Source organism: Oribacterium sp. Sow4_G1_1 (genome assembly GCF_052116105.1).
In the GTDB taxonomy this organism is placed as follows: Bacteria; Bacillota; Clostridia; order Lachnospirales; family Lachnospiraceae; genus Oribacterium.
In genome coordinates this window covers 57,672-115,342 of sequence record NZ_JBQKLS010000004.1, presented here as the reverse complement: position 1 = coordinate 115,342, position 57,671 = coordinate 57,672, and the positions used below count along the sequence as shown (strand labels likewise).

Below are 57,671 nucleotides of genomic sequence, written 5' to 3'. Positions count from 1 at the left end.
CTTCAGTACAGGTGTGAGCCAGTATTCATTTTTGATGTAAAACTTCTGTAATTCATCCTTCATATCGACCAGCTGTGTCATCTTTATCTTCCTTCGTGATGTTTTCTGAAATCCATGAGCTGTATGCCATCCATAGAGGCTCTGCCCGTGTCACTATGCGGCTTCGGATCGACCGGATCGTCCAGCCAGTCACCATCGTCGCCTGTGGTTACTGTATCGTTTCCGTCGTCCAGCCAGCCGTCTTCCGGTTCAACCGGATCATCCAGCCAGCCGTTCTCTGGCTCGATCGGATCATCGAGCCACGCCTCTTCCTGCCGGTCCGTGTCCTGCACCGCACTCTTTCGCTTCACAGGCAGTGCTTCTACCTGTTTTGGAGCCGCGCTCGCGTTGCCCCTTCTGTCCGGCGCTGTCTTCGAACGCTTCGTCTGCCGCAGAGGCGCATCCTCCATGACGCGGATCTTCCCGCCCTTCTCCTTATAAAACTCGGAGCCGGCGCTCTCGATGTCAAGTTTCGTATCCGGTGCCTCCTCGAGCTGCAGAAGCTTGTCGAGCTTCGCCATATAATAGAGACTCTTCCGGTGAAGATCATCGTAGGCCCGTGCATAGCGCACATAGGAAAAGGCCATCATCCCGACGAAGCCGAGCACATAAATGAAAAGAAGGACCCGGACCGCTGCCACGATAAACGGGATGTTCAGATGCATCAGAAGCTCTTCGATATTGATCAGCATCAGCAGCATAGACACCAGAATAAAGCACAGTGTATAGTGCACGAGTGCCATGAACATCCTCCGGGAGAGATAGTCTCCCTTGAAATATCTGCTTACATCCCGTATCGCCTTCCCCTCTTTCCTGTCATAAATCGAAAGCTGGGTCATCAGGCGGATCTTCTCAACATTCAGCATGGATCAGTACCCTCTTGCCTGTCTCGCGCGCTCGGCATAATTTGAATCCGGGTGTGCGCCGATGATTTTATCAAACAGTGTATTTGCTTCCTCCGTTCGTCCCATACTCTGGTAGAGACGTCCGAGGAGATACATATTTTCCGGTTCCTCGCGGATCGCCAGGCTCAGATTATACAGCTCGGCTGCCTGATCCTGGTTTCCGCTGTTCCAGGCGTTGGTCGCCTGGTCGGCGAGCTCCTGATAGATCGAGCCCTCCATCTCCACCTTGATGCTCTGAAGCTGCTGCAGCATCGTCGCATCACTGATCTGCGTCTGATCGAGGTCCGTATAGAGCTTCGCCGCCTGAAGGACATCGCCATTTGCAAGCGCTGTCCGGATCTCGTTCAGTGCCTGGTACTGCCCCATGAAGGAGGCATTGGCATTCTCAAACTGTGAAACCTGCTGAGCTGCCTCGGCGTACTGCGACTCCAGCGTATCATATGAGTCCTTCAGCTCTGCATATTCACGGTTCGAGGCATCGAGTTTCTCGGTATAGGAAATCAGCTCACGGTTGTTCTCCGCATTGAGCGCCTTCGTCTTCGCCGGCATGATCAGCAGATAAAATGCGAAGAGTGCCAGGATGACGCCGACGAAGATGTAGCCGACAACCATCCACGGTGACACCTGCTTCACCTCCTGGGGAATCAGCACATCATCATCCGTCATCTTGCGGTGGGAAAATACATTCTTCAGGCGGCTCTGCTCGACCTCCTTCCGGCCGGTGTTATGCTTGACCTCATCCATCAGCACGAGGGCCTTCGGGTTGTTGCGATCGATTTTCAGCACGAGGTAGAGGCTGCGTCCCGCCTTCACCCAGTCCTCTCTCTTCATATATAAAAGAGCGAGCAGGATGTGTGCCTTGATATAGTTCGGACTGTCCTCGATGACCTGATTAAGCTGCATGATGGCGAGGTCCTCGTTGTTGTTCTGCGCGTAGTCCAGCGCCTGATTGTAGCGCTTGACATTGTCCGAACAGATTCGGAGGATCGCCGGCTTGCGCTGGACCTCATCGAGATAATGATCCGCGATGTTATCCTGTGGGAGCAGGTTCATACTGATGACCCACTGCACGAGCGCATCCGCGGTCTCACCACACTCGAAAAAGATCAGCCCCAGCAGATTTCGCGCATCCTTCTGATACTTATCGAAGGTCAGCGACTTCTTCAGCAGCTCGGCGGCGCCACTCAGATCGCGCAGACGTGCACGCTCGAGTCCCAGATTATAGTAGCAGTTTGCGATCTGCTCCAGCATTACGTCATACTTCATTTAACGCTCTCATCCTTTTTATGCTTGATGGCCTCCTCGATGAGACTGGTCATGATGTCGTTCATATCGGTGAGATCCACCTTCGCGATCGCATCCTCGATCTGATCGACATCGAGACTCGGCTTAAAACGTTTGATTTCTTCTTCGTAACTGATCATACTATTCTTTCTACAGCTGTTCGGGGACCTGTGGTACCGCGTCAACGCCCGTGATTCCCGGATGGCAGACATCGGTTAGACCGTCTCCCGGCTTACATTTCCTTGTTTCAGTGAGCTGAAATCTGCGCATAGCTTGACACTGTGGGACGCAGTCGATAGAATCGGCATTGTGCCTTTTATGGCGTCGGACAATGCAGGCGACCAGAACTGCCAGCACGCCGCGGGAGACCTCGTTATCTTCCAGATGACGTGTGCGCGCACTTTCAAATCATCTGTTTAGTCTATCACATTCCATAGGGGCATTCAAGAAAACTGAATTACGATATTATTAGGAAATTGAGGTCAAAAATGGAAGCACTTGTAAGCTTTGTCACTACTCACCTGACGGGACTCCTCTCGAAGGACGCCATCGTCTTCATCATTTCCTTGATGCCGATCCTGGAGCTCCGTGGCGGACTCCTCGCATCCTCGCTGCTGGGCGTGCCGTATCTGCGTGCACTGATCCTCTGCATCGTTGGAAATCTCCTGCCGATCCCGCTGATCCTTCTCTTCATCGAGAAGATCGTACTGGCCTGTGAGCATTTCGGACCGACACAGGGGATCGCGCGAAGGCTCCGTGAGAAGGTCGAGAAGAACCAGGCATCGATTCAGAAGTATGATTTCTGGGGCCTCGTGCTCTTCGTCGGCATCCCGCTCCCGGGCACCGGCGCATGGACCGGCTCCCTCGTCGCAGGCCTCCTGCACATGCCGCGGAAGAAGTCCTTCCTCGCCATCATCGTCGGCGTACTGCTCGCCTCCGCCATCATGTCGATCGTCTCCTACGGCGTGCTCGGCGCGTTCCTCCACTGAATTCAAATGTGGTGGCCCGGCAGTGGACTCCGTGACCGATCCCACCGCAAAGTCCAATCAAAAAAAGTGAAAATTAGTTGTTGACGAACCCATCTCACCATGCTATTATATACGAGTTCGCGGAAGTGGCGGAACGGCAGACGCGCACGGTTCAGGTCCGTGTGAGGTTACACTCTTGAGGGTTCAAATCCCTTCTTCCGCATCAAAGAATCGATTCATAAGAATCGGTTCTTTTTTTATGCGTTTTTCCGAGTTAGATATTTGATTTTTCATCGGGAAACGGAAATCGGCCAGTGCCCATGAGGACCGGCAACAGAAGCCATACGTAGAGGACGTGTAAAATAAAGCCAGGTCCCCTTAGCGGCACTTGGTGCTATCTCTCCTTGGAACCCTCTGCAACGCTGAGTTTTCCTCAAGAAAACTCAGTGATTGCAGAGAGCCTAGTGCCGCTTAGGGTCCCTGGCTTAGAGTTTACCGGCCTCGGAGTACTGTGCTTCTGTTGCCGGCCCTCCTGGGTGCTGGCCGGACTGTCATCGAAATGCGTGTTCGGCCACAGAGTCCATCGCCGGCCTCTTCACGTCCGCACGGCAAACGAGCATTAAAAAACCGACAGGACGAATCCTGTCGGTCGAACATTACTTTGCGAGGTTAGCCTTTGCAGTCTCAGCGAGCTTTGCAAATCCCTCCGGATCAGCGATTGCGATCTCGGAAAGCATCTTACGGTTCATATCGATGCCGGCATTCTTGAGGCCGAACATGAACTTGCTGTAAGAAAGACCATTCAGTCTTGCAGCTGCGTTGATACGAGCGATCCAGAGCTGTCTGAACTGTCTCTTTCTCTCCTTACGGCCTCTGTAGGACTCCGTAAGTGCTCTCATTACGCTCTGCTTCGCTACTCTGTAGTGCTTGGAGCGAGATCCTCTGTAGCCTTTAGCAAGCTTGAGTACTCTATTATGCTTCTTCTTAGCGTTTAATCCGCCCTTAATTCTCATTTTAATTTCCTCCTCTAAAGTCTACAAATCAAAGGTATGGAAGAATCTTCTTCATCGTCTTAACGTTGGTCTGATCAAGGACAGTATCCTTGCGCAGGCCTCTCTTACGCTTCGTTGTCTTCTTGGTGAGAATGTGAGACTTGTAAGCCTTATTTCTTACAAGCTTTCCTGTGCCAGTAACTTTAAAGCGCTTAGCAGCAGCTCTCTTTGTCTTCAGCTTTAACTTTGCCATAACAGCCTCCTGTGATTTTACTTTTTCGGGCTTATTACAATCGCCATGTTTCTGCCTTCTACCTTCGCCGGCTTATCGAGGACAGCGATGTCCTTCAGCTGCTCGGCGAACTCGTCAAGGATGTACTTGGACTGATTCATACGAGACATCTCACGGCCTCTGAATCGAAGAGCGACCTTGACCTTATTGCCCTTCTCGAGGAACTTACGTGCAGCGGATAACTTTGTGTTGAGATCGTTCTGATCGATGTTCGGTGTCATACGGATCTCCTTCAGCTCAGTTACGCGCTGATTACGCTTGGCTTCCTTTTCCTTACGCATCATCTCGTAACGATACTTACCGAAGTCGGCGATCTTTACAACAGGCGGCGTTGCAGTCGGCGCGATCTTAATAAGATCCAGGTCCTTCTCCTTCGCCATCATATAAGCGTCCTTGGAAGACATGATACCGAGCTGCTCGCCCTCTGCACCAATGACTCTTACCTCTCTGTCACGGATCTGCTCGTTAATTTCGATGCTTGCGTTTTTCTTAATAGCCATAAACTCCTCTCCACATACACTGGTCGAATGCAAAAAAATGGCGGATTGTAAGCCAATCCACCATAATGAAAATACACGAAGTAATAATCAAATATGAACCCGGGTCAGATACAACTGCCAAGGTGAGGTGGATACCTACTTTCCTTTGTCTTTACGACTTTTATAGACTAGCACCAGTCTGCACCGATGTCAAGCCCGTTTTCGGAATTTTGCAATTCCCGGTTTACATCAGATGTAACAGTTCAGACAGGTAAGGGGCCCGGAGGGTCCACTACCTGAGCCCTTACTACATCCAGGCTTACGCCTGTGTCTCTGGAGTTTCCGGGGCATCCATAATCTCGTCGATGATCGCATAGATGCTCTCGAGTCCCTGCTTTGATTGGGAGGAGAACGGGATCATCGTACAGTTTTCCGTCGCGTGCAGAGCCTTGCGGATCGCAGCGGTCTGCTTTTTGATCTGTGAGCGATTGATCTTATCCATCTTCGTCAGGATGACGATCGGCTCGAAGCCGGTGACCTGGGTCACGTAGTCGAACATCTGGATGTCGAGCTTCGATGGATCGTGGCGGATGTCTACGAAGAGGATCACCTCCTCGATGTCGTCCGAGGTTTCGAGATAGCGGTTGATCATCCGACCCCACTTCTCCTGCTCGACCGCACCGGTGGATGCATAGCCGTAGCCAGGGAGGTCGACGAGATAAAACCGTTCGTTGATGTTATAAAAGTTGATCGTGCGCGTCTTACCCGGTGTCGAGCTCGTACGGGCGAAGTTCTTTCGATTGACGAAGGCATTGATAAAGGAGGACTTTCCGACATTGGATCGTCCCGCCATGACAAATTCAGGTTTTCCGGTCTTCGGAAGCTCGGATTTTACGCCCAGCACTCTCTCCAGCTCTACAGAAGTGATCTTCATGGAATCTCCTTTTCTTAGTGATGATTGATACCTGACGGATCCAGCTGCTTCAGGATCAGGAAACCCGGTCGGCACATAACCGATCGGGTTTCGTCAAACTCATACAGCCGTATCTGCTGCATCTGCACGAGGGGCTGTTTTCTTCTCTTTACGGGTGATGATCGGTTCGCCCGTGCCCTTCACCACATCCTCCGTGATCTCCACGCTCTGGATGTCCGGCTCGGACGGAATCTCATACATGATGTCCATCATCATATCTTCCATGATGGAGCGGAGTCCTCTGGCACCGGTCTTGCGCTCGGCTGCCTTCTCGGCGATGGCGCTGACTGCCTCATCCGTAAATCGGAGCTCGACACCGTCGATCTCAAACAGCTTCTGATACTGCTTCACGAGCGCGTTCTTCGGGGTCGTCAGAATACGCTTCAGGGTCGCCGCATCATGTGACTGCAGGGTGACATCAACCGGTACTCGTCCGATAAACTCCGGGATCAGACCGAAGCGTACGAGATCCTCCGGCTGTACCTGACGAAGGATGTCATCGTAGTTGTCGCGATTCTTCTCGACGATGTCCGCACCGAAGCCCATCGATCCGGAAGCGACACGCTTCTCGATGATGTGCTCGAGGCCGTCAAATGCACCGCCGCAGATGAACAGGATATTCGTCGTATCGATCTGGATGAGCTCCTGCTGCGGATGCTTCCGTCCGCCCTGAGGTGGTACGGAAGCGACGGTCCCCTCGAGGATCTTCAGCAGTGCCTGCTGAACGCCCTCGCCGGAGACATCACGGGTGATGGAGACATTCTCCGACTTCTTCGTGATCTTATCGATCTCATCGATATAGATGATACCGATCTCCGCACGCTTGATATCATAGTCTGCCGCCTGAATCAGCTTCAGGAGGATGTTCTCGACATCCTCGCCGACATAGCCGGCTTCGGTGAGCGCCGTAGCATCTGCGATTGCGAACGGAACGCCGAGGATGCGGGCCAGGGTCTGTGCCAGGTAGGTCTTACCGGTACCGGTCGGTCCTATCATCAGGATGTTCGACTTCTGAACGTCGATGTCCTTGATTTTCGAGGTGATGCGCTTGTAGTGGTTATAAACCGCTACAGACAGCACCTTCTTCGCCTCATCCTGTCCGATGACATACTCATCGAGGAAATCATGGATCTCCTTCGGCTTCAGAAGATGGATGTCTGAGGTGTCGCTGTCCTCTCTGAAATCACCATCCTGCTCGTTCAGGATCTCCTCGCAGAGCTCGACACACTCGTCACAGATATAATTATTATTTAAACCGGCGATGAGCTTATGTACCTGCTTCGCCGATTTACCGCAGAAAGAACAGCGGATTTTATCGTCTGGTTTCATTTGCATGAATGCAGTCCTCTCGTTCTGGTTAGTCTGATGATGCTGCTACCGGTACTCAGTTCCGTACCTCAGCTGCTTCGCGTGATTCGAAGATATGATCGACGATGCCGTACTCCAGCGCCTGCTGTGCCGTCATCCAGTGATCACGCTCCGTATCCTCCATCACCTTCTCCACCGGCTGTCCGCAGTTCGCTGCGAGGATCTCCGCCATGTGCTTCTTCGTACGAAGGATCCACTCTGCCGTGATCTGGATCTCCGTGGCCTGGCCCTGTGCACCGCCCGACGGCTGGTGAATCATGACCTCAGCATTCGGAAGGATCATACGCTTGCCCTTCGTACCGCCGGCCAGGAGGAAGGCACCCATCGATGCAGCCATGCCGACACAGATGGTGGATACATCGCACTTGATGTAACGCATGGTATCGTAGATCGCCATACCGTCCGTGATCACGCCACCCGGGCTGTTGATGTACAGGCTGATGTCCTTATCCGGATCCTCGGACTCGAGGTACAGAAGCTGTGCGACGACGAGGGAAGCGGTATCATGATTCACTTCATCTCCGAGGAAGATGATACGCTCATTCAGAAGACGGGAGAAGATGTCATAGGAACGCTCTCCTCTGGATGTCGACTGAATGACATACGGAATCGTTGTAATATCTCTAGGTGTTAAATTCATAATGAAACCTCCCTATGAATCTTAAAAAAAGGCGGTGCAGTTATCTGCACCGCTAAAAATCTTTAAATCTTCGATGAAGCGATACAGGAATTACTCCTCAGTCTTCTCCTCGTCCTCAGCAGCCTTCTTGGACTTCTTCTCTGCCTTTACAAGGTTCGCCTCAGCTACGAGCATATCGATGGTCTCCTGGAAAGCGATCTCTCTCTTCATGCTCTCCTTCTGCTCCTCGGAAACCGTCTTCTTGAGGTCATCATACTCCATCTTGTACTGCTCTGCGATCTTCTTGAACTCCTCATCTACACGCTCTTCAGCGACGGTGATGTTCTCCTTCTCCATGATGGCTTCGATCACAAGGGACGTCTTGAGATTCTTCTCAGCGCTCTCCTTCATCTGGTCCTTGATCTGCTCTACAGTCTGGCCGGTGATCTTGAGATACTGATCCATCGGGATGCCCTGCTGAGCAAGTCTGGTCTGGTAATCATAGAGCATGTTGTCCAGCTGTGCCTCAAGCATCGGTGCCGGGATCTCTACGGAAGCGTTCTCAACGACCTTTGCGATGACATTTCTCTCATTGGTCGTGGTTGCAGCCTTCTCCTTCTCCTCCTTCAGGGTCTTCTTCAGATCCTTCTTATACTCATCGAGGGTGTCGAACTCAGAAACCTCGGATGCGAACTCGTCGTCAGCAGCCGGAACCTGCTTCTCCTTAACCGTCTTGATGGTGGTTACGAAAAGTGCTTCCTTACCTGCGAGATTCTTTGCGCCGTAGTTCTCCGGGAAGGTAACCTTTACATCGACGGTCTCACCAGCCTTGTGGCCGATCAGCTGATCCTCGAAGCCCGGGATGAAGGTGCCAGAGCCGATGGTCAGCGGGTAATCCTCGCCCTTGCCACCTTCGAACTCAACACCGTCTACGGAGCCCACGAAATCGATGTTTGCGATATCATCCTTCTTGATCTCACGATCAACCTCAACGACACGTGCATTCTTCTCAAGCTCAGCAGCCAGCTTCTCGTTGACTTCCTTTGCGCTTACCGTGGTCTCTGCCTTCTCTACCGTAACGCCCTTATACTCACCGAGGGTAACCTCCGGCTTTACAGCAACGGTTGCTGTGTAGATCACGTTCTGATCCATACCGATCTGCTCTACGCCGATCTCCGGTCTGGAAACGATCTCGAGGCCGGACTCCTTCGCAGCCTCCGGATAGGTCTTATCAAGAATCTCATTGAGCGCATCCTCGAAGAATACCTGTGGTCCGTACATCTTCATGATCATCTCCTTCGGTGCCTTGCCCTTACGGAAACCAGGAAGATTGAACTTGTTACGGTTCTTCTTGTATGCTACATCGATGGCCTTTAAAAACTCAGCATTGTCCACCTCAACGGTCAGCTTAGCCATATTCTTCTCAAGATTTTCAACTTTAACGCTCATTAAGAGTACCTCCGAAACTTTCGTTTTATATATTATGCAAACGCACAGGGGAAATGCGCATACTTCTCCCATGAGTCAACATATCCGAGTCAAGAGTATAGCACGTAAAAAAGTCCCACGCAAGGATTTTAAAAAAAGAGAGCCGGACATTTCTGTCCGACCCTCTGTCTATGCGGATTACTCCTCGTCTACGCGCTCAGCCTCAGCCTTGCCTACAGCCTCGATGTCAACGTCTGCAACATCGAGATCCTCCTTGCGCTCCGGCTCAGAAAGAGCCTTCATGCTCAGGGAAATCTTGTGACTGTCTACGTCGAGATCGACGATCTTCGCCTCGATCTCCTGGCCAACCTCGAGAACGTCTGACGGCTTGTTCACATGCTCTCTGGAAATCTGAGATACGTGAAGAAGTGCATCGATGCCCTTCTCAAGCTCTACGAATGCGCCAAAGTCGGTCATACGTGCAACCTTGCCGCTTACAACCGTACCAACAGCGAACTTGGTCTCTACATCCTTCCACGGGTTCTCATCCGGGAACTTACGTGTAAGAGCGATTCTCTCACCGTTGATCTCCTTAACAAGTACCTTAACCTCCTGGCCGGACTTGAAAAGCTTCTTCGGGTTCTCGATACGGCCCCAGGACATCTCGGAGATATGAAGGAGACCATCAGCGCCACCGAGATCGATGAATGCACCGAAATCAGTAAGGTTCTTAACAACACCGGTACGAACATCGCCGACCTGAAGCTCACTGAAGAGCTTGTCGTGCTGCTCCTTCTTCGTAGCTGTCATAAGCTGCTTACGATCACCGATGACTCTGCGCTTCATCGGATTGAACTCAGTGATCACAAACTGGATATCCTGACCCTGATACTTGGTGAGATCTCTCTCGAAGGTATCAGATACGAGGGATGCAGGGATAAATACACGTGCACCATTTACCTCAACATTCAGGCCGCCCTTGACAACCTGAACAACCTTGCCGGTAAGAACGGTCTGGTTCTCAAATGCATCCTTGAGCTCCTCGGAAGCCTTGGAAGCAAGAGCCTCTCTGTGAGAAAGAACAACCTGTCCCTCTCCATCGTTTACCTTCTTTACCTTGCACTCGATTTCATCGCCGACATTGACTACTGTGGTGAGGTCTACAGTGTTATCTGCGCTGTAATCACTTCTGGTCATGATACCATCGGACTTGTACCCAATGTTGAGTGCAATCTCGTCAGGCTTTACACTAATAACCTTACCAGTAACAATCTCCCCTGCATGAATAGACTTTAATGATGCGTCAAGCATCTGTTCAAAACTCATCTCTGACATAATTTTGAACCTCCTCAATAATTTCTTTCGGGGTGCTTGCCCCAGCTGTAATACCTACGTTTTGAACCGCTTCATCCTGAACGAAGTTAAGATCTCCAACCGTTTGTATCAACTGGGTGTTACGACACTGGTCTTTACAAATCTCAAAAAGTTTCTTCGTGTTGGAGGAACTGCGTCCCCCAATGACAATCATGGCGTCGGACTGTTTCGCCAGTTCCTTTGCCTCCGACTGTCGCTCAAACGTTGCGTTGCAAATCGTATTAATAGCATTAACATAATAATGCTTTTTTTTCAAAATATCAATAATTAGTTTGAATTTATCGATATTAAACGTGGTTTGTGACACAACAACCACGCTTCTGCCCTCTCCGTTTGGTAATTTTTCAGCGGTTTCGATGTCCGGAATCGCTGAAATGCCGCCTTCCGCCCAGCCCATGATGCCGATCACCTCCGGATGCTCCGGGTTTCCGGTCACGAAGACCTCTTCCCCGGCTGCTGTGTGCTGCCGCACGAGGCGCTGGATCTTCTGAACGAAGGGACACGAAGCATCGACGGCTTCGACCTTCTGCTTTTCAAGCAGCTCATAGATGTGCTTCGGCACCCCATGTGCACGGATGATGACGATGCCATCGCGGAGCGTCGCAAGCTCCTCCTCGGATTCGAGTACCTCCACGCCCTCTGCGGCGAGCTTCTGAATCACGGTTTCATTATGCACGATCGGTCCGTACGTATAGATCGAACGCTGTTCATCGAGCGGTTTTTCATGCTCCTCCTCGAGTACGCGGTACACGGTATCAACCGCGCGCTGCACGCCGAAGCAGAAGCCGGCGGTTTTTGCAAGTGTTACCTTCATATCGCGCCGACCTCAATGCTGCATACAGATCTCGAGGATACGGTCGATCGTCTCATCGATGGTCAGTGTCGAGCTGTCGACGAGCACCGCCTCCGGCACCTGGATGAGTGGGGAATGCTGACGATGCATATCGCGGTCATCCCGCGCACGGATCTCCGCCTCAACCTCTGCGATGTCACAGGTCTCTCCCTTTTCACGCAGTTCGTTCGCACGACGATGTGCGCGTTCCTCGACGGATGCAGTGAGATAGATCTTCGTATCCGCATGCGGAAGCACCTTCGATGCGATATCCCGGCCATCCATCACGACCGAGGTATGCTCCGCGAGGCTCTGCTGCAGCTTCACCATCTTCTCCCGCACGGCCGGATACTGGGACACCGTGGATGCGGCATCACCGACCTGCTGGGTACGAATCCGGGTGGAGACATTGGCGCCGTTCAGGAAGACCTGCTGAGCTCCTTCCTCATCATAGGCGATCGTGATGTCGATGTCGCGCACCGCCTCCGACACGCGCGCCTCATCCGTGAGGGCGATAGCCTGATCGAGACAGAACAGACCGACGGCACGATACATGGCACCGGTATCGATATAAACATAGCCGAGTTCTCGCGCTACGGCCTTCGCAATCGTCGACTTGCCGGCACCCGCCGGCCCATCGATGGCAATACTATATGGCATAACAGCCTCCTTCATATTTCACATTGTTACAATTCAGGTCAGTGCTCGCAGGGGCGGTGACCGGAATTGTTCCATTTATCTAATATTTATAATTGAGTGCTTCAGCGGCAGACTTACCGGCAAGGTGGCCGGTGGAGAAGGCCATCTGCATATTGAAGCCGCCGGTATAGCCGTCGACGTCGATGACCTCGCCGGCGAAGTACAGTCCCTTCACCTTCTTCGCTTCCATCGTTTTCGGATTCAGCTCCTTCACAGCGACGCCACCCTGGGTGACGATGGCCTCCTTGAAGCTGCCGGTACCGCGGATCGTGAAGCTGAAATCCCGGATGAGGCCCGCGATCTTCTTCCGTGTCTCGCGATCGACCTCGGTGACCTTTCGATTGATATCGATCCCCTGCGCGGCGAGTCGTGCCGTGAAGACCGGAATCAGCTGCGATGGGAGGAGCTCGGAAAACGCATTGCGGAGCTCCTTATTCCGATAGGTATCAAAATCACGGAGCAGGCGACGGTCGAGCTCTGCATCCTCCAGCGCCGGCTTCAGGTCGATGTGCACGGTGAGGAGCTTCCACTTTTTATGGTCGGAAGCATTGACGAGCTTCGTTACGACCGCCGATGCCGAGATGATCACCGGGCCACGCAGTCCGCTCTCCATAAACTCGAGCTCACCGAAGTCCCGGTAGTAGCTTTTTCCATCCTCGTCCCGGATATCGATCGCGATGTTTCGGAGGCTTAAGCCCTTCAGACGGTAGGCATCCGGTTCATGCACCTCGAGGGCGACGAGGGACGGATAGGTTTCCGTCACCTGGAGGCCAGCCTCCTCGGCGAAGCGATAGCCATCACCGGTAGAGCCGGTCGACGGATAGCTGCGGCCACCGGTCGCAACGATCACCGCATCCGCCGGCAGGAAGCCACGATCCGTCACCACACCACGGACCTGCCCGTCCCGAAGCTCGATCTTCTTCACCTCGGTCTTATAGCGGATCTCGACGCCCAGCTTCTTGATAGAGTGCTTAAGTGCATCCGTGATACTGTAGGCATGATCCGATACCGGGAAGACTCGGTCGCCACGCTCAACCTTCGTCCGGCAGCCGTGCGCCTCCAGCAGCTCGATCGTATCCTGATTCGTGAAGTCATACAGTGCCGAGTACAGAAAACGCGGATTCGTCACATACTGCGGAAAGAAATCCTCGATGGCCACCGCATTCGTCAGATTGCCGCGCCCCTTTCCCGTGATGAAGATCTTTTTTCCGAGTTTATCATTCTTTTCTATTAAAACTACATCGGCGTCCGCCGCGGTTTCCTTCGCCGCGATCGCCGCCATCAGTCCGGCAGCTCCGCCGCCGATCACAATTATTCTCATCGTTTTATCCTCGCTTCGCGCATTATATCATATGTCCGGGCATGATAAAAGTCCCGGGGCGGCCATTGAAAGCCTGCCCCCGGGACTTATGTCAAACATTCATATTATTTAGCGCTCATGACGAACATCTTGTAGATGGCACGGATGGCTTTTTCGAAATCCTCGTTCCGTACACCGATGATGATGTTGTACTCGCTGGAGCCCTGGTCGATCATCTTGATGTTGATGTACTCATGGGCGAGTGCAGAGAATACACGACCGGCCACACCACGGGATGACTTCATGCCACGTCCGACGACCGCGATCAGAGCGATGTCCGACTCGAGCTCGATGAGGTCCGGATTCACGGCACGCTGGATGCCGTTCAGGATCTTCTGCTCACAGTGCTCGAGCTCCTCCTGATGGATGACGAGGGTCATCGTATCGATACCGGACGGGATGTGCTCGAAGGAGATGTTGTTGTCCTCGAGGACGGAAAGAAGCTTCCGGGCGAAGCCGATCTCCGAGTTCATCATCGCCTTTTCGATGTTGATCGCACAGAAATCCTTCTTTCCGCTGACACCGGTGATGATGAAACGCGGCTTCTTCAACGTATTCTGCACGATGAGGGTACCATGATCCTCCGGACGGTTCGTGTTCTTGATCTGGATCGGGATACCCTCACGGCGTACCGGGAAGATCGCGTCCTCATGCAGTACACCGGCACCCATGTAACTCAGCTCACGAAGCTCACGGTAGGTGATGTAATCGATGACCTCCGGATTCGGCACGATGCGTGGATCCGCAACGAGGAAGCCGGATACATCCGTCCAGTTCTCATAGAGATCGACATGCTCCGCCGCTGCGATCAGGGAGCCGGTCACGTCTGAGCCGCCACGGCTGAAGGTAACGACCTCACCCTTCTCGTTCGCACCATAGAAGCCCGGGAATACCGCATAATCGATATCCTTCAGTGCTGCGCGGATGCCCTCTTCCGTCTTCTGGTAATCACAGCTCCGGTCCTCCTTGAAGACAAAGCAGCTTGCAGAATCGATGAAGCTGAAGCCGAGATAGGCCGCCATCAGCTTCGCATTCAGAAACTCACCGCGGGAAGCCGCATAATCACGATCTGCACCAGCCTTGAGATCCTGCTCGATCCGATCGAAGTCCGCTGCCAGACTGAAATCGAGCCCGAGGCCGTCAATGATCTCCTGATAACGATCCTTGATCGTCTGAAGCGTCTCCTGGAACTTCTTCTCATCTTCGACTGCATCCTGGAGACGATAGAGAAGATCGGTCACCTTCGTATCGCCGGAAGCCCGCTTACCTGGTGCCGAAACCACGATATAGTGTCTCGACTTATCAGAAAGAACGATGTCCTTTACTTTTCTGAACTGTTCCGCGGAGGCGCAGGAGCTTCCGCCAAATTTTGCAACCTTGATCATTTCGTACTCCCTCCAAATTTGGCATTTTGCCGCATTATATCATCGTGCTTCAAAATACTCAATATAATTAATAATCATGAGAAGTATAGAAGGGCGTCGGAAGACCGGCTATAGAATCATTCATTTCGGATCGCTGCCAGCGGACTCAGCTTCATCGCACGCGCCGCCGGAACATAGCCGGCGATCGTGCCGACCGCGATGGCGAAGCCGATCGCGAAGGCCGCGAGCCAGAGCGGAATGCTGGACAGCCCGCCCGTCGAGCCGGAGCCGAACATCATCGAACCGGCATTTTTCGTAAAGGAATTGATGATATAGGAAATCAGATAGCTGACAGCGAGTCCCGCGATACCACCCATGAGCCCGATCATACCGGATTCACAGAGGAACATGTTCCGGATATCCGGCATCGCACAGCCCAGCACCTTCATAACACCGATTTCCTTCGTCCGCTCATAGATCGACATCATCATGGTATTCATGATACCGATCGCCGCGACGAGAAGCGATACACCGCCGATACCGCCGAGCACGAGCTGCACCATATTGAGCTGCTGCTGCGCCTGCTTCAGCCACTCCATACTGGAGCTCACACTGAAGCCCATGTCCGAGATCTGCTTCTGTACTGCACTGACGTTATCCATGTCATCGACGAAAACATAGACATTATTGTATACATAGTACGGATACAGCTTCCCGTTTTTATTCGTCCTCGGATTCGGCACCAGCGCCTTCTTATAGATTTTCTTCAGAAAACGCTTCAGACTGTCGATGTCCGTGTAGACATTATACGAGCCATCCGACCAGTCCTCAGCGCCGCCCTTCATGATCCCGGCCACCGGGAAGATGTACTTCTTCTTCTGCTTCGGCTCCTGCGTACTGCCCTCACTGCTTTGTGTTCCCTGCGAGGTGCTCGGCTGCGGGAAGGTGATGAATACCGTATCCTTCTCCGGGTCGATCTCGACATTCTCCCAGGTTTTCTGCTTATAGAAGCTGCTGTACAGAATCTGATTACCATACAGGAGCTCCAGCGTATCCGAGTTCGCCGCCGGCAGATGTCCGCCGTCCCGGAGCTCAAGCTGCTGAAGATAATCCTGGGTGACACCCACAATGCTGAAGGAGCCGCTGACGCCCTTGCACTTCGCCTCGATATTCACCTCGATTGACGGACTCACGCCGGTCACATGGGGGATATGCTTAAAGCTCTCCACGGTCTCGTCGGTCAGCATCATGGACTGATCGCCATTCGTGCCGCCGCCATAACCACCCTCGTATACGTCGATCCGGGTCAGCGAGCCCATGCTCTGGTAGGACTTCAGCATCATCGCACTCATCCCGATGCCGAGACTCACCATGACCACGATGGACGCCGTACCGATAGCGACACCGAGGACCGTAAGTACGGTTCGCATCTTTCGTCGCTTCAGGTTACTCGTTGCGAGCTTGATAAGATCAAATAGTCTCATCGTTTTCCTTTTCCTGCTTCTTCTTATCCTTATGCTTCTTCACGAAAACCGCAGCTGCCGCCAGCAGAACGACGCCCCCACCGATGATCGGGAGTCGGAAGCGCTGGAAAAATCCAGGCGTTTCTTCCGGCATCATATCCATGCCGTTCATGTCATCCGTGCTTTCCATCGGCTCGTTCACCATGAGGTTCACCGTCTGCTCGGAGGTATGCACCTCTCCGTTCACATCCTCGTAGCTGATGATGACCTGGATCGTACCATCATCCATGGTCGGAGCCGCACCCGTGATCATCGCATCCACGGAGCCCGACTCACCCGGCTTGATGTTGCCGACGTAGCTGCTGGTATCATTGATGGAATCCGCCTTAAACTCCGCAGTGACATTATAGAGAATCACCTTACCGGTGTTGTTGATATTGAACATCACGTTAGATTCACTGCCGACGTCAATGCTTTCGGGCATCACATCGTAGTTGGAAACCGAAAGTCGTGCCTCCTGATTGACCATGATATTCAGCGTCACCTTCTCCTCGGCATTTTTGAAATCCGGGGAGTCATACTTTTCATTGATGGTCAGCGCATAGGACCGCGGGTCGACCCCCGGTTCCGCCACCATATTCCAGGCGATTTCCTTCGTCTCCCCGGCCGCGAGGCTGTTGATGACATAGGAGTTCGCGCCGTTCTCCGTCGACAGTGCCGAGGACTCATTCACCTTTTCCGACTCGAGGGAAAGCAGGATGTTGCTGGCACTGATGCCGGTACTTGCGTTCTGCATCTGCACCACCAGCTTAAACGGCTGACCGGCAAACACCTTCTCCGGTTCGGTATGATAGCCCGCCACGACGAGTCGTGCCTTCGAACGGTCGTTAGCATTGAAATCACGCTGACTGTCGGTTTCATCCGTGGTCGGGTTGCTGATATGTACGTAGTAGGTATACTGCTCTGTCTTCGTGATGGTCGCGTTCGGCGTCTCCTTATAGCTCACCGTGAAGCCGATGGCATGGTCACCGCTCTTCGAATCCTTCGCGATGGCCATCGAGTACGGAGCCGAGATCGTCTGATCCGCCTCGACACTGGCGAAGCTGCGGTCATAGTTCTCCTCCGTCACACGGAACGGGAAGCTGCTGTAGTCGACCTTTCCAGCGGCCGCCGTCGAAGACGAATCACCCGAGGCTGCACCACCGTTTCCCTTATTCATCTTCACGACGACATCATAGAGGGCCCGTCCCTTCTTATTCCGAAGGTTCACGGCGAACTGTACGGTTCCCGGATAGGTACCGCTCGGTGTCGACTGTCCCTCGCCGAGCACGAAGGCCTGATCCTTCGTCGCGCTGGTCGGATTCGAAATCGTTCCGAGGTCCTGCACATAGATATTGATGAACTCGGCGCGGCTGAGACTGCCGTACTGCCCCGTCGAGTTGTACGGCACATCATAGTTCATCGAAATCGGGATCGCATAGTAGCCTTCCTTGATATCGTTCCGGATCTTTACATTGAAGGTCACCTCCTTGTACTCGCCCTTCTGCAGCGAGCCAAGGTTCTTCTCCTGGTTCATCGTCGATGTGCCGATCTCGAGCGGATAGGTACCACCGTCCACCGGATAGGTGAGGCCCAGCGACGCATTATAGGCACGCTGCGCCCCCGCCTGGTAGCCTTCATTGTACGCATCATGCTGCAGGGACTCCTGCTCGTTGTCCGAGTCTTCATCATACGGATTCGACTTTTTTGAATTCGGCACGATGCCCTTCGTATTTAAGAGATTCTGGTCCTGACTCAGGCGCACGCGCACGTTGTTGATGACGTCACCGGTCGGATTATAGAGACCGTTCACGCCGTTGAAGCCGACCTTCACGGTCAGCTGGAAATCCTGCCCGATCCCCGCAACCGGTGTGTCTGCCGCATCATGGATGAAGGTGTTCATATTCGTATCGACGTAGGACGCCTGGGCCTCCATCGGCTGTACGAAGGTCAATGCCGGCGACAGGAGCGCGAGCACCATCGCGCCGCACAGAAAACGCCGAAGGATCGTATGCTTTTGTGTGTGAAAATGATTCATGATTTTATACCCCTCTATATACACCGTACTCAGCCGAGTGGCGTCACCTGCGCAAAAGGCGGATTTCCGGTTTCTGTTTCTATTTTCTGTTCGATCGGGCTATCCGGACGGATCACGGTCTCGACGATCTTTCCATCGACGACACGCAGCTGCCGATCCGCCCAGGAAGCGATGTGTGCATCATGGGTGACCATGATCAGCGTGCGGTCCTCCTCACGTACGATTTTCCGAAGAAGGCTCAGCACATCCTCCGTCGTATGTGAATCAAGATTACCCGTCGGCTCATCGGCGAAGATGATCTTCGGGTCGATGACGAGCGCACGAGCGATCCCGACACGCTGCTGCTGTCCACCGGACATCTGGTTCGGCATATGCTCTCCCTGATCCCCGATGCCGATCAGCTTCATATACTTCTCTGCTTCCCGGATACGCTTCTCATACGGCACCCCGCGGAACATCAGCGGCATCGCGACATTCTCGACCGCATTCATCGAGCCGATCAGATTATAGCTCTGAAAGATGAAGCCGACATTCTGACGCCGGAAGCTGACGAGCTCCGCTTCGCTCATCCTATCGATGCGCTTCCCCGCGATCTGAATCGCCCCTCGACTCGGCGCTTCCAGACCGGCCAGCATATTGAGACAGGTCGATTTACCGGAGCCGGAGGTGCCGACGATCGCGACGAACTCCCCCTGGTAGACATCGAAGGACACACCATTCAGCGCGTAGACCTTATTGTCTCCGATTTTGAAAATCTTATATAAATCCCGCACCTTGATGATCGGTTCCACTACATCTCTCCCACAACTTGTCAAATCATAAACTGGCTTCATGGCCTTCATTATATGATAGCTGCCATCTATAAACAATAAACGAATTCATTAACAACTTCGTCAATAATATTAAGACTTTCAGCTCGGGCAGTGACCGCGGAGTACTGTACCTCCATTGCCACCCCTCCGCGGCCCCTGCCTGAATGTACATAAAAAGACCTGTGCTACTGCACAGGTCTTCGATCATCAAGCGTTTGCCGGCTTGCCTTCGATGGAGTTCCACTTCGGGATGAGCACCTTGGTACCACCCATGTATGGCTGAAGCACCTCCGGGATGGTGATGCTGCCATCGGCCTGAAGACGATTCTCGAGGAACGCGATCAGCATACGAGGTGGAGCGACACAGGTGTTGTTCAGGGTGTTTGCGAGATGGATCTTTCCATCCTTGCCCTTGATACGGATGTGCAGACGTCTCGCCTGTGCATCGCCGAGGTTCGAGCAGGAGCCGACCTCGAAGTACTTCTTCTGACGTGGTGACCACGCCTCGACATCGCAGGACTTCACCTTGAGGTCTGCGAGATCACCGGAGCAGCACTCCAGTGTTCTGACCGGGATTTCCATCGAACGGAAGAAATCAACGGTGTTCTTCCAGAGCTTCTCGTACCAGTCCATGGCATCCTCCGGCTCACAGACGACGATCATCTCCTGCTTCTCGAACTGGTGGATACGGTACACGCCTCTCTCCTCGATACCGTGTGCACCCTTCTCCTTACGGAAGCAAGGAGAATAGGAAGTAAGGGTAAGCGGAAGGGTATCTGCCGGAAGGATCTCATCGATGAAGCGACCGATCATCGAGTGCTCCGAGGTACCGATGAGGTAGAGGTCCTCGCCCTCGATCTTATACATCATGGCATCCATCTCTGCGAAGGACATAACACCATCTACAACCTTGGAACGAATCATATATGGCGGAATCACATAGGTAAAACCACGGTTGATCATGAAATCGCGCGCATAGCTGAGCACCGCAGAGTGCAGTCTCGCGATGTCGCCGATCAGGTAGTAGAAGCCGTTACCTGCGACACGTCCGGCTGCATCGAGATCGATACCGCCGAAGGACTCCATGATATCGGTATGATACGGTACCTCAAATGCCGGAACGACCGGCTCACCGAAGCGCTCATTCTCGACGTTGTGAGAATCATCCGGACCGATCGGAACGGATGCATCGATCATGTTCGGGATGATCATCATGCGCTTCGTCACCTCCGCCTGAAGCTTCGGCTCCTGCTCCTCGAGCTCCTTGAGACGTGCGGTAAATGCGCCGACCTCGGCCTTGACCTCTTCGGCCTCCGCCTTCTTCCCCTGCGCCATCAGCGCACCGATCTGCTTCGAAACCGCATTCTTCTTCGCACGAAGCTCATCGGCCTCCTGCTGGCACTTTCTCGCCTCGAGATCATACTTGATGACCTCATCGACTAACGGAAGCTTCTCATCCTGAAACTTTTTCTTGATGTTTTCCTTGACAAGCTCCGGGTTTTCTCTGACAAATTTAATATCTAACATAGGATCCTCTCCACTTCTGCGAAATCTTTCTGGCGATAAACCACCATTTACTATAGCCTTATTTACGTCTGTTTTCAAGTCATTCCGTCACAGTTGACGGACGGGTCGCAACCGATCAGACAGGTGGGGACCCGGAGGGACAGTTGCGTCCGAACATCTACAGCGCTCCGAGGACATCCTCAAACTGTACGCCGTAAACGATCGGGACCTTCTCCTCCTCGCTGTGTCGGATGCAGAGCGCGACGAAGTCGGCGGCGCGACGCGTGGCGTTCTCGAGCTCCTCACCGCGAAGACAGAGACTCGCGACGATGGCACTGAAGAGGTCGCCGGTCCCCGGACGGGCATCGCCGGACCGGGCATGCTCGACGAAACGGAGATCGCCATCCGCTTCCGAGACGACATTGATCAGGGCTTCCGGCGTCGTGGCTCTATCCTCCGCTGTCTCCGGATAGGCCTCGACACCAGTCACGACGATCTGTCCCTCCGTCAGATGATGCAGCTCCGAAAGCAGAGCGTGCATCACCATCCCGCGTGTCGCAGCGCTCGTACAGCGGTCGAGTGTCTCCTTCAGTCCCGCATAATCGAAGTCGGCGAGGAAGGCCGCTTCCGTCAGGTTCGGGCAGATGAGATCCGCCTTCCGACAGAGGGCCCGCATCGCCTCGATATGCTCCTCCGTCATCCCGCGATACAGACGGCCATGATCCGCCATCGCCGGATCGAGGAAGATGCGCAGCGCCGGATTCCGCAGCTTCTCCGCCTCGAGATACGCGTCGAGGGCCCGGAGATCCGTACAGTCACCGAGGTAGCCGATCAGGATCCCATCGAAATGGATGTCATTTTCGCTCAATGTCTCGAGCCGCTCTTCCATCACCGCCCCAAGTCCTGTGCTGGATACGTGCGGGAAGGCCGTATGGTTGCTGAGCACCGCGGTCGGAATCGGGCAGGCGCTGAGCTGAAGTGCTGTAACCACTGGAATCTGGATGGAAAGTGAGCAGCGTCCGACGCTGCATAAATCATTGATGAGCGCAAGTTTCTTTATCACGGAAAACTCCTTTATGCGTGCAGGATGGCGTTAAATGCCTTCACATTCTCCACCATACGCTCACGTGGCTTGAAGACGGCAGAGCCGGCGATGAAGAAGTTCGCACCGGCATCCTTGATTTCCTGCACGTTGTCGAGGGTAACACCACCATCGATGCCGATATTCAGCTCGAGGCCGAGCGCGTCCGTCTGCTTCCGCAGGGCACGGATCTTCTCGATCGTATACGGGATCAGCTTCTGCCCACCGAAGCCCGGGTTGACCGACATGATGAGCACCAGGTCCAGCATCGGAAGGACACAGTCCAGGGTGCTGATCGGGGTTGCCGGATTCAGGGCTACACCGGCCTTGAGGCCACGCTCCCGAATCTGCTGAAGGGTACGGTCGAGATGTGTGCAGGCCTCCTGGTGTACGGTGATGCCGTCCGCACCGGCATCGGCGACTGCGTCGATGTAGCGGCCCGGCTCAGTTACCATCATATGGACATCGAAGAAGCAGTGGTTATCCTTACGTACCGACTGGATCACCGGCATGCCGAAGGAAATATTCGGCACAAAATCGCCATCCATCATATCGAAATGCAGGTACTTCGTGCCCGCCTCCTCGAGTACACGGAGGTCGTCACGCAGGGTTCCGAAATCAGCGGATAAAATCGATGGGGACAGATCATAATTCATAGTAGTATTCTCCTCTGCCGTCTTAAGACGACGTTTCATAATCAGTATCGCTTCTGCTCCTTCAGCTCCTGATAGAGCATGACATAGCTTTCATAGCGCTCGCGAGCGATCTTTCCTTCCGCGACGGCACGCTTCACCGCACAGTCCTTTTCACCGACGTGCACGCAGGTGTTGAAGCGGCACGCGCTGCGGTAGTCCTCAAACTCCGGGAAGTAGTACATCAGCCGCTCCGGTTCGATATCCGTCACATAGAGCGAGGTGAAGCCCGGTGTATCGAGCACATAGGTCTCGTCATCGATATAAAAGAACTCCGAGTGACGGGTCGTATTCTTCCCACGCTCGATCTTCTTACTGAGCTCCCCGGTTTCCATGTTTGCAGCCGGATGGATGAGGTTCGTAAGCGAAGACTTGCCGACCCCGCTCGGCCCGGAAAGAACGGTGGTCTTTCCGCGCAGTACCTCCATGATCTTCGGCAGACTGTCCTCGTTCCGGGTGCTGATTTCGAGCACCGGATAGCCCGCCGCGCGGTAGATCTCCGGAATCATCTCCGGGTGCTCCGCATGGATCTCCGGGATCGTTTTCGCCCGTGACTTTTTCTTCTTCCAGGCATCGCGCTCCTCCGGCATCGTTTCTTCTTCCTCTGTCGGATCCTCGCCTGGCTGCACGAGGTCCACTTTATTAAAGAAGATCACCACCGGGATCTCCCGCTGCTCCATATGGATGAGGAAGCGGTCGAGCAGGTTCAGATTCGGATCCGGATGGCGGAGTGCGAAGATGACGACCGCCTGGTCGACGTTCGCGACGGCCGGCCGGATCAGCTGATTTTTCCGCGGAAGGATGCGGATGACGGAGCCCTCATGCTCCTTCTCTGAATCCTGTACCGCTTCGATCTCCGCATCATCACCGACGAGCGGCTTCTCGTTCCGGTTTCGGAAGATACCCTTCGCGCGGCACTCATAGTCGCCCTCCGGGGTATGGACATAGTAGAAGCCACCGATGCCCTTGTAAATTTTACCTTTTAAAGCCATGCATTACCTCTCTAGGAACGTGGTGCGAAATTCACAGTATAGGATGCGATGACGGTATCGTTCGATGCATCGACGATTTCGACGGTGCCCTTTCCGATGCCGGCTGCACCCCGGATGTTCGGGATCACGACCTGAAGCTCGGTGCCGGCTTCATAGCTTCGCGCTTCCTGAAGCGTCGTATAGCGCTCCGCACCATCGATTTCCTGACAGAGACGGATCAGGATGATCCGCCGTGTATCTGCCGCCGGACTGGTCTCACCGCCGATCTTTACGGCCGTGTTGATCGAGCCGTACCAGTCACCCTGACCGTCGGTCGTGGTGCTCTTCTGACTCGTCTCTCCGTCGGAGCCGGAGGAAACCGTGAGCGAGATCGTCGTCCCCTTCAGGACCACGGATCCAGGTGTCAGACTCTGGTCGATGACCGTATTCTCCTCATGCTCAGCATCCGGCACAGAGTCGATGCCCTCAAGTGTGAGTCCTGCATCCTCCAGCGTGCTCAGCGCATCGTCCGCACTAAGCGTACGCAGCTCCGGGACCAGCGCCATGCCATTCTCGCTCGCAGACCCGGCGGAACGCGTGATGATCAGCATCGATGTTCCGCTGGTATCCGGCTTGTTCGTGCTGATGACATAGCCCAGCGGCACCGTGTCTGAGAACGCGTCCTGGATCTTATAATTGATTTTTCGTTTTTCCAGCGCCTCGACCAGGGTGTCACACTTCACGGCATGAAGTGCATCCAGTTTATCCGGCGTTGCCGGATCATAGAAGCGGATGGTCTCTGCGCCCTTCGACACGGTCACATCGAGGGTGCTGCCGTTCTGGATCTTCTTCTGGTAAGCGATGATCGTGCCCTCCGTCGGATACTGATCCGAGAAGCTTTCCTTCGCGCTCCGGAGATGGATATGATAGTCTCCGAGATAGTCCTCCGCCTCCGCCACCGTCTTTCCGAGGATGTTCGGAAGCAGGTTATCGAGCGCGGAGATCGTGATATTGATCGTCGCCGCCTCCGTCGTTTCGGTGGAGGCCTCGATCGGCTGACTCGTTTCCAGCGCCGTCCGGCTGTCCCGGAAGAAGGAGAACATATTGCGGCCGATGATCAGCACGAGCACGATGATCAGCAGGATACAGACACCGACGATCACACGGTAGATCTTCGTCATGTGGAAGCTGGTTTCATCTTCCTCCGTATCATCGAGCGGAAGTGCATCCGTATCATCGAGATGTGCGAGCTTCCTCCGAAGCTTCTGCCGGTGCTTCAGCTGATTCAGCTCCCGCGGAGAGAGCACCCGGGTCTCACTGAGGTCCTCCGGCATCTCCCCGGACATGAAGGAACCGCTCGGATCCTTCAGTGCCTTCCGGAGGTCCTCCATCAGCTCGCCGATGTGCTGGTAGCGAAGCTTTCCCTTCTTCTGCATGCACTTGTACACCGCCATATCGAGGGCAGGGTACACATCCGGCACCAGCTCCTTCACGTGCGGGATCGGATTCTCGAGGTGTGCGAAGACGACGGACACCGAGGTGTCGCCATCATACGGCACCTTGCCCGTCAGCATCTCATACATCGTACAGCCGAAGCTGTAGATATCCGAACGCTCATCCGACTGCCCAGAGCGGGCCTGTTCCGGCGAAATATAGTGGACAGAGCCCATGACGGTCGCATTGACCGTCTGCTGCGTCGCGGCACGGGCGATCCCGAAATCCGCCACCTTCACATTTCCCTCACTGTCGACGATGATGTTCTGCGGCTTGATATCCCGGTGCACGATGCCCATCTTATGCGCGAGCTCGATACCGGCCGCCGCCTGCAGCGCGATGGCGATGGTCTCCTGCGAGTCCATGCGTCCCGCACGCTTGATATAGTTTTTCAGTGTGATACCCTCGACGAGCTCCATCACGATATAGTGCAGCTTCGTCTCCGGATTATCGACGATGTCATACACCGCGACGATGTTCGGATGATTCAGCTTCGCCGCTGCCTGGGCCTCATTCTGAAACTTCCGGATGAAATCCTCATCCTCGCAGTACTCCTCCTTCAGGACCTTGATCGCGACCACACGCCCCATCTTCCGGTCGTTGGCACGATAGACATAGCTCATGCCACCCTGTCCGATCAGCGTATCGATCTCATAACGTTCGTCGAGCACCTGTCCCTGCTCCAGCATCATATCGTCGCCTCCTCTCGGTAAGGGCCGGTCAGAACGATGCCGATATTGTCCTTCCCGCCGTTGATGTTTGCCATATCGATGAGCGCCTGTACCTTTTCCTGTACCGTGCTGTGCTCACGAATGATGTTTCGGATGCTTTCATTGTCCACCATGTTGGAGAGACCGTCCGAGCAGAGCAGCAGATAATCGCCCTCACTGAGCTCGATCTCGAAGAAATCAGCCTCCACCTGCGGCTCGATGCCCACGGCCCGCGTGATGATATTGCGGGACGCCATATACTCCTTCGAGCCACGCCGCATGAGACCACGCCGTACCATCTCCTCGACATAGGAGTGGTCCCGTGTGATCTGTCGGATGCTGTTCCCATGGATGAGGTATGCCCGGGAATCGCCGATATTACCGACGGTCAGATTCGGCCCCTCGATCAGCGCGATCACGAGCGTCGTGCCCATCCCGCTCAGATTCGGATTCTGCTGCGCCAGGCGGTAGAGCCGCTGGTTCACGTCACGTATTCCCTCCTGCAGCAGGCGGATCTCCGGCTGTGGCTGCGCAGCCTTCTCGATATAACGCCGGAGCTCATCGACCGCATAGCGGGAGGCATAGTCCCCCGCCTTATGTCCGCCCATCCCGTCTGCGAGCAGGAAAAGATTCGGTAGTGTTCCCACCGGCTGATCGCTCGCGAAGACGTAATCCTGGTTCATACGCCGCCGCTGTCCCTTATCGGTTTTCGCAAAAAAGTCCATCATGCTTCACCTGTCACTTCGTCACTTCATCATCGTGGTTCAATGCTGACGTCCTCGACATCCTCACTTCGCAGTCCCTCGTGGCCTCCACGGCGATACGAAGCTTCGCGCATCCTCCAGCGCCTCGTTTCACTCCCTACGCCTTCGAATCGATTCCCTCCGTCTCGAGGTAATCCCGGCGGAGCTGACCGCAAGAGCCCGAGATGTCGGAGCCCATCTCCCGGCGGATCGTCGCCGCGATGCCGTTCCTCTCCAGAATATGCTGGAAGGCCTCGACCTTCGAGCGATCCGGTCGCTTCCAGTCCCGCTCCTTGATCGGATTCACCGGAATCAGGTTCACGTGGCACTGGAGCTTCCCGCCGTTCTTCATGCTGCGGATGAGCTTCACAAGCTCCATCGCTTCCGCCTTATTATCGTTGACACCCTCGACGACGGAATACTCGAAGGTCACCCGTCGACCGGTCTTCTCGAAGTAGTACTCGATGGCCGGCATGATCTCCGAGAGCGAATATTTGTTTGCGATCGGCATCAGGGTCTTCCGTGTCTCGTCGTTCGGCGCATGCAGGCTGAGTGCCAGCGTGATCCCGTAATTTTCATCCGCCAGCTGCCGGATCTTCGGCACCAGACCGCAGGTCGAGATCGTGATGTTCCGTCGCGAGATATGGAGTCCGTTTTCATCCGAGATCATGCGGATGAAACGGGTGAACTCATCGTAGTTGTCAAGCGGTTCGCCGGAGCCCATGATGACGATGTTATCGACCCGGGCACCGGTCGTACGCTGGATCTGGTAGATCTGTCCGAGCATCTCTCCGCTCGTCAGATTCCGTGCGAGGCCGTCGAGCGTCGATGCACAGAACTTGCAGCCCATGCGGCAGCCGACCTGGGAGGAGATACAGACACTGTGCCCGTGCTGGTACTCCATCCAGACGGACTCGATGACATGTCCGTCCTGCATACGGAAGATAAATTTCTTCGTACCATCGATCTTTGAGGTGAGCACCTCCACCGTTTCCGGCAGGGCCACACTGTACTCCGCACTCAGCCGATCGCGGAGTCCCTTCGAGATGTTCGTCATCTCGTCGTAGTGCTCCACCAGATTCTGGTGCAGCCAGGTATATATCTGCTTCGCACGGAATGGCTTCTCGCCCATCTCCTCGAGCAGCTTTTTCAAATCGTTAATTTCTAAATCGCGTAAATTCTTCATTCTTTTCGAAATACCGTAAGATAAAACCCGTCGGATGGCGCACCCGGCAGGAACTTCCGCTCCTTCAGGAGGGTGAAGCCGCCCTTCGCGAGGATATACTCCCGGTTGTCTTCATTTTCTTCCTTCGTCAGTGTGCAGGTGGAGTACAGCAGCTTTCCGCCCGGCTTCACATAGGTACATACCGTATCGAGGATCTCGCGCTGCAGCTTCTGCAGCTCCCGGATGCCCTCACGGCTCGCGTTGAAGCGGATATCCGGCTTCTTCCCGAGGATACCGAGACCGGAGCACGGGAGATCGGCGATGACGATATCTGCCGTTCCCTGTCCGGCGTCATCCAGCAGCGTCGGGTCCGGCGTGCGTGCATCGTGCACCTGCGCCGTGATATTCGTAAGCTGCTGCCGTGCGATGTTCTGCTCGATGAGCGCCACCTTCGCTTCCGTGAGGTCCCGCGCATCGACATGGCCCGTTCCCTCGAGGAGGGCCGCGATATGGCAGCTCTTGCCGCCCGGTGCCGCGCAGACATCGACGACCTGGTCGCCCGGCTGCGGATCGGCTTCGATGCCGACCTGCTGTGATGCGACGTCCTGAATCGTGATCTCACCGCGCTGGAAGGCCTCGCTGTGCACGATGTCGCCCTCCATCTCCTCACAGTGTCCATCCTGGAAGCGGACGAAGTTCTTCTTTTCACCCTCGAGGAACCAGGCAAGCATGCGCTCCGTCTCCTCCCGTCCATAGACCTTCTTCAGTGCATCGTACATCCAGAGCGGCACACTGTAGCGGATATAGGCCGGTGTCTTTCCGGTATGGGCGAGGTTCTGGAAGATGATTTCCTTATCCCGGGAAACACTCCGAAGAACGCCATTCACGAAGCCGCTCAGGAAAAAGGCCTTGTCCTCCTGGCTCTTCACGAGCTCGACCGCCTCGTTGATGGCCGCACTGTCCGGCACCTTATCCATGTAGAGAATCTGGTAGCTGCCCATGCGGAGCACCGTCCGAACCAGGGGCTCCATGTTTTTCGTATGGGTCTTACTGATCTGGTTCAGGATGAAGTCGATCTGGATCGTATACTCGAGGGTTCCCTCGACGAGTCGTGTCACGAAGGCACGGTCGCGCGGCGTCCAGTCCGGATACGCCGACAGTGCATCACGCAGCACGATATGCGAGAGCTTCTTCTCCTCAAGGATCTTCATAAGGCTAAGTACAGCAATAGACCGCGGCGTCGCTGCGGTCTTTTCTCTCGAAATCTCTGATATTTTTTTCTTTCCGGCATGCATAAATTTATGCAGCGGGCCCTCTGCCCGGGTCGTTTTTTTTCGCTGATTCTTATTCACCATAAATGATTCTTTGCAGTTTCCTCTCTTTAATATGCCGTGTAGCGTCAGTCGTCACTTCGCCGGCTGCCCCTCGTCAGGATCAGCAGTCGAAGGAGCTGCAGCAGAGACGATGCCGCCGCGGCGACATAGGTAAGTGCGGCGGCTGTCAGAACCGCCTTCACGCCGTCAAGCTCCTCTTCGGTCAGCACCTGATTCTCGCGCAGCGTCTTCACCGCGCGGCGGGATGCGTCGAACTCGACCGGAAGGGTCAGCAGCTGGATCGAGATCGCCACGATAAAGGCGATGATGCCGATTTTGATGAGCGGCGACCAGCTGATGAGGATCCCGAAAAAGATCAACGGAATCGAGATCTTCGAAGCGACGGCACAGGCCGGCGTGATCGTGCGCGTCAGCACCAGCGGCCCGTAGCAGACGTGATCCTGGATCGCATGCCCGCACTCATGGGCCGCGACACCGATGGCTGCGATCGAGTGGCTGTTGATGGTTGATTCACTCAGGTTCAGAACTTTCTTACTCGGCACATAATTATCCGTCAGATTTCCGGCGATCCCCTGCACACGGACATTCGTGATGTCGTTCCGGCTCAGGATCAGGCGTGCGGCATCCGCACCGGTAATGCCGGCGCGTGCGCCGATCTTCGCATATTTCTGAAAGGTCCGGTTGACATTGGCACTTGCCAGCATCGAGACGATGAAGCCGATCAGTACCAGTACATAGGTCGGATCATAAAACATCGGATATCCATAGTAACCGTACATAGTATTTCCTCCTGCCATTAAATATCACGGGGGAGTGCCGCCCGTAGGGCGCGGGGGTCCCCGTGATGCCTTAGTGGCGAACGTATTCAAAGCTGTGCCTTATGCACAGCTTCTTTGTATATCACGGGGGAGTGCCGCCCGTAGGGCGCGGGGATCCCCGTGATGCCTTAGTGGCGAACGTATTCAAAGTTGTGCCCTACAGTGTACGACATATTCGTGATCAGTGTATGTAAAAAGTCTAAACTTTATCTGAAGAATCAGAAACGATGTCCGCGCAGGAAATCCTCAGCCTTCATGCGCTTCTTGCCTTCGAGCTGCAGCTCCCGGATAAGAAGTGCACCCCGACCACAGCGCACCACCAGCATCTTCTGGTCGGCATATACATGCCCTGCCTTCGTTCCCTCCGGCATCGTTCTGTCCTGCTCCGGCATCATCACGGCCACCTCCGGCAGCGGATACTGCTTACACTCCGCGTCCGTCAGTACGTCGACATCCCAGAGCTTCAGCTGCTTCCCGCCGAGGAAGCTGTAGGCGGATGGCCATGGATTCAGACCGCGGATCTTCCGCTCGATGACCACCGCATCCTCCGTCCAGTCGATGCGACCGGAGGTCTTCGTGAAAAGACCGACCTTCGTCGCCTGGGATGCATCCTGTGGCACCGGCGTGATGCTGCCGTCCTCGAGACCCTCGAGGGTCTCCACGATCAGCTCCCCACCGAGCTTCGCCAGCTTATCGAAGAGCGTGCCGCCGGTTTCCTTCGCCTCAAGCGAAATCCGCTTCATCATCAGGATATCACCGGTATCGAGGCCCTCATCCATCTGCATGGTCGTGACGCCCGACTCGGCATCGCCGTTCAGCACGGCCCACTGCACCGGCGCCGCGCCACGGTACTTCGGTAGTAGCGAGGCATGCACATTGACACAGCCATACTTCGGTATCTCAAGGATATCCTTCGGCAGGATCTGTCCGAATGCCGTCACGACGATCACATCCGGTGCGAGCGCACGCATCTCTGCCTTCAGCGCCTCATCCTTCCGGATCCGCTCCGGCGTCGCTACACGGATTCCGTAGCCCTCCGCCGCGATACGCACATCACTCTTCTGTGCCTCACCATGCCGTCCCTTCGGACGATCCGGCTGTGTAATCACGAGCGGGATCTCATAGCCCGCCTTCACCAGTGCATCGAGCGTCGCCACCGCAAAATCCGGTGTTCCCATGAAAATAACCTTCACCTCTTACCTCCATCCAAGGGCATTTACAACATCATAAGTGTACAAAATCCATCAGGGGTTCCCGGAGGACCGTCAACAGAAGCCATACGAAGGGACCGTGTGAAATCAATCCAGGTCCCCTTAGCGGCACTTGGTGTCATCTCTCCCTGGAACCCTCTGCAACGCTGAGTTTTCATAAAGAAAACTCAGTGATTGCAGAGGGCCTAGTGCCGCTTAGGGTCCCTGGGTTAGATTTCACCGGTCTCGTAGTACTGTGCTTCTGTTGAAGGCCCTCCGGGGTCCTGGCTGATCACTCGAAGTCCTCGAACTCCTCCTCGTCGAGGTTCTCGTAGTTCACGTCCTCGAGCTCTCCCTCGACCTTCGAGGTGTAGAGGATGCCGTGCAGGTGGTCGTTCTCATGCGCCATCGCACGTGCGAGCAGACCCTCACAGTCGAAGGCATACGGCTGCATGTTCGCATCGAGTGCCTCGACATGCACCTTCATCGCTCTCGTCACCACGCCCTGCTTGCCCGGTACGGACAGACAGCCCTCGTCACCGGTCTGGGTCTCGTCGCCAATCGGGGTCACCGTCGGATTGATGCAGATATAGCGCTGGCCATCACCGATGTCGATGACGAACAGCTGGCGAAGGATGCCGACCTGCGGTGCAGCGAGTCCGACACCGTTCGCCGCATACATGGTTTCAAACATGTCGTTGATGAGGTCGATGGTACGATCCGACACCGCCTTCAGCGGCTTGCACTCCTTCTCCAGAATCGGGTCTCCAATTTCACGAATGGTTCTTAATGCCATAATACTCTCCTAACTACTGTAAATCAAAATTCAACAGCACGAGGCCGCGACGGTCGTGCTGACGTACACGTTCGGTAAAATGATCCCGTAACCTGATGATTATATCATGAGACGGGTGTTTGATATAGACGATTTTTCGATAGACGTCGTTGATCCGGTAGACCGAGGCCTCGAGCGGTCCGATCAGCTCGGCACCCTCGGCACTGCAGTCGAGCTGGAAGCCCTCCGCCGCAGCGGAACTCACCATGGAGAGAAAATCCTCATCCTTGCTGGCGAGCTGGATCGTCATGAGGCGCTCCGTCGGCGGATACCCCATCAGCTTCCGGAAGCGGAACTCCTTTTCATAGAAGGCCCTGTAGTCCTGCCGCTTCGACAGCACGATCGCATAGTGATCCGGCTGATAGGTCTGGATGATGACCGTACCGGCCTGCGCACCACGACCTGCCCGCCCGGCTGCCTGGGTCAGCAGCTGGAAGGTGCGCTCCGAGGCCTTGAAGTCTGGTGCCGAGAGATTGAGGTCCGCCGCGATGAGCCCGACGAGGGTCACATCCGGGAAGTCATGTCCCTTCACGATCATCTGGGTACCGATCAGGATGTCCGCCTGGTGCTTTCGGAACTTCTCAAGGATACGCTCGTGGTCCCCCTTCCGCTTCGTCGTATCCGCATCCATACGGAGCACCGACGCCGTCGGGAAGACCTTCTTCACATAGCTCTCAAGCTTCTCCGTACCGAAGCCGAAGGGCGCGAGGTAAGGGCTTCCGCAGCTCGGGCAGAGCTTCATGAGCCGTGTCTGGTAGCCGCAGTAGTGACAGCGCAGGGAACCATCCCGGTGCAGGGTCAGGGTGATGTCGCAGTGCGGGCACTTCAGCGCCTCACCGCAGCTCCGGCAGGACACGAAATTCGAGTAGCCGCGCCGGTTCATGAAGAGCATGATCTGCTCCTTCTTCTCGAGCTTCTCCTGCATGAGCGTATAGAGCCGCTCCGAGAGGATGCTCCGGTTTCCCTTCGCCAGCTCCTCCCGCAGGTCGATGATCTCGGTCTCCGCGAGCTTCGCACCGGCGTGGGCCCGCTCCAGCAGCTCGAGCAGCTGCACCTCGCCCCGGAGAGCGGCGCTGTAGATCGTGAGGGACGGCGTCGCTGATCCATAGAGCACCGGACAGCCTGCAAGACGCGCCCGCTCATACGCGACATCCCGCGTCTCGTAGCGGGGTGCCGTCTCCGACTTGTACGCCGACTCATGCTCCTCATCCATGATGATGAGGCCGAGCCGCTCGAACGGCGCAAATACGGCTGAACGTGGGCCGATGAGGACATTGACCTCGCCGCGCTCACACTTCGTATACTGCTCGAAGCGCTCGCCGATGCTCATCCGGGAATTCAGGATCGCGACCCGGCCCTGAAAGCGGGTCGATACGCGGCGCACCGTCTGGTAGGTGAGCGAGATCTCTGGAATCAGCAGGATCACCTGATCCCCGCGCCGGATCACCTCCTCCATGATGTGGAGGTAGACCTCGGTCTTTCCAGAGCCCGTGATCCCGTGCAGCAGATAGCGCGGCACAGGATGTCCATCCGCCGGAGCTGCTTCGCCCGCTGCCTTCGCTTCGGCCAATGCAGACGTCCCGGTGCTCTCCGGTTCCGCGGTTTCCGTATCTCCCGGCACACTCGTGACCGGCGAAGCCGTGCGCTTCGCCACACAGGCCTGGTACCCCGCGATGACGGCAGCGGCCGCCTGGGCCTGTGCCGGATTCAGATCGTGGTACTCATCCTGCTCGTTCTGATACATGCGGATCGGATCGATGCGGCGGGCATTCTTTCGCACGGTCCGGCGCACCGGCAGGACCGTCTTCAGGCACTGGTTCATCGTCGTCCCGTATTCGGTCGACATCCAGGCGGCGAGGTGGATGAGCTGCTCCTGTACGGAGATGGCATCCGGGATCACCGCGACGATGTCCTTCACCTTCGACGGATCATAGTCGAAGTTTTCCCGAAGACCGACGACATAGCCGGTTTTCTCTGCATTGGACGCACCAAAGGGGATCGTGACACGATCCCCTACGTGAAGGTCCATGCCCTCCGGAATGTGATAGGTATAGGCACGGTCCAGTGCTTCATTTGTGATGTCAATGATGATTTCTGCGTACATCAGCACTGTTCCTGTCTGAAGTCACGCACGATTTCGGACAGCTTCATGCTGTTCGAGCCCTTGAAGAGGAGGACATCCCCGCTGCAGGCGATGGCGTGAAGGGTGTTGCGGAGCTCCTCGAGATCCGTGAAGTATTCGATCGTCGGCACGCGGCGTGCGGCCTCGTCCCCGATCGGCTTGTGCGGCTCGGCGACCGCGTTCTGTATTCCCTCGCCGATGGCAGCGGCCCGCTCTCCGTACAGGAAGACCGCATCGATCGGCAGGGTCGCGAGGTAGCTTCCCACCTCGCGGTGGTAATCCAGCGTCTTCTCACCGAGCTCGAGCATATCGGCGAGAACCGCGATGTGACGTTTTCCCTCGAGGGCGGCGAGGGCCTCCAGCCCTGCCTTCATGGACGCCGGTGATGCGTTATAGGCATCATCGATGACGAGGACCCCCTCCTTCGTACGGAAGGTCTCTCCACGGCCGGCGAGCCCGGAGAAGTTCTCGAGCGCATGCTGCGCCGACGCTTCATCGACACCGAGCGCCGTCGCGATATGCATCGCGGCCGACGCATTCTGAAGCATGTGGCTGCCCTTCACCATGAGGTGAAGATCATAATCTTTCATTTCATACGACCGGAGCTCGAACATCTGCTCCGTCGCGATCCCGAAGGCATGGATCTCCTCGAGCGTCAGCTTCGAAAGGATCGCGTCGTCCATGTTCAGGTAGAGTGCGCCACCCTCCCGCATGCCGTCGAGGATGTGCAGTTTCTCCCGGAGGATGTTTTCCTGGGTCTTCAGCTGCTCGATGTGGGCGATGCCGATGTTCGTCATCACCGCCATATCGACACAGGCGATCTGCGCGATCCGGGTCATCTCTCCCGGCTCCGACATGCCGAGCTCGATCACCGCCGCCTCCGCACCGGAGCGGGCCATCTGAAACATGGTGATCGGAACACCCACCTGGGAGTTCGCATTGCCCGCCGTCTGAAAGACCTTCTTTCCTGCCGCGATCGCGGTCGCGATCATGCTGCGGGTCGTGGTCTTCCCGACCGAGCCGGTGACACCGATGACGGTGCCGTGGAACTTCTTCCGCTCCATGTAGCCGATCTCCTGCAGCGCCTTCGTCGTGTCCGTAACCTGATAGAAGCGGACCGCCGGATGCTTCGCCTGCAGCGCTTCGATCGGACGGGAGCTGAGCACGGCGACCGCGCCGTTCGCGATGGCCATATCGATATAATCATGTCCATCGCTGTGCTCACCGATGATCGGCACGAAGAGGGCATGCTGCATTTTCTTCCGCGAGTCGAGCACGATCTCCTCGATGCCCTCGTCACTGAATCCGAAACTGATATCCGCTGTATTCATACTGTTCTCCATCAAAGCTTATACTTCGCTGCTGTCTCGAGGATGACCTCCCGGTCGAGGAAGTGGGTACGCACGCCCTTCACCTCCTGGTAGTCCTCATGTCCCTTTCCGATCACGGCGATCATGTCGCCCTTCTCGGCGTGGGTCATCGCATATTCGATGGCCTCACGGCGATCCGGAATCTCGACATAGTGTCCGCCGGCCGGCACGAGAGTGGACTTGATATCCGCGATGATGTCCGTCGTCTCCTCATCACGGGAATTATCCGCCGTGAGAATGCTGAAATCCGCGAACGCGGCCGCCGCCTTGCCCATGCCGTAGCGACGGTCCTTCGCACGGTTGCCGCCGCAGCCGAAGACAACGACGAGACGCTTCGGATGAAGCTCCCGTAAGGTACTGAGCAGATTTTCCATCGCCATCTCGTTGTGCGCATAGTCGACGAGCACCGACATCGTGTCGTTTTTAAAGACGATCTGCGTACGTCCGTCGACGTGCACACGCCGGAAGGCGCTCATGATCGCGCGATGCGGGATCCCGATCAGCGACAGTACGGAAATCGCGGCCATCGCATTGTAGACATTGTACTTCCCCGGCATATCCATCTGGATCTCGAGCTCCGTGTGGCCACTCACATCGAAGCGGATCCCGACGAAGTCCGGACGGTTCACGTGTTCGATGTTGTCGGCCATAAAGTCGGCCGTACGGTCGATCGCATAGGTAAACATCTTGCACGGCGCACCGGCAAGGAGCTCATCCGCATAATCCGCATCGAGGTTGATGATGCCGACACGGGACTGTTTGAAGATGCAGCTCTTATAGTACTTGTACTCCTCAAAATCCGCATGCTCGTTCGGTCCGATGTGATCCGGCTCGATGTTCGTGAAGATGCCGTAGTCGAAGGTGATGGCGTCGACACGGTGGAGCTTGAAGGCCTGGCTGGAGGCCTCCATCACAACATAATCACAGCCCTCATCCCGCATCATACGGAAGTAGTGCTGGAGGTCATAGGACTCCGGGGTCGTGTTCTTCGTCGGAAGGTGATGCCCGCAATACTCGACACCGGTCGTACCGATGCAGCCGACCTTCTCGCCGGCGTCCTCGAGGATCTGCTGGATCATGTGGGCGGTGGTCGTCTTGCCCTTCGTTCCGGTGATAGCGATGACCGTCATCTCCCGGCTCGGATGATCGAAGCGTGCCGCACTGAGCGCCGCGAGGGACGCCCGCGCATTCTCCACACGGATGATCGCAACCTCCGCCGGCACGGTCTCAAGCGCGAGACCAAACGCAGAAGGATCCTCCTCGATCACGATCGCCTGACAGCCCTGCGCGATGACCGCCGGGATGAAGCGATGCGCATCGACATTGGCACCCTTCATCGCATTAAAGACGGTTCCCTGCACTGCTTTTCTCGAATCAAACACGACCTCCCGGACATCCGGCACCGAAGTGTCACCATGGACGGTCTCATACTGTATGTCACTCAGCCAGTCTGCAAATTTTGCCATAATCTTTCTCTTTTCGTCTTAAAAGTAGATCGGCCCTCCAGGGATACCAGAGGGCCGCAACAGAGATCATCAGAAGAGTCCGGTGATCTTTCCGTCCTTTACATCGATGCCGAACGCCGCCGGCTTCTTCGGGAGACCCGGCATGGTCATGATGTCACCGGTGAGGCAGACCACGAAGCCGGCACCCGCCGATACATAGGCATCACGAACCGTGATACGGAAGCCGGTCGGACGGCCGAGCTTCTTCGCATCATCGCTCAGACTGTACTGCGTCTTCGCCATGCAGACCGGAACCTGACCGAAGCCGAGCTCGGTGAGCTTATCGAGGGCCTTCCGTGCCTTCGGCTCGTAGTTTACACCATCCGCACCGTAAATCTTCGTCGCCACGGCCTCGATCTTCTGATAGAGATTATCCTCAAGCTTCTGTACCGGCGTGAAGTGCGCCTCCTTCTTCTCGAGGGTCTCCAGCAGGGTCTTTGCCAGCTCGACGCCGCCCTTGCCGCCTTCCCCATGTACCTTGGAGAGTGCGAACTCTGCACCACGCTCACGGCAGAAGTTCTCGACGAACTGAAGCTCCGCCTCGGTATCCGTCGCGAACTGATTGATGGCTACCACAACCGGGATACCATAGCTCTGCAGGTTCTCGATGTGCTTCTCGAGGTTCACGATGCCCTTTGCGAGTGCATCGAGGTTTTCCCCGGCAAGCTCTGTCTTCGGCACACCGCCGTTGTACTTCAGTGCGCGTACGGTGGCAACCAGTACCGCTGCATCCGGCTGGAAGCCGGCCATCTGGCACTTGATGTCGAAGAACTTCTCAGCACCGAGATCGGCACCGAAGCCGGCCTCCGTCACCGCGATCTCACCGAGCTTCAGTGCGAAGCGGGTCGCCTGGACGGAGTTGCAGCCATGCGCGATGTTCGCGAACGGGCCGCCATGCACGAGGGCCATGTTGTGTTCGAGGGTCTGGATGATGTTCGGCTTGATGGCATCCTTCAGCAGTGCAGCCATGGAGCCGACCGCCTGCAGATCCGCTGCGGTGACCGGTTTCCCATCGACATCGTAGGCCACGATGATGCGGGCGAGACGCTTCTTGAGATCCTCCATATCGTCTGCGAGGCAGAGGATTGCCATGATTTCGGACGCCACGGTGATGACGAAATGATCCTCACGTACGACACCGTCGGCCTTTCCGCCGAGTCCGATCACGATGTTTCGGAGCTGACGATCGTTCATATCGACGCAGCGCTTCCAGTTGATGGCCTTCAGGTCGATGCGAAGCTCGTTGCCCTGCTTGATATGATTATCGAGGAGTGCGGCGAGCAGGTTGTTTGCGCTCGTGATGGCATGGAAGTCACCGGTGAAATGAAGGTTCAGATCCTCCATCGGAACGACCTGCGCATATCCGCCGCCGGCCGCGCCACCCTTGATGCCGAAGCACGGTCCGAGGGACGGCTCACGCAGTGCGACCACGGTCTTCTTTCCGAGCAGATTCAGTGCGTCGGCGAGACCGATCGATGTGGTGGTCTTCCCCTCCCCGGCCGGTGTCGGATTAATCGCGGTGACCAGAACGAGCTTTCCGTTCGGACGATCCTTGATCTTATCCCAGAGATCGTCGCTCAGCTTCGCCTTGTACTTTCCGTACTGCTCGAGTTCATCCGCCTCGATACCATACGCAGCCGCTACGTCTGTGATGCGATTCATCGTAGATTCCTGTGCAATCTCAATATCAGACTTCATCTCTTACCTCTTTCTCTCATAGCTTCTAAGTGTTGTATTTTCAGGGACGCGCCCTCGAAAACTGTGGCAAAGCGGTCATTTACGCCTCCGGTGCTTCTTCAGGAGAACAATGTATCCGACGGCGCATCGTCACATCCCAACCGGAGCACGAACGACCTGTGACGTCAACCGTTCGAGATCAGTTCGTCGAACTCGGCGAGCGTCATGATGATCTTCCGTGGCTTCGTGCCCTCCTCCGGACCGACCACGCCGGCCTCGGCGAGCTGGTCCATGATGCGGGCTGCACGGTTAAAGCCGATGCGGAACTTTCGCTGGAGCATACCGATCGAGGCCTTCTCGGTCTCGATGATCAGCTGGCCGGCCTCGACGAAAAGCTCGTCCTGGTTTCCGGCACCGCCGAGACTGCCCTCGCCGCCACCACCGGCCTGTACCTGCTGCTGTATGCGTTCACTGTACTCGACCTCGCCCATCTCCTGCTTGATGAAATCGACGACATCGGATACCTCCTGATCGGAGACGAAGGCACCCTGCACACGCACCGGCTTCGGGATGCCCTGCGGGAAGAAGAGCATATCGCCCTTTCCGAGCAGCTTCTCGGCACCGTTCATGTCGATGATGGTACGGCTGTCGGTACCGGACGAGACGGCGAAGGCGATACGGCTCGGAACATTGGCCTTAATCAGACCCGTGATGACATCCACCGTCGGACGCTGGGTCGCGATGACGAGGTGCATGCCGGCGGCACGTGCAAGCTGCGCGATACGGCAGATGGCGTCCTCTACCTCCTGGCTCGACACCATCATAAGGTCGGCGAGCTCATCGATGATGATGACGATCTGCGGCAGCTTCTCCGGCTTCTGATCCTCTGGGATCTCCGGATCATTCCGCACGGCCATGATTTTCTCGTTGTATCCCTTGAGATCACGGGAGCCGCTCTCAGCGAACTTCTTATATCGATCCGTCATCTCGGCGACCGCCCAGTTCAGCGCGGAGGCTGCCTTCTTCGGATCGGTCACGACCGGAATCAGCAGGTGCGGGATGCCGTTGTAGACGGAGAGCTCCACGACCTTCGGATCAACCATGATCATGCGGACATCCTCCGGCTTATACTTGAAGAGGAGGGACATGATCAGGGTGTTGATGCAGACCGACTTACCGGAGCCGGTGGCACCTGCGATGAGCAGATGCGGCATCTTCGCGATGTCGGTGACGATGGTCTTACCGGCGATATCCTTACCGACACCGAACGCGAGCTTCGCCTTCGCTCCCTGGAACTCACTGCTGCCGAGCACATCCCCGAGGTAGACGGTCGCACCGTGCTTGTTCGGCACCTCGATGCCGACTGCTGACTTGCCCGGGATCGGCGCCTCGATACGGATATCCGCCGCGGCGAGACGCATCTTGATATCGTTTGTGAGCGACACGATCTTCGACACCTTCACACCGATCTCCGGCTGCAGCTCATACCGCGTGACGGCCGGGCCGATCGAGATGTTCGTGATCGTGACATTGACACCGAAGCTCTTCAGGGTTTCCTGGAGGGTCAGCGCGTTCTGGCGGATTTCCTCTCTCGTATCGAAGTCCTGACGTGCCGGCTTCTGCAGGAGGCTGAGCGGCGGGATCACGTAAGGCTTCTTAGGCTTCTTTTTCTCGAGAATCTCCTGCTGGACCTTCGCGTTATCCGCATCCGTCGGTGTATTTTCCTTCTTCTCACGGTCGAGCTGTGACTCGATTTTCTTTTTGATCGGCTCAACATCCGCGTCAATCACCTGACCGTTCGAGGCCACGATGCGCCGTGTTCCCTGCTCCATATCACCGCGGCCGATGGTGGCCACGCCGTTGCGAGCGACGCTTACCTCATCATCACCCGCATAGGCCGCGGCCGACTCTGTATCATCGCTGTCCGCGAGCGGGTGCAGCTCTGCATCGAGCGCAGCTTCATCTTCTATAGTCAGTGTATCGTCCGCTGTATGGGCGTGCGCATCCACCAGGATCCGTGTATCCTTCGCATACGGATCGGACGTCTCCTCTGCGTGTCGGGCAGTCGCAGCCGCCCCAGCGTCCATGTAGCTGTCCATGAGGTTCTGCTCATCCCACAGGCTGCCGCTGATCGGGAAATCTTCATCGAGGGCCTGCACCTGCATACCCGCTGGTTTCGCAGCTGACTGCTCAGCGACCGTCATAGTTGCCGACGCCGTGTTCGCTCCGGTCCGGATCGGGATGACGTTCTCCGCGCTGGTCACCGCTGTTGTGTTTCCTCCTGGGGTCGTCACTGCTTCCGCAGTGCTTCCTGCCGCAGCTACCACGGCATCACTGCCCGGCATCGTCGCGCGGTCGTCCCGTGTCACCGGGGTATGACGGACGTTCAGCGGCAGCTCGACACTGTTCGCTGCATTTTCATCCGGACCGAGGATCGCACCCATGCCGGTGATCGTCGGCTCGGCGTTCAGCTTCGGCTCAACCGAGACAGGCTGCTTCACATCAGCACCCGCCCCGAGGGCTGCCTCATAGGCGGCCGTGTCGTCGAGTGCCGGGATCGTAAACGGATCCTCCGGCACCGCTGTCTGCCGGGCGGTGGTCTGATCGGCAGCATTGGCCTCCGCAGACACCGTCGCCCCTGCACTCATCTCGGAGAGGGACTGATGTGCAGAAAGATCGATCGCCTGCATATCAACACCGGCCCGACGTGCACGCAGCTCCTCCTCCCGGGCGAGACGACGCTCCTCCCGGTGGAGACGTGCAGACTCCGCCACCTGTGAGAAGTCCTCCCGCGCACGATCACGGGCATGGGAAGCGGCACGTGCGGAATGCTTCGCGATGATACGTGCGAGTGGCTTTCCGGTGGTATAGATGAGGCACACGAAGCTGGCCACGATGAGGATCAGGGCCGCGCCGACCGTACCGGCGATCGTATGCAGCACCATCGCGAGGGCACCGCCGACGATACCGCCGCCGATGCCGAGCTCCGCGCCCTCACTGTAAAAATCCATCAGGCTCATGTCCTGCACGCCACCTGCGGTAAACAGCTGGAAAAGCGCCGACAGGAACACCAGCATGAACAGCGCCGAGCTCATACGGAGCGTTGCGTGCGGGTTATCGATGTTCGAGAGGATGAAGGCCACCACGAAGCACAGCACGATCGGAAAGAGATAGCCGACCACGCCGAAAAGTCCGAGCTGCACAGCCTTCAGTGCTGCGCCGATCGGACCACAGAGACCCAGATTCGACAGAAACAGAAAAAGCGAGACGGCGAAGGTGATGATGATCGCGGCCTCGTCCCCCATCAAGGGTGCATCATACTCCTGTGCCTTACTGCTGGAGCGCGCCCTGGTATTTGCTGTCGTCTTCGGTTTATTCTTGCTGCCCTTCGGTCTACCCATATCACCTCACCTGCTCGTAATATCTGAATGTAACTTTAGTATTATACTCCAAAACTCCAGCAAAATCTATATCTAAAACAGGCGTTTGCGTCTATATCGATACTTGTGCGTGCTCGTTCAGAGCAGCGCTTCCTTGAACGCAGACGGATTAAAGTGATAATAATGCGACGGTCGACCCTGACGCGGCGTTTTGGTATCCGGAGCGGTATCACGGAAGCGGATCATATCGAGATCGTAGAGCTTCGCGAGGATACGGCTCGCGGAACGCATCGTGATGCCAAGCTTCTCGGAGAGCGCATGGGAGCTGATCAGCTGCGCCTCATTCTGCTCGAAGATGCTGATCAGCTTCAGGATATTGGTCTCGTTGATCCCGTTCTCTCTTGCAAACGCAAGTGCCTTTTCATTCGAGTAGTTGTACATCAGCTGATTATCCGCACTGAGCGGTCCGGTGATCTTATCCTCTTCGTCCATGAAGAAGGCATCATTGCGGCCATAGCGATCCGCCTCCATGAGGGCGTGCTCCGCGAAGTAACGTGAGCGCTCATAGGACGGACTGACACCGGCACCGATGCGGAACGGGAAGTTCAGCTCCTTCTTCAGGATCAGCAGCAGTGTACGGATCGTATCGAGCTGTGGCGCACCGGACGGGACCTGCACATGGATCTCGAACTGGTTGAAGCCCTGGGAGATACGGAAGTGCAGATGGTTCGCCTTCCGGTAGTCCGCCAGCAGCTTGTAGACCGTCGCCTCACGGTACTCCTGCTCCTCCTGCTCGACATCCTCGTCAAACGGCAGACGCATCAGGATGCTGAGCTCATCCTTCAGATTGATCGAGTCCAGACGGAGCTCGTTCAGTGCGGAGCGGATCGACTTCACGATCATATCCTCCGAAGGGAACACGGCAACATACGGGATATGCAGCTCATCGAGGCGGGTCAGGTTATTGATGGACCGGGACAGGATCAGATCGATCTTTCCTTCATCCCAGAGCTTCTTCGCATACGCGGTGATATGCCGGTAGTCGTAGTGCGTGTCCTCGAAAAAGTACGGACAGTTCTCCTTCTTTACATACTGCGGCACTTCCATATAGTTGTTTGTCGTCGTCAGGAAATCACAGAAAACACGATTCAGCTTCGTCTCCGGATGGTCGATCTGAAACTGCAGCAGGATCGACAGCACATCGATCGGCTCATATGCCGTGAAGGTACATGGGATGCGGTTATCCGGAAACTTGTTCTTGATATAGTGATAGCCCAGCTCGCCAGAGAAGAAAATGACATCGCACTTTCCCTTCACATCCTGGTAGATGGCATCGATGTCACTCATCTTTCGATAGATATACTGAAAAAACTGACAGCCGAAATCATGCTCTGCGATGACCTTCTCTACAGGCTCCAGCGAATGATCCGGGCTTACAATTGCAACATTAATCATAGATCTGCTCCATACTCTTCGACCGCGCGAACATCAGATGCATCCTTCATGACACAGATGCCTTTGACCGCTCAGTGGATGCTTCAACGGATGCATACGCTGGGCTTCGTTCTGCGCGATACTGTAAATTACGACTTGCGTCTTTTATGCGGAGATTAGCACTGCACATCGCGAAAGTCAATCAAAAAGAGGGCTGCGCACAGGCAGTCCCCTTATGTCGTAAGCGTTCAGCCAGGGGCTCCTGGCTGAACACTTACGATCTCATCGTATATTTCGTTTTATTCAGTTCGTTCTTTTCCGAAGAAGAACACCGTCAGGGTTCCAGGGCCGGTATGACATCCAATGGTCGGGCCGATCGGATAGATTCGGATTTTCCCCTTCAGGTGCTCGAAACGGGACTCGATCATTTCCCGCAGCTTCTCGGCATCCTCCTCGCACTCGGAATTTCCGACGAAGCAGGTATCGCTGTACTGAAGTCCGTTCTCCGCAAGCTCCTCCATCTTCTCTTCGAGCCGTGCGATGGCCTTCCGCTTACCACGAAGCTTTTCCTTCACCTTGAGGGTTCCATCCTTCACGAGCTCGATCATCGGACAGATATTGAGGATCGTACCGATCGCACCGGAGGCCTTCGATACACGACCACCCATGATGAGAAACTTAAGGTTCGTCGTCAGTACCAGGTGCTGCACCTTATGCTTCTCCGTCTCTGCGTAGTCACGAAGTGCGTCGATGTCCATCCCCTCATCCCGTAAATCGCAGAGCTTATCCATAAGCAGTCCGTAGCCAGAGGATGCGCAGAGGGAATCCACGATGTAGATTTTCCGCTCCGGGAAGGCTTCCTGCAGATCCTCGGCTGCGATCCGTGCAGAGTTGAGGGTACCGGAAATACCGCTCGAAAGCGTGACATGCAGGATATCCTTTCCTGCCTCGAGGTATGGGCGGAAACGCTCGACGTACTCCTCGACATTGACCTGTGAGGTCTGCGAACGTTCACCGGCCAGCATACGGCGATATACCTCGGACGAGGAAATCGAGTGTCCGAAATCGTCGAGGTACTCATCGTCTCCGACACGAAGGTGGAAGTAGCAGACATTGACCTCGCGCTCCTGGTACCAGGACTCCGGCATATCCGCCGTTGAGCAACAGCTGAGTATATAAGAATGCATAGTATGATCACTCCTTTTGAAACATTGAGCCTATCATACACCCGCATGCACATAGTTTCAATAACTACTTGTAAAATTCTCCATAACCCCGTTGCATGTTCGTTAAAACAATTTGTTTCGATTAAAGTGAGGCCCAGGAGGGCATCATTGTTTCAGCGAATCCACTTCTTTGAGAAATGGGTATCAAAGAAACTGATGAAGGGGCCGAGGCCGAAGGCGCAGATCAGGGTACCGAGGCCGATAAGTCCGCCGAGCAGGAAGGTGATGAGCGCGGTCAGGGCGTCCGTGAAGACGCGGCAGCCGAAGTATGGAAATGGGGTATGGTCGGCGAGACCGATGGCGAGATAATCGTACGGGGCGATGCCGAGGTTCGCGGTCTGGTACATTGAAACACCGACGGAGGTGATCACGACACCGAGAATCACGAAGATCAGCTGTACCGGAAAGGACGACGCCACGCCGAAGATCTGTTCGATGTGCTGATAAAAGAAGGTCACGATGTAGCCGATGGTCACCCAGTTAAAGAAGGTGCCGAGACCGATGTATTTCCGGCCCCAGAGGATCTCGACTATGAAAAAGAGCGTGTTCGCCATCAGATTCATGGTGCCGAGGGAGATCCCGAGGAGCTCCGATGTCCGGAGGTTAAGCGCCGTGATGGAGTCATTGCCCAGCCCGGACTGCTTGAAGAAGGCGATGCCGAGGGAAATCACGACACAGCCGAGGAGCATACCGGCGATGCGGCTTGCACTGATCTTGTTATTCTGCATAGATGTTTCTTCTCCTCTAAAAGTTTATAAAAATTTAATGGGGTCAGACCCCATTAAGTCTGGCGCGGTGGGTCAGTCGCCGATGACGTTTCGGATGGCCACCGGGGTCCGGTAGTTCCAGCGGTAGATGCGGATACCGGAGCGGGTGGAAGCGGCGTTGACCACCTGGCCATTTCCGATGTACATACCGACGTGGTTGATCGTACCACTGCGGTTTGCGTAGAAAATGAGGTCGCCCGGGCGCATATTCGCACTCGTCACCTTCGATCCGCTCCGCGCCTGATCACGGGATACACGTGGGACAGAGATGCCGAAGTTCTTCAGTACTGACTGCGTGAAGCCGGAGCAGTCACAGCCATGGGTGAGCGAGGTGCCGCCCCAGACATAGCGATTACCGACGAACTGACAGGCGAAGTTGACGATCTTGTTTCGGAAGGCCATGGCCGCGTTCGCAGCCTCGACCGCCGGATAGTACTCGATGGCCTCCTGCAGTGCATACTGCACGGTGACGTTGCTGTCACGCGTCGAGACGAACGCTCCCTGATCTTCACCGTCATCATCACCCGCGTCCAGCTCGAGCTGTACCCAGCCGTCCAGCTGATTCAGTACATTATAACGCTGACCGGAGGTGACCGCCGTCCAGGCCTTCGAATCGGTCGAGGCCTCTGAGCGGACGTTCAGAGACTCCGTGTTTACAATCGCCATGACCTGCGCGTGCTGCACGGCGAGATTCTGCGCCGTATCGCCCGTCGCGATGAGGTCCTTCCGCACATAGCCGGTGACCGGACCGGACTGGATCTTATACCAGCCGTCCTCCTCGCCGAGGATATTGCAGCCGGCATAGCCTGGGAACTTACCGACGATATTATTGATTCCGTCCTCCTTCGGTGAGGAGCGCACGTTGATGTAGTCGCTTGCGAGGGACACACCGAGATGATCGTACATATTGAGCACCTTCGCCTTCAGGTTCAGGGTGCGCGCCTCGTCGAGGCCGTAGTCGATCGTCACATACTGAGGATCCGCCGACATATAGCAGGTGTCGATGGTATCGATGTTATCCGGCGCGATCTTGATCCAGCTCTGACCGGCACGCTCGAGTACCTCATACTTCTCGCCCTTCGCCGCGGAGCCGACCGTATTGCCGTCCTCGATGACCGGTCCCGAACGCATCCGGAGATGATCGGTGATGACGGTCGCACGCACGCGGATCAGCTCCGGCACCATCGCGATCGCCTCCTCGCCGGTCACGAGATAGCGCTTCGACATATAGCCATCCATCCCGCCGGACTGCACATGCACCCAGCCCTCGGCCCCCTCCGGATCCATCTCGAGGATGTTCACGGCCGCACCATTCGTAAGCTCACCCATGATGTTCGTGAGATCGTTCTGGTTCGGTGCCGAACGGAAGTTGATGTAGCTGTCACATTTCACGATGCCGAGCGTCGCATACTGCTGCAGCACCCGCTGCAACGTATCCGCCTGTATCTGATCGGTGAGACGCCGAATCTGCGATTCCGTCGAAATCGTTTCCGGGACCGCCGTACACTCACTTTCCGAGCTCAGCTGCTGCTCTTCCACGACGGCCTCCTGCTTCCCGCCGCGCACCAGTACGCGGATCAGGAGGCCCATAATCAGGACGCAGAAAACGAGCGCCGAAATCAGAAGAATCCTCTGCTTCGCCTCACTTCCCATACCCTGTTTTTTTCTGCTTCTTCCAGGCTTTCCCATAAAAATGCCCCTATCCTATAAACTCAAAATCACGAGCATTATAGCATAGGGGTCCTGTATTTACATTATTTTTTTCAGAAGCGCACGGCACAGCCGCCTGCGTTCCAGTCGCCTGCATTGCCCTGCGCCAATGCTTCCGTCCGTCACATCATCGCGCGAGCATCATACGGTCGTTCGCGAAGGTTCCGCCGGAGGCCTCCTCGAACTTCTGAAGCAGATCCTCGACGGTGAGCTTTTTCTTCTCTTCCCCGGCGACATCATAGATGATCTTTCCGTTATCCATCATGATGAGGCGGTTTCCGATGCGGATCGCGTCGTTCATGTTGTGGGTAACCATGAGGGCCGTCAGATGGTTCTCCCCGACGATTTCCTCGGTGAGAGCCAGGACCTTCGAGGCGGTCTTCGGATCGAGGGCCGCGGTATGCTCGTCAAGCAGGAGCAGATGCGGACGCTTGAGCGTCGCCATCAGCAGGGTCAGGGCCTGGCGCTGACCACCGGACAGGAGTCCGACCTTACTGGTCATACGGCTCTGCAGACCGAGGCCGAGACGCTCGAGCGCATCCTTATAGAACTCACGCTCCTTCTGGGTAACCGCCCAGCGGAGACGTCTGCGCTCTCCTCTTCGGAAGGCGAGCGCCATATTCTCCTCGATCTGCATGTCGGCAGCCGTGCCCTTCATCGGATCCTGGAATACACGTCCGATGTACTTCGCGCGCTTGCACTCCGGCTGCTTCGTGATGTTCTCACCATCGATCTCGATGATGCCGGAATCGACCGGATAGGCACCGGCGATCATATTGAGAAGGGTCGACTTGCCGGCACCGTTACCGCCGATGATGGTCACGAAATCACCATCGTTCAGGGTCAGGTTGATGCCACGCAGTGCCTTCTTTTCATTGACGGTTCCCTTGTTAAAGGTCTTTCGTACGTTCTTGATCACTAACATCGCTTATGCCTCCTTCTGCTCGAGTGCATCCGTCGCTTCCTCATCCTCGGATACACGCTCACGATAGCTCTTCGCTGCACGATACTTCTGCATCGCTACCGGGATACAGAGCGCGAGGGCGACGATAACCGCCGACAGAAGCTTCATGTCGTTCGCCTTCATACCGAGACGGAGCACGACGGCACGGATAACGAAGTAAATGACACAGCCGATGACCGCCGAGCTTAAACGCATTGCGAAATTACGTGCATGGGCGAAAATGACTTCACCGATGACGATGGACGCGAGACCGATGACGATCGCACCGGTACCCATACCGACATCCGCATACTTCGTGGACTGGCAGACGAGGGCGCCGGACAGGCCGCAGAGGACGTTCGCGATGACGAGGCCGAGCAGCTTCGCATGGTTCGTATCTACGCCGAGGGCCCGGATCATATCCTCGTTGTTACCCGTTGCACGCAGTGCCGCACCGAGTTCGGTACCGAAAAACCAGTAGAGAATGGCGATCAGTGCGATCGCGACGATGAGTCCGACGATCAGCGTCGCCTGCGACTGGGTGATGCCGAGCTTATCCACCCAGAAGGTGATGTCGGACGCAATCTTATTCACCGACTGATTCGACTTATCCGACATGATCCGGAGATTGATGGACCAGAGTGAGATCTGGGTCAGGATTCCAGCGAGGATCGCCGGAATACCGAAGAAGGTATGTAAAACACCGGTCACCGCACCTGCCACGCCACCTGCCAGTGAACCGCAGATCAGTGCGAGGGTCGGATCGAGTCCCGCGAGCATCATCGTCGCGCACACACAGCCGCCCAGTGCGAAGGCACCGTCCGTCGTCATATCGGCGATATTTAAAAGCTTAAAGGTGATATAGACGCCGAGCACCATCATCGACCAGATGAGTCCCTGTGAAACCGCGCCCAGCATGGATGCAAGTAAACCGTTCATGAGGTTTCCTCCTGTAATAAAAAATAAGGTTGTATCCTGCGCAAGAAAGCATCCTCCCAAGCGGTCTACATATTCTGTCACATAGACGCTTTAAAGCGCTGATACAACTTTCATAATCATAGGACTTTAGTACTTTAAAGTCAACAAGGAATATAAAAAGGGCGAAGCCTCTGCTCCGCCCTCGGTTCTGAAAAATAAATTTCGTTTTCATCCTCATCCGTGACGCCCCTGCGATGATGCGAAGAACGAAGTCTTTATATCCACCGCCCGGCACAGAAGGCTGAAAAGCGACTTACTTCTTGACAGAAGAAACATCGATGCCGAGCGTATCAGCGGTTTCCTGATTGACAGCGATCGTGCACTTATCCGCGCTGAGGTAGCCGATCGGGATATCTGCAGGATTCTTTCCATCCTTCAGGATCTCCACAGCCTGCTCACCTGCCATGTAGCCGAGCTGGTAGTAGTCGATGCCATAGGTTGCGAGGCCGCCTTCATTGACCATGTTCTCCTCACCACAGATGATCGGGATCTTGTTGTCGGTTGCGACAGAAGCGACGGTCGCCATGCCGGCTGCGATGGTGTTATCGGTCGGTGCGTAGATGACGTCAACCTTACCGATCATAGACTCCACGACGGTCTGGATCTCGTTCGAGCTGGAAACGGTGTAATCCGCATGTGCGAGGCCGGCCTTATCGCAGGCGTCTCTCGCCATCTGTGCCTGAATCTCGGAGTTCGACTCCGCGGTACAGAAAAGGATACCGACGGTCTTCGCATCCGGAAGAAGCTGCTTCAGAAGATCGATCTGCTCCGCTACCGGGGTCAGATCAGAGGTACCGGTGACATTTCCGCCAGGCGCGTCGTTGGAAGCTACGAGGCCGGACTCTGCCGGATCGGTTACCGCGGAAAGAACGATCGGGATGGTGGTCGTCGCCGCGGAAGCGGCCTGTGCTGCCGGCGTCGCGATCGCATAGATAAGGTCATCTCCATCATTTACGAACTTCTCAGCGATGGTCTGGCAGGCAGACTGCTCACCGGACGCGTTCTGCTGATCGATCTCATAGGAAATACCCGAATCATCGAGTGCCTTTACGAAGCCCTCGTTTGCCTTATCGAGCGCCGCATGCTGTACGAGCTGGAGTACGCCGATCTTATAGGTCTTACCGTCGGTCGCCTCGGCTGCCGCTGCGGTCGTCGCATCGGTCTCTGCTGCGGCTGCTGTCGTCTCTGCTGCTGCCGCGGTCGTCGCGGTCGGTGTGGAGCTGGAGCCACAGGCACTTAAGGAAGCCACAGCCATCATCGCGGCCATGGAAATCGCTGTAAATCTGTTCATCTTTTTCATAATGCATCTCCTCTTTCTCATCCGCTTTTATCCTTTAAAGTCTTAGAAGCTTTAACACTTTAAAGTGGATTAGTTATGAATGTATTATAGCGCGTATTTTTTCAAATGCAAGGATAAATTATAGAAAAGGCGCAGGCAATCACCTGTGTTTATATCTTCTATAGCTCTGATCGTTTAACCGCCCGGCTCAAAACATAAATAAAAGCCGCAGCATCTGCCACGGCTTTCGTTTTAAACTCACTCCTGATTTCAGAAGTTTTCGTTTCAGAATCTTTATTAGAATGTGACGACATCATCGATCGGACCGGTCCGATCGATCGACTCGAGCTCCAGCACAGGGCCCTCGCCGCTGTACTCCTCCCGCTCTTCCATCGAAACAGTCGCCGTGAGCTTCGCCCAGTCTCTCGTGTTATACGGCGCGATCACGGCCGGATCGCCCTTCGTTACGAAGCCGAGGAAGGTCATATCCTGTGCGCAGCAGGTCATCGCCATACGGCCTGGGATGAACTCGTTCGACGGCATACCGCGGCGCTTCAGAACCATACCGGTGAACGTGATCTTCTTTCCGATATAGCGCTCCGGGTTATCCATGCAGTCGACGAACCAGATGCCGTAGTCCTCCGGCTTCAGGTCAATGCTGTCGGCCGCGAGGTCATATGGCAGATCCTCCGGGAGCATGTCCTGCTGGATCTCGCCATTCTTGTCCTCGAGGATCAGCATTGCCCCCTGTCCCATCGCACGAATCTTACGACGGAAGTCCACCAGCTGATCGCTGGAAACGTCATCACAGCGGTTCACGATCGCGAGCTCCGCCTCCCGGAGCATCTGTCCGAGGAAGCTGCGCATATTGTTGTTATTGATGTAGATGCCGAGGGTGGATCCATCCATGATGGTGATGACCTGGTAAATCACCCAGCTCTCCGGCATCGACAGCGCGTAGTTCGCCGGACGTCCCTGATCCTTCGCGAGCTCCTGCTCGGACATCGGACCGTCGTAGAGATCATCCTGGTTCCACATACCGTTCCACTCAATGATGATACGCTCCGGTTTATACTCTGCCTGCAGCTTCGAGAGGTACGCCTCGTTGAAGTCGGTCTCCTTCTCCATGCGGATCGCGACCGTATGGTACTTCAGGAGCTCTGCCTCCTCGTACTCGGACTCACCCTCCTCGCAAAGGAGAAGCAGGGTCGTGCCCTCGGTCTGGAAATAATCCTGGGCCATGGTGTACTTGATGAACTCGGTCTTGCCGGCCTCGAGGAAGCCGTTGATCAGGAATACAGGAATCTGATCATCCTGTAACTCGTAATTATCACTTGTTGCCATAAAAACTCCTATTTATTCGCAGAATGCGTGCTTCAGTGCTTCTTCATCGAGATGAGCGCCGATCACGACGACCTTACCGGTGAACTCCGGAGAGCCCTCCCGTACATCGGTCTGACCCGGTACGAGGTCGAAGTACATCCAGTGACCACGGTTCTCCGCATCCTCGAGCATACCCTTGCAGCGGATGACGGTGCCGTAGGTCTCACCCTCGGCCATCTCGTGAAGGATGGACTCGAGCTTCGACTTACTAAACGGATGCGGGGTTTCCATGCCCCAGTTCGTGAATACTTCGTCCGCGTCATGGTCATGGCAGCAGCAGTGGCCGTGCTCGTCATGCTCGTGGTGATGGTGCTCGTGCTCCTCGTGATCATGGTCCTCATCCTCGTGATCGTGGTGGCAGCAGCAGTGCTCGTCCTCATCATGATCGTGGTGATGGTGCTCGTGCTCCTCATGATCATGGTCCTCATCGTCATGGCCGTGGTGGCAGCAGTGCTCGTCCTCGTCATGCTCATGCTCGTGATCGTGATCATGGTGATGGTGATGATGGTGATGGTGATCGTGATGATGGTGGATGGTGATGCCATTATCGAGGGTCTCGATCACATCGTGATCATCGTCGTCCTCTTCCTCACCCTCATGTGCATGGACTCTCTCCATGACTTCCTTCATCATGGACTCCTCGAGATCATCCTTACCGGAGATGATACGGATGAGCTGCTCACCGCTGAGCTGTGCCTCCGGGGTCGTCACGACCTGTGCCTTCGGATTGATCTCCTTCACGATCTTCACCGCAGTATCGACCTTCTCCTCAGCTGCAATATCGGTTCTCGACAGCACGACGGTACCAGCATAGAGAATCTGGTTGTTAAAGAACTCGCCGAAGTTCTTCGAGTAGAGCTTCGCCTTCTGTGCATCCACGATGGTCACCGCCGCATCCAGCTCGACATCGAGGTTAGCGGAAACCGCCTTCACCGCACCGATGATGTCCGACAGCTTGCCGACACCAGACGGCTCGATGATGATACGATCCGGCTTATATGTCTCCACAACCTCCTGCAGAGACTTCTCAAAATTACCAACCAGTGAGCAGCAGATGCAGCCCTGGTTCATCTCACGGATCTCGATGCCGGCATCCTTCAGGAAACCGCCGTCGATGCCGATCTCACCAAACTCGTTCTCGATCAGCACAACCTTCTCCGTCTTTAAGGCCTCATCCAGCAGGCGCTGAATGAAGGTGGTCTTTCCGGCTCCGAGGAAACCGGATACGATATCTATACGTGTCATATGATTACTCCTTCCAGTCATCATGTCATTTATCAGGACAATGCAAACGACCGTACGGTACATACCCGGCCCATAAGCTCCGGTAGCATAATACAATCGTACCTCACGGTTTATTAGCACTCTCTTTATAACACTGCTAAGTATAGTCAGCGCATTTCCGCTTGTCAATCAAGCAGCTCCGCAATCCGAAGAGTTTCGAAAGATTTAAGAGTTGAGGCCGCCTGCATTGGCCTCTCCTTCGGATGCGGAAGCGATCGTACAGTGGAAGAAAGGGCTCACTCAGAAAGGTAGTCGATCGCCTTCCGAAGGTCTGCGGCCTGCTCGATACAGATCGCTGCGCCACTCTCCTCGAGCTCCTCCTGCGTCCGGAAGCCGTAGATGCAGCCGATGGACGGGATGCCTGCGCGCTTCGCCGTTTCCATATCCGTGTTCGTGTCGCCGACATAGAGGCAGTCCGCTGCAGTCTTTCCGATGTGCGCGAGGGCATCATCGACGACGCCGGTGTCCGGCTTCAGCGGATGGGTGCCGTCATCGCCCGAGATATAATCGAAGTAGCCGGCGCCATAGGCAGTATCGAGGACCTTGATGGCTTCATGCAGCGACTTGTTCGTGATACAGGCGAGCTTCCAGCCCTCCGCCTTCAGTTCATCGAGACAGGCCTTCAGCCCCGGATACGGCTCCGCCTTGTAGGTGCAGTTCTCCTGGAAGAAATCCATGTACAGGTTCCAGGCGTCATCGAAAAGCTCCATCACCTCATCCGCCTTCTGGTCGAGATCGATCGCCCGGTCCTCGTCCTTCTCCTCCCACTTCTCCGCTTCTCTATAGTAACGGTCCGCCGTGGCCGCCAGGGCGCGCTCGACGAACTTCTCACCGCCGTTTCCGACGAACTTCTTCGTCTGCTCGAGCGTGATGCGGTCGAGGCCCAGCTCATCCATGGTTTTATTCATGGTGTCCTGGAGACTGTAGAGCGTGTTCACGAGCGTTCCATCGAGATCCATTAATAGTGCACTGTATTTCTGAGACATAGCAACCTCCTGTGTTTAAAACATGGAAATTATAGCACGAAAGGCGGCACTGCAGTATTAAATTCGTATAAACTGAGTGTTTACGAAAGGGGAGCCGTTACTGTTCACACGTGTACTGATCAAGCAGGGAACCGGAGGGCCTTCGTTTTTTATCTGCAGTTCAAGCGAAACCATGCTAGAATAACGGAATACGAAATCAGAAAATGGAGTTCATCTAAATATGAAGTTTTATTATGCAGTGCAGAAGGGGCGTCATCCGGGTGTTTATGAGAACTGGAGTGACTGCCAGAGAGAGGTGACCGGTGCAGCCGGTGCGGTCTTTAAGAAGTTTAAAACCCGGGCGGAGGCAGAGGCATTTGTGAAGGCAGATGGCTATGATCTGCAATTGCCGTTTGATGTGCCGGAAGTTTCGGATTCGTCGTCTGTTTCCGCTTCTGTCGCTTCCAGAAGTATGAAACCTCAACGTTCTACCGAATCTGCGAAAACGTCCATTTCCAGACGAAGCGCGATCCCATCGTCTGCAGGCGGTGCGAAGGCCTCTTCCAGCCGAACGGCCATCGCTCCGAAGGGCCCGCTCTTCCATTCCGTCTCGGATGTGACGCGGGAGGATGTGATGCAGGAGCTTTCAGCGGTCGAGACCGAGGCGCTCGCGTACGTTGATGGCAGCTTCAATCTCTCGACGGGTGTCTATGGTTATGGCGGGGTGCTGCTGTGTCGGGACGGAAGCATTCGCCCGCTTCAGGGGCACGGACGAGACGAGACCTTACGTACGATGCGGAACGTCGCGGGCGAGATTCATGGCTCGATGGCGGCGATACAGGCGGCAGCCGATGCCGGCATCGCGAGCATCACGATCTTCTATGATTATATGGGCATCGAGATGTGGGCGAACGGCCAGTGGAAAACGAACAAGGAAGGCACACGTGCATACAAGGCCTTCATCGAGGCGATCCGACCACGCATAGAGATCCGTTTCCAGAAGGTTGCGGCACACACCGGCGTCCGCTTCAACGAGCTCGTCGACCAGCTCGCGAAGGCCTCCGTCGGCATCGCCTGACGTCAGTTTATGGGGTCTGACCCCATAAACTTCTGTTTAGATTCTGTTTATAAAAATTTAATGGGGTCAGACCCCCTTTACGAAATTCTTAAGCTTATCTGCACTGAAAAAGCTGTCGTCCCACTCCGAAATCCCGGGGCAGAACGGCAGCTTTTTGCTGACGACGTTTTTTCTTCTGATATTATGTATGAATCAGCTCACGCGTAGGCCTGCTTACTTTCGTGACTGCGCTCCGCCACCTCCGTGCCACGCTCGCGAAGCTTCTGCCGATGTACATCGACGAGGATCCGGATCGTGAGGTAGACGATCGGTCCGAGATAGATGAGGAGCACCCAGAGGCTCGTCGCGTTCATCGCCTCGACTCCCTGCTGCATGCTGCCGATCCCATAAATACCGGACATCATGAGGGAAGTGAAATCATAAAAGGCGTGCAGGAAAATCATCGCGAGAACGTTCCGCGCACGAGCATAGATGAGACTCAGATAGATGCCAATGACTACATTCTGCATCATCTGGAAAACGACGGCCATCGGATCCGCTGCCCAGCTCATGTTGATGACATGGGCGAGGCCGAAAAGAAGACCGGTCAGATAGGCTGCCTGCAGCCGACCGAGCGCAATCGGCCGGAAGCTGCGGATCAGTGTTTCCTCGATGATGCCCCGGAAGACCGTCTCCTCCAGGAGCCCCACCAGGAAGATAAAGGCGAGGAAAATCAGTATCTGTGTCCATGGCAGGGCGTCATTCTCGATCATCAGGATACGCTCATACTGAAGAAGAAGCGCATCCAGCAGAAGGATGAAACCACCCGCCTTCAGCGTATCCATGAAATTATCCTGCTCCCACGGAATCTCCTGCAGCATACCGAAGCCCGCCAGTACGAGCATGGTGAGAATCAGCGCCGACTCTTCACGAAGAAGCAGTCCGCCATAGCCCGGGATCTCGATTCCCTGTGTAACATGTGCCGTGAAATATAAAATCAGAAGAAAGGAAAGCGCCGTCATGATGGCGTACATGATCGGGTGACGATGCATGAACGCTCTACGCGTTTCCTTCATATAGAACCTCTTTTCAATGTTTACATCATCATGCTTGCCCCACTCGACGGACATGCAGTGTATGATCGTATCGACCGAACCCCTATACATAGACTGGATAAGCCTGTATGTATCGATCATCGTCCGGTACTTTATCGCACGAAATTGAAAAGAGTATTTAATTCAGAAGTCGAACCGAATCCAGAACCGTCAGGATGGACAGCGGTGAACGTGAAGCCCCGTGCTCGAGAAATTCATGACATCGAAAAGCATTCACAGCTTTCAGCGCAAAATCACGACGAAGCAGCGCATCACTACCCTCATCGAAGCGCTGGGCCATACGCGTTCTGCTGCCGCTTTTCTCGATCGTCACATTCAGAAAGTGACGAAGCTCCGCCATATCCGAAAGCTTCCCCTCCTCGATCCGCGCCGTCAGTGAATCCTCCGCAGAAATCTGATGCGTAGCCACACTGCTTTCCCCGTTCACACGAAGTGCAGAGATATTACGAAAAGGCGTGATCAGTAAAAGACAGAGCACAGCCAGCAGCATCCATACCGCACTCAGCTTCTGCATTCTCCTCGTCGCCATCACTCTGCCCTCCTTTCTAAACCGCTTTACTGCCATTCCATTATAGCATCGAGTCCTGCCAGAATTCAAATATGAAAAGAGCCTGCTGAAAGCAGGCTCTCAAAATCAGAATCAAAGCAGGATGATGTTATGCTCACGGCAGGTATCGATCATCTCCTGCGGCCAGATGCTGGCCTGTACCTCACCGACGTGCGCACGATTCAGCAGAAGCATGCAGAGACGCGACTGACCGATACCACCACCGATGGTGTACGGAAGCTCACCCTCGAGCAGCATCTTATGGTATGGAAGATTTGCACGCTCCTCACAGCCGGCCTTCTTCAGCTGCGCACGCAGCGACATCTCGTCGACACGAATACCCATGGAGCTGATCTCCAGTGCACAGTCGAGCGTCGGATACCAGAACAGGATGTCGCCGTTCAGTGCCCAGTCATCATAGTCCGGTGCACGACCATCGTGCGGCTCCCCGTTTGACAGCTTATCACCGATGCGACTGATGAACACACAGCCATGCTCCTTACAGATTGCGTTCTCGCGCTCCTTCGGCGTCTTATCCGGGTACATCTGAAGCAGTGTCTCGGAATCGATGAAGTAAATATCATCCGGCAGCTTGTTGACCGCATTCGGATACTTGTACCATACCTCATGCTCCATGTGCTTGATGATACGGAAGATCATACGTACCGTACCCTCGAGGGTCGTGGTGTTCCGGTCCTCCTTGTTGATGACCATCTCCCAGTCCCACTGATCGACATAGCAACTGTGCAGATTATCGAGCTCCTCATCGCGACGAATCGCGTTCATGTTGGTATAGAGACCCTCGCCCGGCTTGAAGCCGTACTTCTTCAGTGCCATTCTCTTCCACTTCGCCAGCGAATGCACGACCTCGATCGTCTCATCCGGCCACCATGGAACATCGAAGCTGACCGGACGCTCATAACCGTTCAGATTATCATTGAGACCCGAGCTCTTCGGCACGAAAAGCGGCGCAGAGATACGGCTGAGATTCATCTCCCGACCGAACTCCTTCTGAAATGTATCTCTGATATACTTGATTGCCTCCTGTGTCTCACGCACAGA

General features: G+C 55.4%; 50 protein-coding genes and 1 tRNA gene (2 of these 51 cut by a window edge). 3 read left to right on the top strand and 48 right to left on the bottom strand.

Annotated elements, in window-relative coordinates:
- The 4 genes in view from ACTQ52_RS04405 to ACTQ52_RS04390 are tightly spaced (at most 3 nt apart) and all read right to left on the bottom strand, a layout consistent with a single transcriptional unit that may run on beyond the window.
- A protein-coding gene (locus ACTQ52_RS04405) for a hypothetical protein (RefSeq protein ID WP_441226280.1) crosses the window boundary here: on the bottom strand, positions 1–81 show its start. It extends 825 nt beyond the left edge of the window; 81 of the gene's 906 nt are visible here — the first part of the coding sequence; its start codon is at positions 79–81; its stop codon lies off the left edge, out of view.
- 2 nt (positions 82–83) lie between these two features.
- Positions 84–905, bottom strand: coding sequence for a hypothetical protein (locus ACTQ52_RS04400; RefSeq protein ID WP_441981903.1), 822 nt, complete (start codon positions 903–905; stop codon positions 84–86).
- A 3-nt stretch (positions 906–908) separates the two neighbouring features.
- On the bottom strand, positions 909–2,210 hold the full coding sequence (locus tag ACTQ52_RS04395; protein ID WP_441981902.1) for a tetratricopeptide repeat protein: 1,302 nt from the start codon (positions 2,208–2,210) through the stop codon (positions 909–911).
- Positions 2,207–2,368, bottom strand: coding sequence for a hypothetical protein (locus ACTQ52_RS04390; RefSeq protein WP_410043018.1), 162 nt, complete (start codon positions 2,366–2,368; stop codon positions 2,207–2,209). Before ACTQ52_RS04390 ends, ACTQ52_RS04395 begins: the two co-directional genes overlap by 4 nt.
- Before the next feature lie 348 nt (positions 2,369–2,716).
- On the opposite strand from ACTQ52_RS04390, the gene ACTQ52_RS04385 reads away from it, so the two are divergent.
- On the top strand, positions 2,717–3,217 hold the full coding sequence (locus tag ACTQ52_RS04385) for a COG2426 family protein (protein ID WP_441981901.1): 501 nt from the start codon (positions 2,717–2,719) through the stop codon (positions 3,215–3,217).
- A gap of 119 nt (positions 3,218–3,336) precedes the next feature.
- Positions 3,337–3,419, top strand: a tRNA-Leu gene (locus tag ACTQ52_RS04380).
- A gap of 433 nt (positions 3,420–3,852) precedes the next feature.
- Here the strand turns inward: ACTQ52_RS04380 and rplT are convergent.
- The 41 genes from rplT to ACTQ52_RS04175 form a co-directional block, all read right to left on the bottom strand.
- Positions 3,853–4,209, bottom strand: coding sequence for a 50S ribosomal protein L20 (gene rplT, locus ACTQ52_RS04375; protein ID WP_410043020.1), 357 nt, complete (start codon positions 4,207–4,209; stop codon positions 3,853–3,855).
- A gap of 28 nt (positions 4,210–4,237) precedes the next feature.
- Complete coding sequence (gene rpmI, locus ACTQ52_RS04370) at positions 4,238–4,441, bottom strand: 50S ribosomal protein L35 (RefSeq protein ID WP_410043021.1); 204 nt, start codon at positions 4,439–4,441, stop codon at positions 4,238–4,240.
- Positions 4,442–4,458: 17 nt separating this feature from the next.
- Positions 4,459–4,980 (bottom strand): translation initiation factor IF-3, encoded by a 522-nt coding sequence (gene infC / locus ACTQ52_RS04365; protein ID WP_410043022.1) that lies wholly within the window; start codon positions 4,978–4,980, stop codon positions 4,459–4,461.
- Positions 4,981–5,278: 298 nt separating this feature from the next.
- On the bottom strand, positions 5,279–5,893 hold the full coding sequence (gene yihA / locus ACTQ52_RS04360) for a ribosome biogenesis GTP-binding protein YihA/YsxC (protein ID WP_441226283.1): 615 nt from the start codon (positions 5,891–5,893) through the stop codon (positions 5,279–5,281).
- Positions 5,894–5,992: 99 nt separating this feature from the next.
- Positions 5,993–7,267, bottom strand: coding sequence for an ATP-dependent Clp protease ATP-binding subunit ClpX (clpX, locus tag ACTQ52_RS04355; RefSeq protein WP_410043024.1), 1,275 nt, complete (start codon positions 7,265–7,267; stop codon positions 5,993–5,995).
- Between the two features lie 49 nt (positions 7,268–7,316).
- Positions 7,317–7,940: an ATP-dependent Clp endopeptidase proteolytic subunit ClpP gene (clpP, locus tag ACTQ52_RS04350; protein ID WP_441226284.1), complete on the bottom strand. Its 624-nt coding sequence runs from the start codon at positions 7,938–7,940 to the stop codon at positions 7,317–7,319.
- Between the two features lie 90 nt (positions 7,941–8,030).
- A complete protein-coding gene (gene tig, locus ACTQ52_RS04345; protein WP_441981900.1) occupies positions 8,031–9,368 on the bottom strand; it encodes a trigger factor in 1,338 nt (445 codons plus the stop codon).
- A 177-nt stretch (positions 9,369–9,545) separates the two neighbouring features.
- Positions 9,546–10,682 (bottom strand): 30S ribosomal protein S1, encoded by a 1,137-nt coding sequence (gene rpsA, locus ACTQ52_RS04340; RefSeq protein ID WP_441981899.1) that lies wholly within the window; start codon positions 10,680–10,682, stop codon positions 9,546–9,548.
- On the bottom strand, positions 10,663–11,535 hold the full coding sequence (gene ispH / locus ACTQ52_RS04335; RefSeq protein WP_441981898.1) for a 4-hydroxy-3-methylbut-2-enyl diphosphate reductase: 873 nt from the start codon (positions 11,533–11,535) through the stop codon (positions 10,663–10,665). Before ispH ends, rpsA begins: the two co-directional genes overlap by 20 nt.
- Before the next feature lie 12 nt (positions 11,536–11,547).
- Entirely contained in the window at positions 11,548–12,213 is a 666-nt protein-coding gene (gene cmk / locus ACTQ52_RS04330; protein WP_410043029.1) for a (d)CMP kinase, read from the bottom strand.
- A 79-nt stretch (positions 12,214–12,292) separates the two neighbouring features.
- Positions 12,293–13,573, bottom strand: coding sequence for an NAD(P)/FAD-dependent oxidoreductase (locus ACTQ52_RS04325; protein WP_441981897.1), 1,281 nt, complete (start codon positions 13,571–13,573; stop codon positions 12,293–12,295).
- A gap of 104 nt (positions 13,574–13,677) precedes the next feature.
- Positions 13,678–14,997, bottom strand: a complete 1,320-nt coding sequence (locus ACTQ52_RS04320) for an aspartate kinase (RefSeq protein ID WP_441226286.1) — start codon at positions 14,995–14,997, stop codon at positions 13,678–13,680.
- A 116-nt stretch (positions 14,998–15,113) separates the two neighbouring features.
- Positions 15,114–16,460, bottom strand: a complete 1,347-nt coding sequence (locus ACTQ52_RS04315) for an ABC transporter permease (RefSeq protein ID WP_441981896.1) — start codon at positions 16,458–16,460, stop codon at positions 15,114–15,116.
- The gene (locus ACTQ52_RS04310) at positions 16,447–18,516 is read right to left on the bottom strand and encodes a COG1361 S-layer family protein (RefSeq protein WP_410043033.1); all 2,070 of its coding nucleotides are present in this window, start codon (positions 18,514–18,516) and stop codon (positions 16,447–16,449) included. Before ACTQ52_RS04310 ends, ACTQ52_RS04315 begins: the two co-directional genes overlap by 14 nt.
- A gap of 29 nt (positions 18,517–18,545) precedes the next feature.
- Complete coding sequence (locus ACTQ52_RS04305) at positions 18,546–19,349, bottom strand: ABC transporter ATP-binding protein (RefSeq protein WP_410043034.1); 804 nt, start codon at positions 19,347–19,349, stop codon at positions 18,546–18,548.
- A gap of 186 nt (positions 19,350–19,535) precedes the next feature.
- Positions 19,536–20,855 (bottom strand): serine--tRNA ligase, encoded by a 1,320-nt coding sequence (serS, locus tag ACTQ52_RS04300; protein ID WP_410043035.1) that lies wholly within the window; start codon positions 20,853–20,855, stop codon positions 19,536–19,538.
- Between the two features lie 157 nt (positions 20,856–21,012).
- The gene (locus tag ACTQ52_RS04295) at positions 21,013–21,897 is read right to left on the bottom strand and encodes a bifunctional hydroxymethylpyrimidine kinase/phosphomethylpyrimidine kinase (RefSeq protein ID WP_441981895.1); all 885 of its coding nucleotides are present in this window, start codon (positions 21,895–21,897) and stop codon (positions 21,013–21,015) included.
- An 11-nt stretch (positions 21,898–21,908) separates the two neighbouring features.
- A complete protein-coding gene (gene rpe / locus ACTQ52_RS04290; RefSeq protein ID WP_441226290.1) occupies positions 21,909–22,571 on the bottom strand; it encodes a ribulose-phosphate 3-epimerase in 663 nt (220 codons plus the stop codon).
- 41 nt (positions 22,572–22,612) lie between these two features.
- Complete coding sequence (rsgA, locus tag ACTQ52_RS04285) at positions 22,613–23,599, bottom strand: ribosome small subunit-dependent GTPase A (protein ID WP_410043038.1); 987 nt, start codon at positions 23,597–23,599, stop codon at positions 22,613–22,615.
- A gap of 11 nt (positions 23,600–23,610) precedes the next feature.
- Positions 23,611–25,764 carry a Stk1 family PASTA domain-containing Ser/Thr kinase gene (gene pknB / locus ACTQ52_RS04280; RefSeq protein WP_441981894.1) on the bottom strand — a complete coding sequence of 718 codons (2,154 nt, stop codon included), beginning with the start codon at positions 25,762–25,764 and terminating at the stop codon, positions 23,611–23,613.
- On the bottom strand, positions 25,761–26,507 hold the full coding sequence (locus ACTQ52_RS04275; RefSeq protein WP_410043076.1) for a Stp1/IreP family PP2C-type Ser/Thr phosphatase: 747 nt from the start codon (positions 26,505–26,507) through the stop codon (positions 25,761–25,763). The genes pknB and ACTQ52_RS04275 overlap by 4 nt, the downstream gene beginning before the upstream one ends.
- Positions 26,508–26,643: 136 nt before the next feature.
- A complete protein-coding gene (rlmN, locus tag ACTQ52_RS04270) occupies positions 26,644–27,711 on the bottom strand; it encodes a 23S rRNA (adenine(2503)-C(2))-methyltransferase RlmN (protein ID WP_410043040.1) in 1,068 nt (355 codons plus the stop codon).
- Positions 27,708–28,985, bottom strand: coding sequence for a transcription antitermination factor NusB (locus ACTQ52_RS04265; RefSeq protein ID WP_441981935.1), 1,278 nt, complete (start codon positions 28,983–28,985; stop codon positions 27,708–27,710). Before ACTQ52_RS04265 ends, rlmN begins: the two co-directional genes overlap by 4 nt.
- 104 nt (positions 28,986–29,089) lie before the next feature.
- On the bottom strand, positions 29,090–29,803 hold the full coding sequence (locus tag ACTQ52_RS04260; protein ID WP_441981893.1) for a zinc metallopeptidase: 714 nt from the start codon (positions 29,801–29,803) through the stop codon (positions 29,090–29,092).
- Positions 29,804–30,060: 257 nt separating this feature from the next.
- Positions 30,061–31,035: a methionyl-tRNA formyltransferase gene (gene fmt / locus ACTQ52_RS04255; RefSeq protein ID WP_441981892.1), complete on the bottom strand. Its 975-nt coding sequence runs from the start codon at positions 31,033–31,035 to the stop codon at positions 30,061–30,063.
- 289 nt (positions 31,036–31,324) lie between these two features.
- On the bottom strand, positions 31,325–31,828 hold the full coding sequence (gene def / locus ACTQ52_RS04250; RefSeq protein ID WP_441226294.1) for a peptide deformylase: 504 nt from the start codon (positions 31,826–31,828) through the stop codon (positions 31,325–31,327).
- A 13-nt stretch (positions 31,829–31,841) separates the two neighbouring features.
- Positions 31,842–33,971 (bottom strand): replication restart helicase PriA, encoded by a 2,130-nt coding sequence (priA, locus tag ACTQ52_RS04245; protein ID WP_441981891.1) that lies wholly within the window; start codon positions 33,969–33,971, stop codon positions 31,842–31,844.
- On the bottom strand, positions 33,971–35,320 hold the full coding sequence (locus tag ACTQ52_RS04240) for a UDP-N-acetylmuramoyl-tripeptide--D-alanyl-D-alanine ligase (RefSeq protein WP_441226296.1): 1,350 nt from the start codon (positions 35,318–35,320) through the stop codon (positions 33,971–33,973). The genes priA and ACTQ52_RS04240 overlap by 1 nt, the downstream gene beginning before the upstream one ends.
- A gap of 11 nt (positions 35,321–35,331) precedes the next feature.
- Entirely contained in the window at positions 35,332–36,825 is a 1,494-nt protein-coding gene (locus tag ACTQ52_RS04235) for a UDP-N-acetylmuramoyl-L-alanyl-D-glutamate--2,6-diaminopimelate ligase (RefSeq protein WP_441981890.1), read from the bottom strand.
- 69 nt (positions 36,826–36,894) lie between these two features.
- Positions 36,895–38,562: a formate--tetrahydrofolate ligase gene (locus ACTQ52_RS04230; RefSeq protein ID WP_410043047.1), complete on the bottom strand. Its 1,668-nt coding sequence runs from the start codon at positions 38,560–38,562 to the stop codon at positions 36,895–36,897.
- 164 nt (positions 38,563–38,726) lie between these two features.
- Positions 38,727–41,942: a DNA translocase FtsK 4TM domain-containing protein gene (locus tag ACTQ52_RS04225; RefSeq protein ID WP_441981889.1), complete on the bottom strand. Its 3,216-nt coding sequence runs from the start codon at positions 41,940–41,942 to the stop codon at positions 38,727–38,729.
- Between the two features lie 117 nt (positions 41,943–42,059).
- Positions 42,060–43,376 (bottom strand): MarR family transcriptional regulator, encoded by a 1,317-nt coding sequence (locus ACTQ52_RS04220; RefSeq protein ID WP_410043049.1) that lies wholly within the window; start codon positions 43,374–43,376, stop codon positions 42,060–42,062.
- A 278-nt stretch (positions 43,377–43,654) separates the two neighbouring features.
- Positions 43,655–44,542 (bottom strand): DegV family protein, encoded by an 888-nt coding sequence (locus tag ACTQ52_RS04215; protein ID WP_441226300.1) that lies wholly within the window; start codon positions 44,540–44,542, stop codon positions 43,655–43,657.
- 152 nt (positions 44,543–44,694) lie between these two features.
- Positions 44,695–45,309, bottom strand: a complete 615-nt coding sequence (locus ACTQ52_RS04210) for a YczE/YyaS/YitT family protein (RefSeq protein ID WP_410043051.1) — start codon at positions 45,307–45,309, stop codon at positions 44,695–44,697.
- Between the two features lie 72 nt (positions 45,310–45,381).
- A complete protein-coding gene (locus ACTQ52_RS04205; RefSeq protein ID WP_441981888.1) occupies positions 45,382–47,001 on the bottom strand; it encodes a C40 family peptidase in 1,620 nt (539 codons plus the stop codon).
- A gap of 184 nt (positions 47,002–47,185) precedes the next feature.
- The gene (locus ACTQ52_RS04200; RefSeq protein WP_410043053.1) at positions 47,186–47,983 is read right to left on the bottom strand and encodes an ABC transporter ATP-binding protein; all 798 of its coding nucleotides are present in this window, start codon (positions 47,981–47,983) and stop codon (positions 47,186–47,188) included.
- Positions 47,984–47,986: 3 nt separating this feature from the next.
- Complete coding sequence (locus tag ACTQ52_RS04195) at positions 47,987–48,940, bottom strand: ABC transporter permease (protein WP_410043054.1); 954 nt, start codon at positions 48,938–48,940, stop codon at positions 47,987–47,989.
- A 292-nt stretch (positions 48,941–49,232) separates the two neighbouring features.
- Positions 49,233–50,279, bottom strand: coding sequence for an ABC transporter substrate binding protein (locus tag ACTQ52_RS04190; RefSeq protein ID WP_441981887.1), 1,047 nt, complete (start codon positions 50,277–50,279; stop codon positions 49,233–49,235).
- A gap of 276 nt (positions 50,280–50,555) precedes the next feature.
- Positions 50,556–51,602, bottom strand: coding sequence for a TIGR03943 family putative permease subunit (locus ACTQ52_RS04185; RefSeq protein ID WP_441981886.1), 1,047 nt, complete (start codon positions 51,600–51,602; stop codon positions 50,556–50,558).
- A gap of 12 nt (positions 51,603–51,614) precedes the next feature.
- Entirely contained in the window at positions 51,615–52,886 is a 1,272-nt protein-coding gene (locus ACTQ52_RS04180) for a GTP-binding protein (RefSeq protein WP_410043057.1), read from the bottom strand.
- Between the two features lie 275 nt (positions 52,887–53,161).
- Complete coding sequence (locus tag ACTQ52_RS04175) at positions 53,162–53,911, bottom strand: HAD family hydrolase (protein ID WP_441226306.1); 750 nt, start codon at positions 53,909–53,911, stop codon at positions 53,162–53,164.
- A 220-nt stretch (positions 53,912–54,131) separates the two neighbouring features.
- Here ACTQ52_RS04175 and ACTQ52_RS04170 point away from each other — a divergent pair, with 220 nt between their 5' ends.
- Positions 54,132–54,968 (top strand): ribonuclease H family protein, encoded by an 837-nt coding sequence (locus tag ACTQ52_RS04170; RefSeq protein ID WP_441981885.1) that lies wholly within the window; start codon positions 54,132–54,134, stop codon positions 54,966–54,968.
- A 197-nt stretch (positions 54,969–55,165) separates the two neighbouring features.
- Here ACTQ52_RS04170 and ACTQ52_RS04165 read toward each other — a convergent pair whose 3' ends face one another.
- The 3 genes from ACTQ52_RS04165 to asnA form a co-directional block, all read right to left on the bottom strand.
- Positions 55,166–56,023, bottom strand: a complete 858-nt coding sequence (locus ACTQ52_RS04165; protein ID WP_441981884.1) for a CPBP family intramembrane glutamic endopeptidase — start codon at positions 56,021–56,023, stop codon at positions 55,166–55,168.
- Positions 56,024–56,180: 157 nt separating this feature from the next.
- Positions 56,181–56,591, bottom strand: coding sequence for a hypothetical protein (locus tag ACTQ52_RS04160; protein WP_441981883.1), 411 nt, complete (start codon positions 56,589–56,591; stop codon positions 56,181–56,183).
- A 111-nt stretch (positions 56,592–56,702) separates the two neighbouring features.
- A protein-coding gene (gene asnA / locus ACTQ52_RS04155) for an aspartate--ammonia ligase (RefSeq protein ID WP_410043062.1) crosses the window boundary here: on the bottom strand, positions 56,703–57,671 show its 3' portion. Its footprint extends 39 nt past the window's final position; only the last 969 of its 1,008 coding nucleotides appear in the window; its start codon lies beyond the right edge, outside the window; its stop codon occupies positions 56,703–56,705.

Excerpts from the sequence above, each read along its gene's own strand:
- ACTQ52_RS04400 (WP_441981903.1), bottom strand. The coding sequence starts at position 905 with ATGCTGAATGTTGAGAAGATCCGCCTGATGACCCAGCTTTCGATTTAT.
- ACTQ52_RS04395 (WP_441981902.1), bottom strand. The coding sequence starts at position 2,210 with ATGAAGTATGACGTAATGCTGGAGCAGATCGCAAACTGCTACTATAAT.
- ACTQ52_RS04390 (WP_410043018.1), bottom strand. The coding sequence starts at position 2,368 with ATGATCAGTTACGAAGAAGAAATCAAACGTTTTAAGCCGAGTCTCGAT.
- ACTQ52_RS04385 (WP_441981901.1), top strand. The coding sequence starts at position 2,717 with ATGGAAGCACTTGTAAGCTTTGTCACTACTCACCTGACGGGACTCCTC.
- rplT (WP_410043020.1), bottom strand. The coding sequence starts at position 4,209 with ATGAGAATTAAGGGCGGATTAAACGCTAAGAAGAAGCATAATAGAGTA.
- rpmI (WP_410043021.1), bottom strand. The coding sequence starts at position 4,441 with ATGGCAAAGTTAAAGCTGAAGACAAAGAGAGCTGCTGCTAAGCGCTTT.
- infC (WP_410043022.1), bottom strand. The coding sequence starts at position 4,980 with ATGGCTATTAAGAAAAACGCAAGCATCGAAATTAACGAGCAGATCCGT.
- yihA (WP_441226283.1), bottom strand. The coding sequence starts at position 5,893 with ATGAAGATCACTTCTGTAGAGCTGGAGAGAGTGCTGGGCGTAAAATCC.
- clpX (WP_410043024.1), bottom strand. The coding sequence starts at position 7,267 with ATGCAAATGAAACCAGACGATAAAATCCGCTGTTCTTTCTGCGGTAAA.
- clpP (WP_441226284.1), bottom strand. The coding sequence starts at position 7,940 with ATGAATTTAACACCTAGAGATATTACAACGATTCCGTATGTCATTCAG.
- tig (WP_441981900.1), bottom strand. The coding sequence starts at position 9,368 with ATGAGCGTTAAAGTTGAAAATCTTGAGAAGAATATGGCTAAGCTGACC.
- rpsA (WP_441981899.1), bottom strand. The coding sequence starts at position 10,682 with ATGTCAGAGATGAGTTTTGAACAGATGCTTGACGCATCATTAAAGTCT.
- ispH (WP_441981898.1), bottom strand. The coding sequence starts at position 11,535 with ATGAAGGTAACACTTGCAAAAACCGCCGGCTTCTGCTTCGGCGTGCAG.
- cmk (WP_410043029.1), bottom strand. The coding sequence starts at position 12,213 with ATGCCATATAGTATTGCCATCGATGGGCCGGCGGGTGCCGGCAAGTCG.
- ACTQ52_RS04325 (WP_441981897.1), bottom strand. The coding sequence starts at position 13,573 with ATGAGAATAATTGTGATCGGCGGCGGAGCTGCCGGACTGATGGCGGCG.
- ACTQ52_RS04320 (WP_441226286.1), bottom strand. The coding sequence starts at position 14,997 with ATGATCAAGGTTGCAAAATTTGGCGGAAGCTCCTGCGCCTCCGCGGAA.
- ACTQ52_RS04315 (WP_441981896.1), bottom strand. The coding sequence starts at position 16,460 with ATGAGACTATTTGATCTTATCAAGCTCGCAACGAGTAACCTGAAGCGA.
- ACTQ52_RS04310 (WP_410043033.1), bottom strand. The coding sequence starts at position 18,516 with ATGAATCATTTTCACACACAAAAGCATACGATCCTTCGGCGTTTTCTG.
- ACTQ52_RS04305 (WP_410043034.1), bottom strand. The coding sequence starts at position 19,349 with ATGAAGCCAGTTTATGATTTGACAAGTTGTGGGAGAGATGTAGTGGAA.
- serS (WP_410043035.1), bottom strand. The coding sequence starts at position 20,855 with ATGTTAGATATTAAATTTGTCAGAGAAAACCCGGAGCTTGTCAAGGAA.
- rpe (WP_441226290.1), bottom strand. The coding sequence starts at position 22,571 with ATGAATTATGATCTGTCCCCATCGATTTTATCCGCTGATTTCGGAACC.
- rsgA (WP_410043038.1), bottom strand. The coding sequence starts at position 23,599 with ATGGCTTTAAAAGGTAAAATTTACAAGGGCATCGGTGGCTTCTACTAT.
- pknB (WP_441981894.1), bottom strand. The coding sequence starts at position 25,764 with ATGATGCTGGAGCAGGGACAGGTGCTCGACGAACGTTATGAGATCGAT.
- ACTQ52_RS04275 (WP_410043076.1), bottom strand. The coding sequence starts at position 26,507 with ATGGACTTTTTTGCGAAAACCGATAAGGGACAGCGGCGGCGTATGAAC.
- rlmN (WP_410043040.1), bottom strand. The coding sequence starts at position 27,711 with ATGAAGAATTTACGCGATTTAGAAATTAACGATTTGAAAAAGCTGCTC.
- ACTQ52_RS04265 (WP_441981935.1), bottom strand. The coding sequence starts at position 28,985 with ATGCATGCCGGAAAGAAAAAAATATCAGAGATTTCGAGAGAAAAGACC.
- ACTQ52_RS04260 (WP_441981893.1), bottom strand. The coding sequence starts at position 29,803 with ATGTACGGTTACTATGGATATCCGATGTTTTATGATCCGACCTATGTA.
- def (WP_441226294.1), bottom strand. The coding sequence starts at position 31,828 with ATGGCATTAAGAACCATTCGTGAAATTGGAGACCCGATTCTGGAGAAG.
- priA (WP_441981891.1), bottom strand. The coding sequence starts at position 33,971 with ATGTACGCAGAAATCATCATTGACATCACAAATGAAGCACTGGACCGT.
- ACTQ52_RS04240 (WP_441226296.1), bottom strand. The coding sequence starts at position 35,320 with ATGAATACAGCGGATATCAGTTTCGGATTCAGTGACGAGGGCATCGAG.
- ACTQ52_RS04235 (WP_441981890.1), bottom strand. The coding sequence starts at position 36,825 with ATGGCAAAATTTGCAGACTGGCTGAGTGACATACAGTATGAGACCGTC.
- ACTQ52_RS04230 (WP_410043047.1), bottom strand. The coding sequence starts at position 38,562 with ATGAAGTCTGATATTGAGATTGCACAGGAATCTACGATGAATCGCATC.
- ACTQ52_RS04225 (WP_441981889.1), bottom strand. The coding sequence starts at position 41,942 with ATGGGTAGACCGAAGGGCAGCAAGAATAAACCGAAGACGACAGCAAAT.
- ACTQ52_RS04220 (WP_410043049.1), bottom strand. The coding sequence starts at position 43,376 with ATGATTAATGTTGCAATTGTAAGCCCGGATCATTCGCTGGAGCCTGTA.
- ACTQ52_RS04215 (WP_441226300.1), bottom strand. The coding sequence starts at position 44,542 with ATGCATTCTTATATACTCAGCTGTTGCTCAACGGCGGATATGCCGGAG.
- ACTQ52_RS04210 (WP_410043051.1), bottom strand. The coding sequence starts at position 45,309 with ATGCAGAATAACAAGATCAGTGCAAGCCGCATCGCCGGTATGCTCCTC.
- ACTQ52_RS04205 (WP_441981888.1), bottom strand. The coding sequence starts at position 47,001 with ATGGGAAGTGAGGCGAAGCAGAGGATTCTTCTGATTTCGGCGCTCGTT.
- ACTQ52_RS04200 (WP_410043053.1), bottom strand. The coding sequence starts at position 47,983 with ATGTTAGTGATCAAGAACGTACGAAAGACCTTTAACAAGGGAACCGTC.
- ACTQ52_RS04195 (WP_410043054.1), bottom strand. The coding sequence starts at position 48,940 with ATGAACGGTTTACTTGCATCCATGCTGGGCGCGGTTTCACAGGGACTC.
- ACTQ52_RS04190 (WP_441981887.1), bottom strand. The coding sequence starts at position 50,279 with ATGAAAAAGATGAACAGATTTACAGCGATTTCCATGGCCGCGATGATG.
- ACTQ52_RS04185 (WP_441981886.1), bottom strand. The coding sequence starts at position 51,602 with ATGGCAACAAGTGATAATTACGAGTTACAGGATGATCAGATTCCTGTA.
- ACTQ52_RS04180 (WP_410043057.1), bottom strand. The coding sequence starts at position 52,886 with ATGACACGTATAGATATCGTATCCGGTTTCCTCGGAGCCGGAAAGACC.
- ACTQ52_RS04175 (WP_441226306.1), bottom strand. The coding sequence starts at position 53,911 with ATGTCTCAGAAATACAGTGCACTATTAATGGATCTCGATGGAACGCTC.
- ACTQ52_RS04170 (WP_441981885.1), top strand. The coding sequence starts at position 54,132 with ATGAAGTTTTATTATGCAGTGCAGAAGGGGCGTCATCCGGGTGTTTAT.
- ACTQ52_RS04165 (WP_441981884.1), bottom strand. The coding sequence starts at position 56,023 with ATGAAGGAAACGCGTAGAGCGTTCATGCATCGTCACCCGATCATGTAC.
- ACTQ52_RS04160 (WP_441981883.1), bottom strand. The coding sequence starts at position 56,591 with ATGGCGACGAGGAGAATGCAGAAGCTGAGTGCGGTATGGATGCTGCTG.